Annotated in this window: 51 protein-coding genes (1 of these 51 running past the window's edge); 20 read left to right on the forward strand and 31 right to left on the reverse strand. The window is 66.9% G+C overall.

All coding sequences use genetic code 11. The features are described from left to right. Positions 1-210 precede the first annotated feature (210 nt). Together HF680_RS10785 and lepA are read right to left on the reverse strand one after the other, a co-directional pair. Positions 211-2,013, reverse strand: a complete 1,803-nt coding sequence (locus tag HF680_RS10785) for an HsdM family class I SAM-dependent methyltransferase (protein ID WP_197070945.1) — start codon at positions 2,011-2,013, stop codon at positions 211-213. A gap of 103 nt (positions 2,014-2,116) precedes the next feature. Next, positions 2,117-3,925, reverse strand: a complete 1,809-nt coding sequence (gene lepA, locus HF680_RS10790) for a translation elongation factor 4 (RefSeq protein ID WP_039244718.1) — start codon at positions 3,923-3,925, stop codon at positions 2,117-2,119. A 193-nt stretch (positions 3,926-4,118) separates the two neighbouring features. On the opposite strand from lepA, the gene HF680_RS10795 reads away from it, so the two are divergent. Together HF680_RS10795 and HF680_RS10800 are read left to right on the forward strand one after the other, a co-directional pair. Then, complete coding sequence (locus HF680_RS10795) at positions 4,119-5,252, forward strand: efflux RND transporter periplasmic adaptor subunit (protein WP_185225059.1); 1,134 nt, start codon at positions 4,119-4,121, stop codon at positions 5,250-5,252. An 11-nt stretch (positions 5,253-5,263) separates the two neighbouring features. After that, on the forward strand, positions 5,264-8,356 hold the full coding sequence (locus HF680_RS10800; protein ID WP_185225060.1) for an efflux RND transporter permease subunit: 3,093 nt from the start codon (positions 5,264-5,266) through the stop codon (positions 8,354-8,356). Between the two features lie 233 nt (positions 8,357-8,589). Here HF680_RS10800 and HF680_RS10805 read toward each other — a convergent pair whose 3' ends face one another. The 7 genes from HF680_RS10805 to HF680_RS10835 all read right to left on the reverse strand — a co-directional run bounded on the left by HF680_RS10805 (position 8,590) and on the right by HF680_RS10835 (position 18,105). Beyond that, positions 8,590-9,573 (reverse strand): sensor histidine kinase, encoded by a 984-nt coding sequence (locus tag HF680_RS10805; protein ID WP_185225061.1) that lies wholly within the window; start codon positions 9,571-9,573, stop codon positions 8,590-8,592. A 227-nt stretch (positions 9,574-9,800) separates the two neighbouring features. After that, on the reverse strand, positions 9,801-12,440 hold the full coding sequence (locus HF680_RS10810) for a TonB-dependent receptor (RefSeq protein WP_185225062.1): 2,640 nt from the start codon (positions 12,438-12,440) through the stop codon (positions 9,801-9,803). Between the two features lie 203 nt (positions 12,441-12,643). Then, positions 12,644-13,888 (reverse strand): Na+/H+ antiporter NhaA, encoded by a 1,245-nt coding sequence (nhaA, locus tag HF680_RS10815; protein ID WP_185225063.1) that lies wholly within the window; start codon positions 13,886-13,888, stop codon positions 12,644-12,646. Between the two features lie 164 nt (positions 13,889-14,052). Further along, complete coding sequence (locus HF680_RS10820) at positions 14,053-14,376, reverse strand: YnfA family protein (protein ID WP_045809459.1); 324 nt, start codon at positions 14,374-14,376, stop codon at positions 14,053-14,055. Continuing rightward, positions 14,373-15,164 carry an RNA methyltransferase gene (locus HF680_RS10825; protein ID WP_045809460.1) on the reverse strand — a complete coding sequence of 264 codons (792 nt, stop codon included), beginning with the start codon at positions 15,162-15,164 and terminating at the stop codon, positions 14,373-14,375. Before HF680_RS10825 ends, HF680_RS10820 begins: the two co-directional genes overlap by 4 nt. Before the next feature lie 5 nt (positions 15,165-15,169). Beyond that, entirely contained in the window at positions 15,170-16,189 is a 1,020-nt protein-coding gene (locus HF680_RS10830) for a phospholipase C/P1 nuclease family protein (RefSeq protein WP_045809461.1), read from the reverse strand. A gap of 62 nt (positions 16,190-16,251) precedes the next feature. Continuing rightward, a complete protein-coding gene (locus HF680_RS10835) occupies positions 16,252-18,105 on the reverse strand; it encodes a monovalent cation:proton antiporter-2 (CPA2) family protein (RefSeq protein WP_185225064.1) in 1,854 nt (617 codons plus the stop codon). Positions 18,106-18,728: 623 nt separating this feature from the next. Here HF680_RS10835 and HF680_RS10840 point away from each other — a divergent pair. From HF680_RS10840 to HF680_RS10855, 4 genes are all read left to right on the forward strand, one after another. Next, positions 18,729-20,183 carry a vWA domain-containing protein gene (locus tag HF680_RS10840; protein ID WP_235968946.1) on the forward strand — a complete coding sequence of 485 codons (1,455 nt, stop codon included), beginning with the start codon at positions 18,729-18,731 and terminating at the stop codon, positions 20,181-20,183. 61 nt (positions 20,184-20,244) lie between these two features. After that, complete coding sequence (locus HF680_RS10845) at positions 20,245-20,652, forward strand: CBS domain-containing protein (RefSeq protein ID WP_039244248.1); 408 nt, start codon at positions 20,245-20,247, stop codon at positions 20,650-20,652. A 77-nt stretch (positions 20,653-20,729) separates the two neighbouring features. Continuing rightward, positions 20,730-21,299 carry a hypothetical protein gene (locus HF680_RS10850; RefSeq protein WP_185225066.1) on the forward strand — a complete coding sequence of 190 codons (570 nt, stop codon included), beginning with the start codon at positions 20,730-20,732 and terminating at the stop codon, positions 21,297-21,299. A gap of 90 nt (positions 21,300-21,389) precedes the next feature. Continuing rightward, on the forward strand, positions 21,390-23,774 hold the full coding sequence (locus tag HF680_RS10855; protein ID WP_185225067.1) for a PAS domain-containing sensor histidine kinase: 2,385 nt from the start codon (positions 21,390-21,392) through the stop codon (positions 23,772-23,774). A 590-nt stretch (positions 23,775-24,364) separates the two neighbouring features. On the opposite strand, the gene HF680_RS10860 is transcribed toward HF680_RS10855, so the two are convergent. From HF680_RS10860 to HF680_RS10880, 5 genes are all read right to left on the reverse strand, one after another. After that, a complete protein-coding gene (locus HF680_RS10860) occupies positions 24,365-25,561 on the reverse strand; it encodes an acetyl-CoA C-acyltransferase (RefSeq protein ID WP_045811911.1) in 1,197 nt (398 codons plus the stop codon). Between the two features lie 47 nt (positions 25,562-25,608). Then, positions 25,609-26,580 carry a flavin reductase family protein gene (locus HF680_RS10865; RefSeq protein ID WP_185225068.1) on the reverse strand — a complete coding sequence of 324 codons (972 nt, stop codon included), beginning with the start codon at positions 26,578-26,580 and terminating at the stop codon, positions 25,609-25,611. A gap of 80 nt (positions 26,581-26,660) precedes the next feature. Beyond that, entirely contained in the window at positions 26,661-27,287 is a 627-nt protein-coding gene (locus HF680_RS10870) for a DUF1190 domain-containing protein (RefSeq protein ID WP_185225069.1), read from the reverse strand. A 4-nt stretch (positions 27,288-27,291) separates the two neighbouring features. Beyond that, complete coding sequence (locus tag HF680_RS10875) at positions 27,292-27,705, reverse strand: DUF350 domain-containing protein (protein ID WP_185225070.1); 414 nt, start codon at positions 27,703-27,705, stop codon at positions 27,292-27,294. A gap of 24 nt (positions 27,706-27,729) precedes the next feature. Continuing rightward, on the reverse strand, positions 27,730-28,377 hold the full coding sequence (locus tag HF680_RS10880) for a YjfK family protein (protein WP_185225071.1): 648 nt from the start codon (positions 28,375-28,377) through the stop codon (positions 27,730-27,732). A 138-nt stretch (positions 28,378-28,515) separates the two neighbouring features. On the opposite strand from HF680_RS10880, the gene HF680_RS10885 reads away from it, so the two are divergent. The 7 genes from HF680_RS10885 to HF680_RS10915 all read left to right on the forward strand — a co-directional run bounded on the left by HF680_RS10885 (position 28,516) and on the right by HF680_RS10915 (position 34,724). Then, a complete protein-coding gene (locus HF680_RS10885) occupies positions 28,516-29,196 on the forward strand; it encodes a YjfI family protein (RefSeq protein ID WP_185225072.1) in 681 nt (226 codons plus the stop codon). 16 nt (positions 29,197-29,212) lie between these two features. Beyond that, positions 29,213-29,953 (forward strand): PspA/IM30 family protein, encoded by a 741-nt coding sequence (locus tag HF680_RS10890; RefSeq protein ID WP_185225073.1) that lies wholly within the window; start codon positions 29,213-29,215, stop codon positions 29,951-29,953. A gap of 3 nt (positions 29,954-29,956) precedes the next feature. After that, positions 29,957-31,123 carry a glutathionylspermidine synthase family protein gene (locus HF680_RS10895; protein WP_185225074.1) on the forward strand — a complete coding sequence of 389 codons (1,167 nt, stop codon included), beginning with the start codon at positions 29,957-29,959 and terminating at the stop codon, positions 31,121-31,123. A 71-nt stretch (positions 31,124-31,194) separates the two neighbouring features. Next, the gene (locus HF680_RS10900; protein ID WP_185225075.1) at positions 31,195-32,073 is read left to right on the forward strand and encodes a hypothetical protein; all 879 of its coding nucleotides are present in this window, start codon (positions 31,195-31,197) and stop codon (positions 32,071-32,073) included. Positions 32,074-32,218: 145 nt separating this feature from the next. Further along, positions 32,219-33,250 carry a tRNA dihydrouridine(20/20a) synthase DusA gene (dusA, locus tag HF680_RS10905; protein WP_185225076.1) on the forward strand — a complete coding sequence of 344 codons (1,032 nt, stop codon included), beginning with the start codon at positions 32,219-32,221 and terminating at the stop codon, positions 33,248-33,250. A 61-nt stretch (positions 33,251-33,311) separates the two neighbouring features. Then, positions 33,312-33,980 carry a hypothetical protein gene (locus tag HF680_RS10910; RefSeq protein ID WP_185225077.1) on the forward strand — a complete coding sequence of 223 codons (669 nt, stop codon included), beginning with the start codon at positions 33,312-33,314 and terminating at the stop codon, positions 33,978-33,980. 186 nt (positions 33,981-34,166) lie between these two features. Further along, the gene (locus HF680_RS10915; protein WP_039244236.1) at positions 34,167-34,724 is read left to right on the forward strand and encodes a 3D domain-containing protein; all 558 of its coding nucleotides are present in this window, start codon (positions 34,167-34,169) and stop codon (positions 34,722-34,724) included. A gap of 74 nt (positions 34,725-34,798) precedes the next feature. Here HF680_RS10915 and HF680_RS10920 read toward each other — a convergent pair whose 3' ends face one another. The 3 genes from HF680_RS10920 to HF680_RS10930 form a co-directional block, all read right to left on the reverse strand. Next, a complete protein-coding gene (locus HF680_RS10920; protein WP_185225078.1) occupies positions 34,799-35,689 on the reverse strand; it encodes a hypothetical protein in 891 nt (296 codons plus the stop codon). Between the two features lie 83 nt (positions 35,690-35,772). Beyond that, the gene (locus tag HF680_RS10925; RefSeq protein WP_185225079.1) at positions 35,773-36,096 is read right to left on the reverse strand and encodes an Mpo1-like protein; all 324 of its coding nucleotides are present in this window, start codon (positions 36,094-36,096) and stop codon (positions 35,773-35,775) included. Positions 36,097-36,315: 219 nt separating this feature from the next. Beyond that, the gene (locus HF680_RS10930) at positions 36,316-38,214 is read right to left on the reverse strand and encodes a DEAD/DEAH box helicase (RefSeq protein ID WP_185225080.1); all 1,899 of its coding nucleotides are present in this window, start codon (positions 38,212-38,214) and stop codon (positions 36,316-36,318) included. Between the two features lie 206 nt (positions 38,215-38,420). Here HF680_RS10930 and HF680_RS10935 point away from each other — a divergent pair, with 206 nt between their 5' ends. Beyond that, complete coding sequence (locus tag HF680_RS10935) at positions 38,421-38,630, forward strand: flagellar basal body rod C-terminal domain-containing protein (protein WP_045811901.1); 210 nt, start codon at positions 38,421-38,423, stop codon at positions 38,628-38,630. Between the two features lie 4 nt (positions 38,631-38,634). Here the strand turns inward: HF680_RS10935 and HF680_RS10940 are convergent, their stop codons facing one another. Further along, the gene (locus HF680_RS10940) at positions 38,635-39,318 is read right to left on the reverse strand and encodes a winged helix-turn-helix transcriptional regulator (RefSeq protein WP_045811900.1); all 684 of its coding nucleotides are present in this window, start codon (positions 39,316-39,318) and stop codon (positions 38,635-38,637) included. A gap of 58 nt (positions 39,319-39,376) precedes the next feature. On the opposite strand from HF680_RS10940, the gene HF680_RS10945 reads away from it, so the two are divergent. The 5 genes from HF680_RS10945 to ku all read left to right on the forward strand — a co-directional run bounded on the left by HF680_RS10945 (position 39,377) and on the right by ku (position 42,087). Continuing rightward, positions 39,377-39,820, forward strand: coding sequence for a VOC family protein (locus tag HF680_RS10945; RefSeq protein WP_185225081.1), 444 nt, complete (start codon positions 39,377-39,379; stop codon positions 39,818-39,820). Further along, positions 39,820-40,281, forward strand: coding sequence for an SRPBCC family protein (locus HF680_RS10950; RefSeq protein ID WP_082064532.1), 462 nt, complete (start codon positions 39,820-39,822; stop codon positions 40,279-40,281). The genes HF680_RS10945 and HF680_RS10950 overlap by 1 nt, the downstream gene beginning before the upstream one ends. Beyond that, positions 40,278-40,760: a VOC family protein gene (locus HF680_RS10955; RefSeq protein WP_045811897.1), complete on the forward strand. Its 483-nt coding sequence runs from the start codon at positions 40,278-40,280 to the stop codon at positions 40,758-40,760. The genes HF680_RS10950 and HF680_RS10955 overlap by 4 nt, the downstream gene beginning before the upstream one ends. A gap of 22 nt (positions 40,761-40,782) precedes the next feature. Then, positions 40,783-41,136, forward strand: coding sequence for a DUF1428 domain-containing protein (locus HF680_RS10960; protein WP_045811896.1), 354 nt, complete (start codon positions 40,783-40,785; stop codon positions 41,134-41,136). A gap of 69 nt (positions 41,137-41,205) precedes the next feature. Next, positions 41,206-42,087, forward strand: coding sequence for a non-homologous end joining protein Ku (gene ku, locus HF680_RS10965; RefSeq protein ID WP_045811895.1), 882 nt, complete (start codon positions 41,206-41,208; stop codon positions 42,085-42,087). On the opposite strand, the gene ligD is transcribed toward ku, so the two are convergent. The 6 genes from ligD to HF680_RS10995 form a co-directional block, all read right to left on the reverse strand. After that, positions 42,084-44,645 (reverse strand): DNA ligase D, encoded by a 2,562-nt coding sequence (gene ligD, locus HF680_RS10970; RefSeq protein WP_185225082.1) that lies wholly within the window; start codon positions 44,643-44,645, stop codon positions 42,084-42,086. The two genes, ku and ligD, sit on opposite strands and share 4 nt — an antisense overlap. 34 nt (positions 44,646-44,679) lie before the next feature. Further along, positions 44,680-45,423, reverse strand: coding sequence for an extensin-like domain-containing protein (locus tag HF680_RS10975; RefSeq protein ID WP_045811893.1), 744 nt, complete (start codon positions 45,421-45,423; stop codon positions 44,680-44,682). 56 nt (positions 45,424-45,479) lie between these two features. Then, positions 45,480-45,659: a DUF2256 domain-containing protein gene (locus HF680_RS10980; protein WP_082064531.1), complete on the reverse strand. Its 180-nt coding sequence runs from the start codon at positions 45,657-45,659 to the stop codon at positions 45,480-45,482. A gap of 49 nt (positions 45,660-45,708) precedes the next feature. Continuing rightward, the gene (rpoD, locus tag HF680_RS10985) at positions 45,709-47,655 is read right to left on the reverse strand and encodes an RNA polymerase sigma factor RpoD (RefSeq protein WP_045811892.1); all 1,947 of its coding nucleotides are present in this window, start codon (positions 47,653-47,655) and stop codon (positions 45,709-45,711) included. A gap of 74 nt (positions 47,656-47,729) precedes the next feature. Next, on the reverse strand, positions 47,730-49,589 hold the full coding sequence (dnaG, locus tag HF680_RS10990; RefSeq protein WP_185225083.1) for a DNA primase: 1,860 nt from the start codon (positions 49,587-49,589) through the stop codon (positions 47,730-47,732). A gap of 265 nt (positions 49,590-49,854) precedes the next feature. Continuing rightward, positions 49,855-50,685 (reverse strand): LD-carboxypeptidase, encoded by an 831-nt coding sequence (locus HF680_RS10995; protein ID WP_185225084.1) that lies wholly within the window; start codon positions 50,683-50,685, stop codon positions 49,855-49,857. 90 nt (positions 50,686-50,775) lie between these two features. Here HF680_RS10995 and HF680_RS11000 point away from each other — a divergent pair, with 90 nt between their 5' ends. Next, on the forward strand, positions 50,776-52,173 hold the full coding sequence (locus HF680_RS11000) for a UDP-N-acetylmuramate--L-alanine ligase (protein ID WP_185225085.1): 1,398 nt from the start codon (positions 50,776-50,778) through the stop codon (positions 52,171-52,173). Positions 52,174-52,195: 22 nt separating this feature from the next. Here the strand turns inward: HF680_RS11000 and HF680_RS11005 are convergent, their stop codons facing one another. The 7 genes from HF680_RS11005 to HF680_RS11035 form a co-directional block, all read right to left on the reverse strand. After that, positions 52,196-53,560, reverse strand: coding sequence for a sulfite reductase subunit alpha (locus HF680_RS11005; protein WP_185225086.1), 1,365 nt, complete (start codon positions 53,558-53,560; stop codon positions 52,196-52,198). After that, entirely contained in the window at positions 53,557-54,663 is a 1,107-nt protein-coding gene (locus HF680_RS11010; protein WP_082064530.1) for an FAD:protein FMN transferase, read from the reverse strand. Before HF680_RS11010 ends, HF680_RS11005 begins: the two co-directional genes overlap by 4 nt. Positions 54,664-54,673: 10 nt before the next feature. Next, complete coding sequence (locus tag HF680_RS11015) at positions 54,674-55,474, reverse strand: DUF4198 domain-containing protein (RefSeq protein ID WP_394353532.1); 801 nt, start codon at positions 55,472-55,474, stop codon at positions 54,674-54,676. 11 nt (positions 55,475-55,485) lie between these two features. After that, positions 55,486-55,995 carry a DUF2271 domain-containing protein gene (locus tag HF680_RS11020; protein WP_185225088.1) on the reverse strand — a complete coding sequence of 170 codons (510 nt, stop codon included), beginning with the start codon at positions 55,993-55,995 and terminating at the stop codon, positions 55,486-55,488. An 11-nt stretch (positions 55,996-56,006) separates the two neighbouring features. Further along, positions 56,007-56,684: a PepSY-associated TM helix domain-containing protein gene (locus HF680_RS11025; protein WP_394353533.1), complete on the reverse strand. Its 678-nt coding sequence runs from the start codon at positions 56,682-56,684 to the stop codon at positions 56,007-56,009. A 67-nt stretch (positions 56,685-56,751) separates the two neighbouring features. After that, a complete protein-coding gene (locus HF680_RS11030; RefSeq protein WP_185225089.1) occupies positions 56,752-57,438 on the reverse strand; it encodes a Fe2+-dependent dioxygenase in 687 nt (228 codons plus the stop codon). A 76-nt stretch (positions 57,439-57,514) separates the two neighbouring features. Beyond that, positions 57,515-57,671, reverse strand: partial view of a TonB-dependent receptor gene (locus HF680_RS11035; RefSeq protein ID WP_185225090.1) — the 3' end only. It continues 2,219 nt past the right edge of the window; only the last 157 of its 2,376 coding nucleotides appear in the window; the start codon falls outside the window, past its right edge — the gene reads right to left on this strand; it ends in the stop codon at positions 57,515-57,517.

Raw genomic sequence — 57,671 nt, forward strand, 5'->3', positions numbered from 1 at the left:
CTGCGCGGCCCGGCCTGTTGCTCACCCCACGCTGCGAGGCGTAACTAACCCAAGGACTCTGGTCGCCGCTGGATGAAAACTCAGGGGCACGTCAGGCGGTGAACACCGTGCTGGCGGCCAACATCCGGGTGCAATAGGCACGGTGCGGCGTTCCTTCAGGGAAGATTGCCTGAAGACGCGCATGAACCTCATCGCGGCTGGGCAAAGACCTCATGCCGCCGCCTCAACATAGAGCGCACGCAAGGCTGCTTCGAAGGCCGTAAGGTCGGCGTCTTTCTTCAATAGGGGTTCAAGCGCTGTCATATCAGCAGCGGTCGGGAGGGGCACAGCTTCGAGTTCGAAGGCGGAGACCGCCACGCTGCCGCTGATGCATCGAAACACCTCGTCGACGACCTTGCTGTTCAGCACAGCCGCCAGCAAAGCCGGCGATACCTTGGGTCGGCCGACAGGACGGATCATGTTGAGATGATTTTCGACAACGACCGCCTTGTGCGTCCGTATGAAGGCTGCAGGCAGTTCAGCCGCGATCAATCGGCGCTCCTGCTCCTTGGACGTCGTACGTTGGACCAAGACGCAAGGCTCCCGCGTCAGCAGCCATTGGTCGCCGGTACGAATTTCGAACCAGGGGGCATGATTGCGCTTCTCAGCACGGAAGCCGAAGCGACCATCGGCGCTGACCGCCTCAGCCCATATCAACGGATGGCGACCGCGTCCGGCGCGTTCACAGAGTTGATCCTTGAACCGGTTCCAGACGAGAGGGCCTGTCGAAACCCTGTAGCCCCAACCCGACAGACGCGTCGTCATCCGCGAGGCCGCTGCCGCAAGGATCGACTGATCGGGCGACCGTGGAGCCAGCCAAGGCGCATCCAGAGATTTGGGAAGACTGATTGCTCCATTGCGGACGAGAACGGCTTCGCGTTCATTCTCGAGAGTCACATAATGCACTTGGGCCGCGCCTGACTTGGCGCCCTTGCGAAACACCGTGAGCATTGTTTCCTGCAAGGCGTCTTCGAACACCCCTTTTCGGCTATGCACGAAATCGATCGCCTCAGGAGGCGCATCTTCGGCCAGCAAGCGGCGCAGCGCCGAAAAATACTGCCCACCCAAAACGCTGGTCGGGGTCAGATAAGCGATGACGCCTTTTGGTCGTGTCCAACGAAGAGCGATATCCGTGAAAACGCCGTAGAGATTGGCGTGACCGTAGAGACTGCGCGCAAATCGTTGCCTTTGCTCGGGCGTGAGACGGACCCGGCCATAAGGCGGATTGCCGATAACGAGATCATAGTCGGCCTTCGGAGCGCGCTCCAAGGTATCAACGACTTCAATGACTCGGGGCGCGTTCCGGCGAGCAGCGCGTGATAAGGGAGCTAACGCGAGATCAAGAGCTGTCTGAGCAAAACCCGCTGCATATGGGTCTAACTCCAATCCTTTAAATCGACGCTCGATCTGGCTGAGAATGACACGTGGTTCTGCCCCATCCAAGGCCGCGACCATTCGAGTAACGACTGGAAGAAGAAGGGCGCCGCCGCCCACGGCAGGGTCAAGAACACGCGCCTTCGCCCAGTCCACGCCAGCTTCTTCGGCCAGCGCAATCAAACGACTGACGAGCGCGGGCGGTGTGTAGAACGCCCCTAGCGTGCCGCGATCATGAGAACTCAGCATCACCGTATAGAGCGACGACAAGCTATAGGCCGCCTCCTCCAGTGGAAGCGCGGCTGCTGCGTCACCTAGAGCATCTGCCATTCCGCGCGCCGTCGCATCCAGCAAACCGAATGGCGTTGCCGGTGGTGTGTTCAACTTCAGATCAGGTTCGACAAGAAGCGCTAAACGGTCAAAAGCACGACGCACAAACACGGCCGACATCTCGCGACGCTGCGGCTCTGGCGTAGCGGCGATCCAAACGCGCGCTAACGTCCGAATTCGCGCAAGTTCATATCGAGCGACCTCAGGTTCGACCTCCATGGCCAAAGGTCGAACGATCAGCTTCAGATTAGCGCTCATCAGCTTTGCCACCAGATTCGTTCTTGAATCGTTCCAGTGTTAGAACGGAACTTGAGTTTCAACAAATTGCTGGTCAACCTGAAGCTTGGATGGACCTCCTACCGCAGCTGGCCCCTCAATCCTCGTCCATCTTCAGGGCGGCGATGAAGGCTTCCTGCGGGATCTCGACCTTGCCGAACTGGCGCATGCGCTTCTTGCCGGCCTTCTGTTTCTCCAGCAGCTTCTTCTTGCGGGTGGCGTCGCCGCCGTAGCATTTCGAGGTCACGTCCTTGCGCAGGGCGCGGACGGTCTCGCGGGCGATGATCTTGCCGCCGATGGCCGCCTGGATCGGGATCTGGAACAGGTGGGGCGGGATCAGTTCCTTCATCTTCTCGACCATGCCCCGGCCGCGCGTCTCGGCGCGGGCGCGGTGGACCAGCATGGACAGGGCGTCCACCGGCTCGGCGTTGACCAGGATGGACATCTTCACCAGGTCGCCGACCTTGTATTCGGTGATCTCGTAGTCGAACGAGGCATAGCCCTTCGAGATCGACTTCAGTCGGTCGTAGAAGTCGAACACCACCTCGTTCAGCGGCAGCTCATAGACCACCATCGCCCGGTTGCCGACGTAGGACAGTTCGATCTGCTGGCCGCGACGGTCCTGACACAGCTTGATGACGCCGCCCAGGTACTCGTCCGGGGTCAGGATGGTGGCCTTGATCCAGGGTTCGGCGATGGTCTCGATCTGCATCACGTCGGGCAGGTCGGCGGGGTTATGCAGGTCGATTTCGGAGCCGTCGCGCAGGCCGATCTTGTAGACGACGGACGGCGCCGTGGCGATCAGGTCGAGGTTGAACTCACGGCTCAGGCGCTCCTGAATGATCTCCAGGTGCAGCAAACCCAGGAAGCCGCAGCGGAAGCCGAAGCCCAGGGCCGCCGAGCTCTCCATCTCATAGGTGAAGGAGGCGTCGTTCAGGCGCAGCTTGCCGATCGCGGCGCGCAGATCCTCGAAGTCGGCGGCGTCCACCGGGAACAGGCCGCAGAAGACCACCGACTGCACTTCCTTGAACCCCTTCAGCGGCTCGGCGGTCGGCTTCTTCTCGTCGGTGATGGTGTCGCCGACGGCGGCGTGGGCCACTTCCTTGATCTGGGCGGTGATGAAGCCGACCTCGCCGGGGCCGAGTTGGTCCACGGGCGTGTTCTTGGGCAGGAAGACCCCGACCCGGTCGATCAGGTGAGTCGAGCCGTTGCGCATCATCTTGACCCGCATGCCGGTCTTCAGCACGCCGTCGAAGACGCGCACCAGCACGACGACGCCCAGATAGGGGTCGTACCAGGCGTCGACCAGCATGGCCTTCAGCGGGGCGTTCACATCCCCCTTGGGCGCCGGCAGCTTGGTGACGATGGCCTCCAGCACCTCCTCGATGCCGATGCCGGACTTGGCGCTGGCAAGGACCGCTTCGGAGGCGTCGATGCCGATCACGTCCTCGATCTGGGCGCGCACGCGGTCCGGCTCGGCCGCCGGCAGATCGACCTTGTTCAGGACCGGGACGATCTCGTGGTTGTTGTCAATGGCCTGATAGACATTGGCCAGGGTCTGGGCCTCGACCCCTTGCGAGGCGTCCACGACCAGCAGCGAGCCTTCGCAGGCGGCCAAGGACCGGCTGACCTCATAGGCGAAGTCCACGTGGCCGGGCGTGTCCATCAGGTTCAGGACATACTCCTCGCCGTCCCTGGCCTTGTAGGTCAGGCGCACGGTCTGGGCCTTGATGGTGATGCCCCGTTCCTTCTCGATCTCCATATTGTCGAGCACCTGCTCGGACATCTCGCGCGCGGTCAGGCCGCCGGTGTGCTGGATCAGGCGGTCGGACAGGGTCGACTTGCCATGGTCGATGTGCGCGACCACGCTGAAGTTGCGAATGTTCGAGATCGGGGGAGTCGTCATCCGCGCGCCCCTATCACGCGTAAGGGTTCGCGACCAGACGCCCGGCCGAACTGGTCCCAAACCGCGTCACATTAAGCCTTCGCAATAAACCCCTTCGGCGTTTGAGAACGGCTCGCGGACGCGGTATGCAACAGGCCCTCTTCCCCACCGGCGCCAGCCGGCGATCCGCTTCGCCTGCAACCGAGGAAATCCCGTGTCCAAGACGACCCGAACCGTTTTCAACTTCGGCGCCGTCGCCCTGTCGGCCTTGCTGCTGGCCAGCTGCGGCGGACATGGCGAGGAAAAGAAGGACGAAAAGGCCGCAGGCGGCTCGCGCCAGACCGTCAGCGCCGCGACCGTGACCCAGACCAGCCTGGACCGCACAGTCACCGCCTCGGGCACAGTCTCGGCCTGGGAAGAGGTGCCGGTCGCGGCCGAGACCGGCGGCCTGACCGCCGTCGCCGTCTATGTGGACGAAGGCTCCTACGTGCGTCAGGGCCAGCCGCTGGTGCAGATGAACGACGTCCTTCTGCGCGCCCAGCTGCGCCAGCAGCAGGCCCAGGTGCAGCTGGCCGAGGCCAATGTGGCCCGCGACAACGCCGCGCTCGATCGCGCGCAGCAGCTGAAGGAGCGCGGCTTCCTCAGCCAGGCGTCGCTGGATACGGCCCTGGCGAACCAGCGCAGCTCGAACGCCAATCTGGCCGCCGCCCGCGCGGCCCTCAGCCAGACCCAGACCCAGTTGTCGCAGGCGACCATCCGCGCGCCTGTCAGCGGCCTGATCGTCAGCCGCAGCGTCACCAAGGGCCAGATCATCGCCGCCGGGACCGAACTGTTCCGCATGGTGCGCGACGGCCGTCTGGAGCTGGACGCCCAGGTGCCGGAGACCGAACTGGCCCTGGTCCGCACCGGTCAGTCGGCGACCATCACCTCCAGCGAGGCGGGCCAGACCACCGGCTCGGTCCGCATCGTCACGCCCGAGGTCAACGCCACCACCCGCCTGGGCCTGGCCCGCATCTCCCTGGCGCCCGGCGCCCAGCTGCGGCCCGGCATGTTCGCCCGCGCCGACATCGCCGTCGGCGATCAGCCGGCGACGACCGTGCCGACCGGCGCGGTCCTGTATCGCGACAACAAGCCCGGCGTCTTCGTTGTCCGCGGCGACAGCACCGTCCACTTCCAGCCCGTGACCATCCTGTCGCGCACCGAGGCCCAGACGGCGGTCAGCGGCGTCGATGTCGGCGTCCGCGTCGCGGTGGACGGCGCCGGCTTCCTGAACGAAGGCGACCGCGTCAACGTGGCCCAGGCGGTGGGCAATGCGCCCGCTCCGGCCGCTCAGCCTGCGACCAAGTAGGACCGACGACCATGAACCAGATGTCGTCCTGGGCGATCAAGAACCCGATCCCGATCATCCTGCTGTTCCTGCTGCTGACGCTCGGCGGCGTGGTCGGCTTCATGGGGATGCGGATCAATCAGAACCCCGACATCGACTTTCCGCTGGTCGCCGTCACGGCCGCCCGCCCCGGCTCGGCCCCGGCGGAAATGGAGGTCCAGGTCACGCGCCTGATCGAGGATTCGCTGGCCGGCCTCTCGGGCGTGCGCCACATCACCTCCAACATCACCGACGGCGTCTCGACCACGACGATCGAGTTCGAGCTGGGCACCGACACCGACCGCGCCACCAACGATGTGCGCAACGCCATGACCGGCCTGCGCGCGTCCCTGCCCCAGGACATGCAGGAGCCGGCGGTCCAGCGCATCGACATCACCGGCGACGCCCTGATCACCTATGTGGTCCGCTCGCCGACCATGACGCCGGAAGAGATCAGCTGGTTCATCGACAACGAGGTCAGCCGCAGCTTGCTGGCTCTGGGCGGCGTGGGAGAGGTCAACCGCTCGGGCGGGGTGGACCGCGAGATCCGCGTCGAGCTGGATCCGCAACGCCTGGCCGCATACGGCGTCACCGCCGCCGAGGTCAGCCAGGCGCTGAACAACGTCAACAACAATCTGCCGGGCGGCCGCGTCACCATCGCAGGCTCCGAGAGGGCCGTGCGCACCCTCGGCGCCGCGACCTCGGTGGCGCAACTTCGCGAGACCCTGGTCCCCTTGAGCGACGGCAAGACCATCCGCCTCGATAACCTGGGCAGCGTCGAGGACAAGTGGAGCGAGCCGCGCCGCCTGGCGCGCTACAACGGCCAGGAAGCCGTCACCTTCAACTTCCTGCGGTCGCGCACCGCGTCCGAGGTCAAGGTCGCCGAACGGGTCCGCGAGGAGGTCAAGAAACTCGACGACGCCCATCCCGAACTGACGATCCAGCAGGTCACCGCCAGCGTCGAACAGATCGAGGAATCCTATCTGGCCTCGCTGGAGGCTCTGCTGTTGGGCGCCGTGCTGGCGGTCATCATCGTCTTCATCTTCCTGCGCGACTGGCGGGCGACCTTCATCGCGGCCATTGCCATGCCGATGTCGCTGATCCCGACCTTCGCCATCCTGGGCCCGCTGGACCAGTCGCTGAACGTGGTGACCCTTCTGGCCCTGTCGCTGACGATCGGCATCCTGGTCGACGATGCGATCGTGGAGATCGAGAACATCGTGCGTCACATGCGCGACGGAAAACCGCCCTACAACGCCTCGCTGGAGGCGGCCGACGAGATCGGTCTGGCGGTCGTGGCCACCACCGCCACCATCATCGCCGTCTTCGCGCCCGTCGGCTTCATGCCCGGCATCATCGGGCAGTTCTTCAAGGCCTTCGCGCTGGCCGCCTGCGTTTCCGTGGCCTTCTCGCTGCTGGTGGCGCGCACCCTGACGCCGCTGATGGCGGCCTACATCCTCAAGCACGCCAACCATGAGGATCGCGATCCGTTCTGGATGGGCGGCTATCTGAAGGCGCTGCGCTGGTCGCTGGGCAACCGGTGGAAAGTCTTGATCCTCGGCGTGCTGTTTCTGTTCGGCTCCATCGCCACGGCCGTCATCGCCAAGATGTCGTTCGAATTCATGTCGCCCGGCGATACCGCCCGCGCCGCCTTTCAGGTCGAACTGCCGCCTGGCGCGACGCTGGCCCAGACCGACGCCGTGGTTCGGCAGGTCACAAAGCGGCTGGAAGCCCGCCCCGAGGTGATCTCGGTCTATGCCGCCATCGGCGGTCAGGACGTGACACAGGCCAATGTCTATGCCGACATGGTCCCCAAGGGCGACCGCGAACTGAGCCAGCAGGCCTTCGCCCGCGCCATGGTGGACGAGCTGAAACAGATCCCCGGCGCCCGCATCCGTGCGGGCATCGCCCAGCAGGGCGGCGGTCCCGGCGACGGCACCAGCTACACCTTCTCGATCCTCAGCGATAATCCCGACGCCCTGAACGCAGCGGCGAGAAAGGTCGAGGAAGAGATGCGCGGCGTCCCCGGCCTGGCCAACGTCGTCAACTCGGCCGCCATCGCCCGACCCGAAATTCTGGTCACGCCACGTCCCGACGAGGCGGCCCTGGCCGGCGTTTCGGCGGGCGCCATCTCCCAGGCCGTGCGGGTCGCCACCATCGGCGACGTGGATCAGAACCTGCCCAAGTACAATCTCGGCGACCGCCAGATCCCGATCCGTCTGCAACTGACCGCAGATGCGCGCGAGGATCTGACCGTGCTGGAGAACCTGCGCGTGCCGGCGACGGGCGGAACCTCTGTTCCGCTCAGCGCCGTCGCCGATATCCAGTTCGGCGCCGGTCCCGCCACCGTCACCCGCCAGGATCGGTCGCGTATCGCCTCGATCAGCGCCGAGTTGGACGGCATCACCACCGGTGCGGCGGGCGCGGCGGTCAACCGCCTGCCCTCGGTCAAGAACCTGCCCGCCGGCGTGCGCCAGGTGCCGGCGGGCGACGCCGAGTTCATTCAGGAGATGCTGACCGGCTTCGCCATCGCCTTCGCCTCGGGCATTCTGCTGATGTATGCGGTTCTGACGCTGCTGTTCAAAAGCTTCGCCTATCCGATCACCATCATGGCGGCCCTGCCGCTGGCCATCGGCGGCGCCTTCATCGCCCTGGCTATCGGCGGCGCCAACTTCTCCATGTCGGCCCTGATCGGGGTGCTGATGCTGATGGGGATCGCGGCCAAGAACTCCATCCTGCTGGTGGATTATGTCATCATGGCCGAGCGAGAGGGCATGCCGCGCCACGAGGCCATCATGGACGCGGCGCACAAGCGCGCCCGGCCGATCCTGATGACCACCTTCGCCATGGGCGCCGGCATGGTGCCCATCGCCCTTGGGGTCGGCGCTGACGTCCAGTTCCGCTCGCCCATGGCCATCGCCGTACTGGGTGGACTGATCTCGTCGACCTTCCTGTCCCTGCTCTACATCCCCGCCATCTTCACCATCGTCGACGACATCGCCGGCTGGGGCCGCCGCATCCTGAGCCGAAAGACGGCCGGGCAGCGGGAGCTGGCGAAACCAAGACAGGGGCCGTTGGTGGAGTAGCGCGCGGCGCTGTTCACACCGCACCTTCGTCACCGTCTCCGTCACCCTCGGCAAAGCGCCCGGGGGTGACGGTTCTAAAAGGCGGCAGGTTTCCCGCGTCGATCCGAACCGGAACAGGCTAAGCGCAACGCGCAGCCGATCTGCCAATTCCTGGAAACTGAAGGCGTGGAAAGCCTATGCCTTCGCGGAGCCTTCTCGACCGAGACCTTTTTCGCGGGGCGGTATCTGCCGCTCTAGTGCGCGACGGGCGCGCTGGGCCAGGACAGGCGCGCGATCGCGCCGGGTGATGAGGGCTGCAGAGACCATTCTCCGCCCAGCCGGCGGGCCAGGGCGGTGATGATCCGCAGGCCCAGGCTGGTCGGTTCGGCGCCCGTTTCCTCGGCGACGCCCACGCCGTCGTCGGCGACGGTCAGGGTGCGCACCGCGCCGTCGTCACACAGGTCGATCGTGATCCGGCCGGGCCGATCGGGAAAGCCATGCTCCAGCGCGTTGTTGACGCATTCCAGCATGACGAGGACCACGGGCGTGGCCTCCTCGGCCGACAGGACCACATCGCCGCCGGAGATGGAGACGATCACGTCGTCTCGCGCGGCCGCCGTCAGCGCATCGTCGACGATCGATCGCGCCACATCGTGAAAGGCCGTCTTCTTCTGATCGGCGTCGGCCAGACTGCGCTGGATGCGGGCGACCAGACCGGTGCGGGCCGAGGCGTCGGTCAGGGCCTTTTTCGCGCCCGGATCGACGGTGGTGCGCGCCTCCAGCTTAAGCAAGGCGCTGACCATCTGGATGTTGTTAGACACCCGGTGCTGCACTTCCCGGAGCAGGATGTCGCGGCTTTCCGCCAGGGCGGTGCTGCGCTCGACCTCGCGCGCCAGCTTGGCCGACGCCTTGTCCATGCCGACGATGAAGAAGATGTCGACGGCGACGACGAAGGCGTAAAAGCCGATGGCGACGAAGGTCGCGACGCCCACGTCGAAGCCGGGCGGGCCGATCCAGAACCACCAGGCCGACAGGCCCGACAAGGTCGCTGTCAGGATGGCAGGCCGCAGACCGGCATAGAAGGCGACCAGGACAACGGCCGGAAAGAAGGTCAGATAGGGAAAGCCCGGCGGAAACCAGTGCGCCAGGCCATAGCGCAGGCCAAACGCGACCAGAAAGGCGACGACGGCCAAGGCGTATCCGCGCCAGGCTGGATTTCGAAACTTCTGGTGACGCATTCGCTTCCTCAGTGGACGCAGAGCGTCGGTAAAATCGTGTATCGGGCAGTCTAACGTCCGCGTCTAGAACAGTTCGGGGCCCGGAACCCGTTGATCGACCAAAACTTAGGCCCACTCCCCGTCTCGACAGCGCCGGGTCGCGCCCGCTGTCAGGCCTGATTGCAAAAGAAAAAGGGCCGGCCGGTCGCCCGGTCGGCCCTTCGTCGGTCAGCCTTGAGGCTAAGCGATCAGTATTTGACCTTCAGCGTCACGCCGTAGGTGCGCGGGGCGCCGAGGTAGGCGTTGTAGGTCGCCGTGTCGGTCGCCTGATTATAGTAGGTGCCGTTGGCTTGCGGCGTCGTGGTATTGGTGAAGGCCGTACCCTGCAGCGGCGCGACGAAGCCGACCTGGGTGTATTCTTCTTCCAGCAAGTTCTGGCCCCAGACCTCCAGCGTCCAGCGCTCATCCGCCGAACCGATCGAGACGCGGCCGTTGACGACGGTGAAGGCGTCCTGGTTCTTGTAAGGCAGCAGGTCCGAGCCGGTGTTGTATTCGGTCGAATACTTGGCCGACAGGTTGAAGCCGCCGCGCAGGCCGCCGCCCAGTTCGCGATCGAAGGCCAGGGCGCCGGTCAGCGACCATTCCGGAGCAAACGACGCCCGCGCGCCCGGCAGCAGCGACAGCTGCGGGAAGCGGCCGGGGCTGGACAGGTCGCCGGCGCCGAACTGGCCGTACTTGGCGTCGGTGTAGGTCACGCCGCCCTGGAAGCTCAGGCCCTCGACCGGGGTGAACCAGACCATGTCGGCGTCAACGCCGCGCGAGGTCAGTTCCGGGATCGATTCCACCACGAAGGCGGTGCCCAGGAAGGTGTTCAGCTGGAAGTTCTCGAACTTCTGGTCGAAGTAGGTGACGTTCAGCAGCATGGTGCGGTCGAACAGGGTCGTTTTGACGCCCGCTTCATAGCTGTCGACGGTCTCGGCCTTGAAGAACAGCGAGGCGTCCGGCGTCACGCCCGTCTGCACCCGGTCCATATTGTAGCCCGCGCCCTTGTAGCCGCGCGCATACGAGCCATAGACCATGATCGACGGGTTGAAGCGGTAGGAGGCCTTGATCGTACCCGACAGGTCGGTGTCGCTGAACTTCTCCTGGATCCGACGACCGTCATACAGCGGGTTGGACCAGGGCAGGCACAGCAGGCCGAGCGCAGCGGCCGGCGTCGCGACGTTGGCGGTGCCGGGGATCGGCGAGACCGTGCGATTGGCCGGGTTCTGGTTGGCCAGGGCGCCGCCGCAGGCCGCGCCGTTGGTGCCCAGATTGTCCTGGATCCCGAACAGACGCTTGCTGTCGTAGGTGTAGCGCAGACCCAGGTTGATATCGAAGGCCTCGGTCACCCGGTAGGTGTTGTTGGTGAAGACGGCGACCGATTCCGACTTCTGGGAATAGTGGTCTTCATAGGCCTTGCCGACGCCGAAGGTCGGGGCGGCGGCGCTGGGCGGCACGGCGCCGATGACGCACAGCGGCTGACCCGCAGCGGCGCCGGCGGTGCCGACCAGGAAGCCGTTCGGATTGGTGAAGCAGCCCAGGCGCGACGGGCTGGGGCCGCCTACAGCCGCCGGCAGGGAGGCCGTCAGCAGCAGGGAGGCGAAGGCGTTGTAGTCCGAGCCATAGACATAGCTGTCGTCGCGATAGACGCCTTCCTTGGTGGCGAACAGACCGACCAGCCAGTCCAGCTTGTCCGAGGCACCGGCCAGGCGGAACTCCTGCGTCAGGTTGTCGACGCCGTAGCCGTTGGAGCCGTCGTTGGCGCGGTACAGGATGTCGGCGCCGGTGTAGTCCAGGTCCATCCCCTGCTGGAACGACCAGTCGCGCCACGAGGTCTGGGACGTCAGGGTGGCGTTGATGCTGGGGAAGTCGATGGTCGCTTCCGCCGACAGGCCCATGTCCTCGATCTCTTGCGGCGTCTCGCGGTTGGAATAGGCCAGACGCGAGAAGGGCACCGTGCCGAAGCCGGCGACCGGCGGACGCTGGCCCGGGCCGTTCGGCGCGGTCAGGGCGGCGATGAAGGCCTGGGTCGGGCCGACGCGCGTCTGCACGGCGACGCAGCAGTATTCCTCGCGCTTGGTGTAGTCGGCGATCAGGCGCACCGAGACGTCGTCGCTGGGCAGAATCAGCAACTGGCCGCGCGTGGTCCAGTAGTCCTGGGTCTGGTCGTCCTTGCGGGTGTTGGGACCGTCGCCGTTGTTGACGTCATAGAAGCCGTCACGCTCGCGGTGGGCGACGAACAGGCGACCGGCCACCTGGTCGGTCAGACCGCCGGTGACGGAGACCGAACCGCCGATGGCGCCGAAGTTGCCGCCAGTCAGTTCGCCCGAGATCGACGGGTCGAACGAGGGGCGTTCGGTGATGATGTTGATGACGCCGGCCGAGGTGTTCTTGCCGAACAGGGTGCCTTGCGGGCCCTTCAGCACCTCGATGCGGCTCAGTTCACCTAGGTCGCCGAAGCCGACCGAGTTGCGCGAGCGATAGACGCCGTCGATCACGACGCCGACCGAGCTTTCCAGGCCGGGGTTGTCGCCGACGGTGCCGGCGCCGCGGATGCGCACGGTGGTGGAGGCTTCCGACTGGGTCGAGGTGACGGTCATGCCCGGCGTCAGGATCTGCAGATCCTTGATGTCCTGCACGCCCGCGCCGTCCAGGACTTCCTGCGACAGGGTCGTGACCACGATCGGCACGTCCTGCAGGCTCTGCTCACGCTTCTGGGCGGTGACGATGATGTCGTCGACGGTCGCCGGGGCTTCCTGCGCGGCGGCGACGCCGGCGAATCCCATGACGGCGGCGCCCATGACGGCGGCGGACACAGTGGTCCTGAGGTGAAGATTGCGGCGCATAGGCGTCCTCCCGGCTGAAGCCGCGACGCCAGGGGCGATCGCAGCGTTTCCTGTTCCCTCGACGTCCCCTACGTGGGGGATCATTCGTTATGGACAGGCTAAGCGCGCTTCGGGCCGACCGACAAGCGAGCGTTGTTACCCGCGACGATTTTTCGCCGCGGATTCGCCTTTGTGTGTCGAGGAAGCGACAGAAAACCCTGACGCTAGGTCAGTTTTTGCCCGTCTTTCGGCCCCAGAGGCTCGACCTCAGGATGCAGGGCGGCGGGATCCACCTGGCGGCCCCGACCGGCGAAACCCAGCACCAGGGCCGCCGCGATCGCCGACAGGATCGAGCCGCCGATCACGCCCAGTTTGACTTCGACCTGCTCGGGCGAATCGACCGCGCCGGGGAAGGCCAGGACGCCGATGAACAGGCTCATGGTGAAGCCGACCCCGCATAGCAGCGAGACCCCGTAAACCTGCAGCCAGCTGGCGCCCGTCGGCCGCGCGCCGATCCTCAGCGCCGAGGCCAGCCAGGCGGCGCCCAGGACGCCGATCTGCTTGCCGAAGAACAGGCCCAGCGCAATGGCGATGACCAGGGGGGCGAACGCCTGCTCCATCGACAGGCCGGCGAAGGAGACGCCCGCCTTGGCGAAGGCGAACAGCGGCAGGACCAAAAAAGCGTTCCACGGATGCAGATCGTGCATCGCCTCCTTCAGCGGGCTTTGACCGTCTTCGGCCCGGCTCTTGATCGGCACGATCATGGCGAAGGCCACGGCGGTCAGGGAGGTGCTGAGCCCCGACAGCACGGTCAGATACCAGACCAAAGCAAAGCCCAGCACCCAGAAGGGCGCAGGAATGCGGATGCGATGCGCCGCGACCGCGCCGAGCGCCAAGGCGCCCAGCGCCCAGAACAGCGGCGTCCAGTTCGCGCCTTCACTGAACAGCACGGCGATCAGGGCGATGGCCCCCAGGTCATCGACGATGGCCAGCGTCAGCAGGAAGACCCGCAACGACGACGGCAAGCCCTTGCCCACGAAGCCGAAGATGGCCAGGGCGAAGGCTATGTCGGTCGCCAGCGGGATGGGCCAGCCGGCGTGCGGCGCCCCGATGGCGCCGGACAGCAGCAGATAGACCGCCGCCGGCCCCGCCATGCCGCCCAGCGCCGCCAGCACCGGCGTCGCCAGCTTCCTGGGATCGCTGAGTTCGCCGCGCACGATCTCGTATTTGATCTCCAGCCCCACCACGAGGAAGAAGATCGCCATCAACCCTTCCTTGATCCAGTCGGAGATCGTCTCCTCCAGCCGGATCGGGCCGATCTGCAGGACGTGGTAGCTCTTCAGCCAGGCGAAATAGTCAGCCGACCAGGGCGAGTTGGCGATCGCCACGGCGGCGATGGCGGCCAGCGCCAGCGCCGAGCCGGATGCGGCCTCGGTCTTGAGGAAATCGAGTGTCAGTTTGCGTGCCACGGCGGCCTACTAGCGAACGGAAGTTTCGTCGTGACGCCAGGTTATCGACGGGCGTCGGACCGGATTCGCAAACCAAACTCGGCGCGCCGGCCTGGCCGCACGGGGCGACCTGATGGCTGGGGCCAGAATAGAGGATCAGGCAGGCCAAGCCAAGCCGAAGCAGGCTAGCCGCGCGGGCCGAATAGGATGAGCCCGGCGCCGACCAGACAAACGAGGCCGCCCAGGATGTCCCAGCGATCCGGCGGGGTCTTTTCGACCAGCGCCATCCAGATCAGGGAGGCGCAGATATAGACGCCGCCGTAGGCCGCAAAGGCGCGGCCCGCCGCGTCGCTGGGAACCAGGGTCAGGAGCCAGGCGAAGGCGATCAGGCAGGCGACGCCGGGCGCCAGCCACAGGGGTGAACGATCCAACTTCAGCCAGGCCCAGAAGGCGAAACAGCCGCCGATCTCCGCCAGGGCCGCCAGCGGATAGATCAGCAGGGTTTTCACTCCGGCTTAGCAGCGTCGGCCTTGGCCGCGCGTTCGGCCGCCATCTTGGCCAGGACTCGGCCGCGGCCGCGCGACAGGGCGTGGATGGCGCCGCGCATGGTGGCGACCTCTTGCTCCGAGAAGGCGGCGCGGCCCAGCATGACGCGCAGGTTCTGGCTCATCGAGCGCTTCTTCTCAGGCGGATAGAAGAAGCCGCCGTTTTCCAGCTCTTCCTCAAGGTGCTCGTACATGCCGATCAGAAGCTCCTTCGACGCCGGCGGTTCGCTGTCGCGGAACCGCGGCGGCGGGGCGTCCAGGATCAGGGTGCGCCACTCATAGGCGTTGATCGCCACGGCCTGGGCCAGGTTCAGCGAGTGGTGCTTCGGGTCGATCGGGATGGTGACGATGCCGGCGCACAGGGCGATGTCGGTCGTCTCCAGCCCGGCGCGCTCGCCGCCGAACAAGAGGCCCGTCTTCAGGCCCGAGGCGGTGTCGTCATACAGGACGCGGCTGGCCTCGCGCGGGGTGCGCACGGGCTGGCGCGTCTCGCGCGGGCGGGCGGTGGTGGCGAAGACGGTGTTCAGGTCGGCGATGGCCTCGGCGACGCTGTCGAACACCCGCACCCCGTCCAGCACCCAGTCCGCGCCCGAGGCCGTGGCCCAGGCGCGCTCCTGGGGCCAGCCGTCGCGGGGGCTGACCAGACGCAGGTCCGACAGGCCGAAGTTGGCCATCACCCGCGCCACGGCGCCGATGTTCTCGGCCATCTGCGACTTGTCGAGGATGACGGCGGGAGGTGTCAGCTCGGACAACGCAATCAGTCCTCGCCCACCATGGCGATCCAGGGATCGGCGGTTCCGGCCTCGACCTCGGCGACCTTGACGGCGGGCCAGCCGATGGAGGCGCTACCCGAGGCGGTCCAGGCGGAGACGATGAAGTCGCGCAGTTCGCCGGCGCCCGCCGCCAGACGTTCGTTGACGAAGGCCGCGCCGCGCGGGTCTGCGTCACGGAAGCCGCCGGCCTTTTCAAGGCGATAGAAGGGGATCACGGTGCCGAGCGTCGTGGTCAGATAGGAGACGGTGCGCGCCTTGACGTCGAACCCGTCCAGTTTGGCGGCCGGCATGGCGGCCTCGACGGCGTCCAGACGGGCGACGCGGTTGGTGAACTCACCCTCGAACACGGCGTGGGTTTGGCGCGAGTTGGTGAAGCCTTCCGGGTTCGGGAAGTCGCCCCATCCGTTGTAGTGGATGCTGGTGTGATGCGGTTGCGAGCCGTCGCCGACGTAGTGGCCCATGACGCCGATGTCGCGCAGGATCAGGGCCTCGCGGCGGAGGCGGTCGGCGCGGTACCAAGCCTGACGCTCCATATTGGTCTCACGCTTTTCGGCGGCGTTCAGCACGCGCCAATAGGCGAAGTCGCGGCCCAGCTGCTGCCAGGCGTCCATCATGGCGTAGGGCAGATAGCCGGCGTCATCGACGTCCAGACCGGCCTTGGTCAGGGCGGCGTCATATTCGGACTTCAGGCGCGGCAGGTCGTTGAGGCTCATGCCGCGCTGGTCGTAGACGCGACCCTGGTCGTCAAGGTCGACGAAGTGGGCGGTGTCGCGCTCGCGATCGTGCGGCTGGCCGGCGCCCTTCCAGCGGTCGGGCTCGCGCGCCAGTTCGCCCACATCGGCGATGGCGGCCGGGGTGCGCAGGAAGGCCGGCAGTTCGTCCGGCAGGGCCCGCATCGCGGCCACGCCGATCAGGCGGTGGCCGGTGTTGCCCCAGGCGGTGACGGTGACAGCCGGCGCGGCGACCGCGACGAGGGCCAAGGCGGCGATGGCGAGACGTTTCATGAGGCGACCTCGGAAAGACGGGAAGGCCTCGCTCTAGCGCATCGTCGCCGCCGCCTCCACCGCTAGGTGTCGGCGGTTTCGCGCGGCGACGGCGGGCCCGCCTCGTCCTCGTTCAGGAGGCGGCCTTCGCGACGGGGCTTGATGTAGGGAGCGGGCTGGGGCGTCGGCATATTGTCGCGCATCAGCTGGCGGCCGGCCTTGAGCCCGCCGGTCAGCTGCAGGTCCAGGCGGGCCTCGTCGCGACGGCGCACGTCGCCGATGGTCTCGGCCGCCTCATGCTCGTCCAGGCCCAGTTCGACCAGGGCGCGCTCGCCGAACTTGAGCGCCGACTCGAAGGTCTCGCGGATCTGGTAGTCCACGCCGGCCTGGATCAGGCGCATCGAATGCCCTCGGTCGAAGGCGCGGGCCATGATCCGGGTGGTCGGGAACTCCGACTTGACCAGTTCGACAATGCGATCGGCGGCCTCGGGCTTGTCCACGCAGACCAGAACCATCTCGGCCTCCTCCGCGCCCGACGCGCGCAGGGTGTGCAGCTGGGTGCCGTCGCCGTAGTAGACCTTGAACCCGAACTGGGAGGCGGCCTGGATCATCTCCACGTCGTTCTCGATGATCGACACGTCCACGTCGCGGGCCAGCAGGGGTTGGGACACGACCTGGGCGAAACGGCCGAAGCCGATGATCAGCACCTGGCCGCGCAGGTCCTTGGCGAAATCGACGCCCTCGGCGCTTTCGGCGTCCTGGACCGGCTTGGGCGACAGCCGCGCGATCAGCAGCGAGGTCAGGGGCGTCAGGGCCATCGACAGGATGACCACCGCCGACATCATCGCGCCGATGCGGGCGTCGAACAGGCCGGCGGCGACGGCGGCGCCGTACAGGACGAAGGCGAACTCGCCGCCTTGTGCGAAGAGGCCCGCACGCTCCACCGCCTCATGGTGCGACGCCTTGAACAGGCGCGCGACGGCGTAGATGCCGACACCCTTGACCAGCATGAAGGCCACGACCCCGCCCAGCACCAGACGCCAGTCGGCGACCACGACCGACACGTCCAGCGACATGCCGACGCTCAGGAAGAACAGGCCCAGCAGGATGGCGCGGAACGGCTCGACGTCGGCCTCCAGCTGATGACGGAAGGTGGATTCCGACAATAGGACCCCGGCCAGGAAGGCGCCCATGGCCATGGACAGGCCGCCCAGGGACATGGCCCAGGCGGCGCCGACCACGACCAGCAGGGCCGCCGCCGTCATCACCTCGCGGCCGCCGTACTGGGCCAGCAGGCGGAAGACCGGATTGACCAGATATTTGCCGGCCAGCAGCACACCGCCGACCGCCGCGACCGCGAAGCCGACGGTCTGCCACAGGGGCGGCGCCTGTTCGTTCGCCACGCCCAGCACCGAGGCCAGGACGGCGACGATGGCCAGGAGCGGCACGATGGCCAGGTCTTCGAGCAACAGGATGGAGACCGCCCGCTGGCCGGGCCCGCCCGCGATCTCGCCGCGCTCCTCCAGCATCTGCATGATGACGGCGGTGGACGACAGGACAAAGCCGATGGCGCCGACGAAGGCGACAGGCGCGGAGAAGCCGGCCAGCATCGCCGTCAGGGTCAAGATCAGGCCGCAGAACAGCACCTGGGCCGCGCCGAGGCCGAAGATTTCCTTCCTCAGTCCCCACAGACGTTTGGGCCGCATCTCCAGCCCGATGATGAACAGGAAGATGACCACGCCGAACTCGGCGACGTGCAAGATGGTCTCGGGCTCGCGAAACAGCTTCAGGCCGAAGGGACCGATGGCCAGGCCCGCCGCCAGATAGCCCAGCACCGACCCCAGGCCGATGCGCTTGAACACCGGCACGGCGAGCACGCCCGCGGCCAGCAGAGCGGCCGCCGCGCCCAGATCCAGTCCCGTCGTCGCCTCAGCCATCGCATCCCCCAAGCTTGGCTTCTATTGTGGAGGTCTTGGTCTGCGATTGCGAGAGGACACGAAAGACACGCTGAAAGATCATCGTGCGTCGAGGGGGTTCTATCGCCACAGTTTCGCCCCAGGACGACCCGTGACTGGCGACAAGACAACAACCGGAGGAAGCCATGTCACGTGTCATCAGGATCGCGGCCATTTCGCTGCTGAGCGTTTCTTTTGCAGCGCCTCCAGTGGCGCTGCCGTCCGTCGCACTTGCCAAGCCGCTGGATGGCGAACCGACGCCTGCGGCCTGTGGTCCGCTGGGTTTCGACCTGGGCCAGCCCGCTCCGGTCGCTGCGCCTCCGGTGCGGCGTGTGGCGCCGCCTCCCGTGAACATCACGCCAAGCCGTAAGGAAGATCGCGTCGAATATACCGGCCCGCCCGTCAATATACCGGGCCCGCCACCCCCGCCCGCGCCACCCGCGCCCGCGCCGCCTCCGCCGCCTCCGCCTCCTCCGCCTCCTCCGCCTCCTCCGCCTCCTCCGCCTCCTCCGCCTCCGCCTGTGCCGTCATCGATGGCGCCGCAAGATATTGTCGTCACAGGCTCCCGGATCACGCGATCACCGGGCGCCCCGACGTCGCCCGGCATGATGACGCCGCCTCCCGCCGAGACCGAACGCTATCCGGATGCAACGCCCAATCCGGTGAAGCGGACCAGCGATCAGCCGGTCTCGACCTTCTCGATCGACGTCGACACGGCGTCCTATTCGAACGTGAAGCGCTTCATCGACGAGGGTCGTGCGCCGCCCAAGGATGCGGTGCGGGTCGAGGAACTGATCAACGCCTTCGACTATGACTACGCCCGGCCGACCAGCCAGAGCCGGCCCTTCGCCATCACGACGGCGGTCGCGGCCTCGCCCTGGGCTGACGGGCGTCAGATCGTGCACATCGGCCTGCAAGGTTACGAACTGCCGGCGGGCGAGCAGCGGCCGCTGAACCTGACCTTCCTGGTCGATGTCTCCGGCTCGATGCGATCGCCGGACAAGCTGGACCTGGCCAAGAAGGCGATGAACCTGGCCATTGACCGGCTGCGACCGCAGGACACTCTGGCCGTCACCTATTACGCGGAAGGCGCCGGCACGACCCTGCAGCCGACCAAGGGCGACGAAAAGCTGAAGATGCGATGCGCGGTCGCCAGCCTGAAGGCCTCGGGCGGCACGGCCGGGGCGACCGGCATGACCAACGCCTATGACCAGGCCCTGGCGAACTTCGCCCGCGACAAGGTCAACCGCATCCTGATGTTCACCGACGGCGACTTCAACGTCGGGGTGACCGACAACAAGCGGCTGGAGGACTATGTCGCCGAAAAGCGCGGGACCGGGATATACCTGTCGGTCTACGGCTTCGGGCGCGGCAACTATCAGGACGAACGGATGCAGACCATCGCCCAGGCGGGCAATGGGGTCGCGGCCTATGTCGGGGACCTGAGGGATGCGCGCCGCCTGTTCGGTCCGGCGTTCGACAAGGGCGCCTTCCCCATCGCCGACGACGTCAAGATCCAGGTCGAGTTCAATCCCGCCCGCGTCGCCGAATGGCGGCTGATCGGCTATGAGACCCGGCTGCTGAACGAGGAAGACTTCAACAACGATCAGGTCGATGCGGGCGAGGTCGGATCCGGCGCCAGCGTCACGGCCCTGTATGAAATCACCCCCGTCGGCGGCCCGACGCAGATCCCCGATCGGCGCTATCCCGACAACCGTATCGGGGTCGGCGGCGGCGATCCGAACGGCGAGATCGGCTTCATCCAGGTGCGCTACAAACAGCCGGGCCAGAGCCGATCGGACCTGATCCAGCAGCCGCTGACCAACCGCGCGGGCGGGCCGGTCAGCGCCCAGCCGCCCGAAGCCACGCGCTGGGCCATCGCCGTCGCCGGTTTCGGTCAGAAGCTGCGGGGCGATCCGTGGATGACGGCCGACTATGGCTGGGACCGGATCATCGATCAGGCGCAAGGGGCCAGGGGCGACGACCCCTATGGCGACCGGGCCGAGTTCGTTCAGCTGGTGCGGGCGGCCCAGGGCCTTCCCCCGATGCGGACACCCTGACCGGAACCGCCACGCTCGCGGCGGGTTTTCCAGCGCAACGTTTCAACCAAGGAAACCCGCCATGAAGATCCGCGACGTGATGACCAGGGACGTGCACCTGGCCCGCCCCGCCGACACCATCCAGGACGTGGCCAGCCGTATGGCCAAGGGCGGCTTCGGCTTCGTGCCCGTGGCGGACGGCGATCAGCTGATCGGCACGATCACGGACCGCGACATCGTGGTGCGCGCCCTGGCGACGGGCGCCGCCTCGAGCGCCTCTGTGGTGGAGTTCATCACCCGCGATCCGCAGACGGTGCTGGACACCGACGACCTGAAGGTCGTGCTGGACCTGATGGGCGCCAAGCAGATCCGCCGCGCCCCGGTCGTGGACAAGCATGGCCGCGTGGTCGGCGTCGTGTCGCTGGGCGACCTGTCGACGCGCGTGAAAGAGAAATACGCCGGCGAGACGCTGGAAAGCATCTCGCGTTAAGACCTGCGTAACCGCGCCCCGACACCGGGCGTCAAGGATCGTCGTTCATGCTGTTCCTTCGAATATCGGAGGATGGCATGGCGCGCGCACAGTTCCAGAAGGGTCAGAAGGTCTGGGTCGAGTGCGTCGGCGCCTGGGCCTTTATCGAACAGGTCCAGCCCGTCTGGGCCAAGGGGTTCGAAGAGCCCGTACGCGTCACCTATGACGTCGGTCTGGGGCGCGAGTTCACCGCCAACGAACTGTTGCTGGCGACCGACGATCCGGCCTCGGATCAGGGCTTGGGCGAGTGGCGGCTGCTGCGCGCGCGCAACAAGTGGCAACTGCCCGAGGATTGCCTGCATCACCCCCACCCCGGCACCTATCCGGTCGTCGTGACCGATCGGGCGGACTGGGGCGGTTGGCGTGTGCCGGGCGCCGAATACGACCGTGACCCCCAGCACATCGAGTTTCAGGCTCGGCTGATCGCCGCCGCGCCCCAACTGATGCGCCTGGCCCAGGATCTGGTGGATCTGGTCGCCGAGACGCCCGACGATGCGCCGCCGGCCGTCCTGACGCTGGCCCGACAGGCGCGCGATACGCTGCACGGGGTGACGCGTGTGCTGGAGCCGGCACCCGACCGCCTGTTGTCGCCGGTCGCCGCCGCTTAAAAAGCCGTTAAAAGCGCGCGCCGAGCCTCGACACGAATCCGCGACGCAGCCTAGATTCCGGCAACGAAGTGTTTGTCGGAGGGTCGGGGCTTGCGGGACGAGGAGCGGCGGGAACATCGGTCGGGGCGTCGCGCCTCCGACCGCGCCGCCGGCGCGCCCGCCTGGTTGCGGATCGCCGTCCTTGTTCTGGCGCTGATCGCGGCCGCCTATGCCCTGATGGCGTCGCGGGAGTTCAGCCGGCCGACCCGCGAAATCAGCCGCCTGGAAGCCGAAAACCTGAAGCTGAACGCCGAGCTGGTCGCCAGCCAGACCGCCGTGCTGATTCAGTCGGCCGAAGCGGGCCTGACCGCGGGTCGCACCGCCATCGCCGCCAAACGCGCCCCCATAGAGGTCATCGAAGCCGCGCAGGCGGCTGCGCCCCAGGTCGCCTTCACCCTGGTCGGTCCCGGCGAGACGGTGCAGGCCGCCAAGGGCGAAGGATCGGTCGTCGCCGGCCAGACCAATGCCGACGGTCTGAGGCTGGAGGCGCGGATCGCCCCTGTCCTGCCGGAAGGCGCCGAGACGCGGATCGTGTCGGCGGGCGGCGTGGTGCTGGCCTCCGCGCGCGCCGCCGAGATCGGCCAACCCATCCGCACCCTGATCGGCGTCGATCCTTCCGCCCTGGTCGACCAGGCCGAACCGCGCGCCGTGACGCTGGGGGGCCAGCCTGGCCTCGCGGCGGCCGCTCAGGCCCGCACGGGCGGCCCCTATGTGGTCGCGATCTCGCAAGGGACGACCGCCTCTTTCTTCGACGACGCCTGGGTGGTGCTCGCGCCGCTGCTGCTGGGGGTCGGGGTCGTGGTCCTGTTCGTCCTCTATGGCCTGCGCCAGACGCGCCAGCACCGCGAACGGGTGGCGACCGAAAAGCGGTTCCGCATCGCCGTCGAAGCCGCGCGGTGCGGGGTGTGGGAATGGGATCTGGCCAAGGGCGAGGTGTCGCTGTCGGACTATATGGCTGCCCTGCTGGGCTTTTCGCGCGGCGGGGTCACCGACGCCGAGGATGTGATCGGCCGCGTCCATCCGCGCTTTCAGGAAGATTTCCGCCACGCCCTGCGCCAGGCGGCGGCCTACGGCGCCTTTGAGATCACCTTCCCGGTGGCGGGACTGGACGGGCGGGCGCGGTGGATCGACGCGCGGGGCCAGGCGCGCGGGGAGCGCGGGGACACGGGCTTTTCCGCCATCCTGGGCGTGGCGTTGGACATCACCGAGGCGCGCCGCGCCCGCGCCGCCGCCCAAGCCGCCGAAAGCCGGCTGCGCGACGGGGTGGAGAGCATCTCCGAGGCCTTCGTCCTGTTTGATCGTCAGGGCCGGCTGATCCTGTGGAACCAGGCGTTCGAGGACGCCTTCAACTTCGATCACGGCGTGGTGCGGCGCGGCGCCATGAAGGACGAGCTGAACCGGATCGCCGGTCTGGCCATCAAGGCCGAGCATCGCCCGGCCAGCGGTCGTGCGGGTCTGCGCGAGGTCGAGCTGAACGACGGGCGCTGGCTGCAACTTTCAGAGCGGTTCACCTCCGAAGGCGGCTCGGTCGTCACCGCCGCCGACATCACCGCCATCAAACGCCAGGAGGCCGAGCGCCGCCGCGCCGCCGACGATCTGCGGGCCACCGTCGATCAGCTGGAATCCAGCCAGGAGAAGCTGTCGCTTCTGGCGCGCAAATACGAGGTGGCCATGACCCGGGCCGAGGCCGCCAACCAGGCCAAGTCCGAGTTCCTGGCCAATATGAGCCACGAGCTGCGCACGCCGTTGAACGCCATCAACGGCTTCTCGGAGATCATGGCCAGCGAGTTGTTCGGGCCGCTGAACGAGAAATACAAGGGCTACGCCGGCGACATCCTGAAGTCGGGCCAGCATCTGCTGAGCCTGATCAACGACGTCTTGGACATGGCCAAGATCGAGGCCGGCAAGATGACCCTGCACTATGAGCCCGTGTCCTTGCGCGAGGTGTGCGAGGACGCCGTGCGGCTGATGCGCGGCAAGGTGCAGGAGGCGGGCCTGAAGATCGCGGTCGAGGCCGGCGACCTGCCCGACATCGAGGCCGATCAACGCGGCGTCAAACAGGTGATGCTGAACCTGATCTCCAACGCCGTGAAGTTCACGCCCGAGGGCGGCTCCATCATCGTGTCGCTGAAACCCTTCGTGGGCGCGCAGGGCGAGGACCGCGTCCGCGTCGCCTGCGCCGACACCGGCATCGGCATTGCGCCCGAAGACCTGGTGCGCCTAGCCCGCCCGTTCGAACAGGTCGAGGGCCAGCATTCCAAAACGACGCAAGGCACGGGCCTGGGCCTGGCCCTGACCAAATCCCTGATCGAAATGCACGGCGGCCAACTGAGCATGGAAAGCCAGCCGGGCGTCGGAACGGTCGTCAGCTTCGACCTGCCGGTCAAACGCCCCGACCAGACGGTGCAGCCTATCCGGGCGGCGTTCGCGGCTTAGAGTCTTGCGATAACTTCGGCTGCCGATGACGATGTCGCATTTCGACGTAGGGCGCTATTCCAACGCGGTGTTTTGCAGCCCCTCCACAATGATCTAGCGTTGTGCAAGAATGACCTGGGGCAGTCCTTCGACCGCCCTATGAATGCACGAGGACAAAGATGATCGTTGCTGCCTTTTTGATGGCGAGCCTTCTCGGGCAGAATGCTGCTCCCCCGATCATCACTCCCTCGGACCCTGACGCCGCTGAAGCCGTCGCAGCATTTATGGGGTTAGGAAGATACTCTGGGACGTGTGTCGCCCATCTTCCCGCTGGCGCCAAGGCGCGCGTGGACACTCTCACTTCAGATCAGGCGCCGTCGGGCGTCCAGGCGTGGCTAATCTCCAGCTTCAAGCAAGGGTATGCGGAAGGTCTTGCGGACCCTAACCGCTCCAACCGGACGGCTTCTGAATGTCGAGACATGGAACGGGCGGCAAACTCCAGGATGCAAGCCGTCGCAGAACGGCTAAACGGCCGCCGTTAAGGATGCGTTACAGTCTCGGTGCACACCTTAGGAAGACGCTACCGTCATAGGCCGAAACTGCGGCCCGCCCTAAATCAACTCCACGCCCATCGCAGTGGCTTCGCCGCCGCCGATGCACAGGGCGGCCATGCCGCGGGTTTTGCCGTGGGCTTTCAGGGCGGACAGGAGGGTGGTCAGGACGCGGGCGCCGGAAGCCCCAAGCGGGTGGCCCAGGGCGCAGGCGCCGCCGTTGACGTTGATCTTGTCGTGGGGGATGCCGAGTTCCTGCATGGCGATCATCGGCACGATGGCGAAGGCCTCGTTGACCTCCCACAGATCGACGTCGTCGGCGCTCCAGCCGGCCTTCTTCAGCGCCTTTTGCAGGGCGAAGACCGGGGCGGTGGTGAACAGGTGCGGTTCGTGGGCGTGGGCGGCCTGGCTGACCACGCGGGCGACCGGCGTCAGGCCCAAGGCCTGGGCCGTCGATTGGCGCATCATGACCAGAGCGGCGGCGCCGTCCGAAATCGAGGCGGCGGAGGCCGCGGTGATCGTGCCGTCCTTGCCGAAGGCGGGCTTCAGATTGGGGATCTTGGACGGGTCGGACCGGGTCGGCTGTTCGTCGCGGTCGACGGTGACGGGGCCTTTGCGGGTCTTGACCTCGACCGAGGCGATCTCGGCGTCGAAGGCGCCTGTCTCCTGGGCGCGCTTGGCCCGGCCCGCGCTCTCGATGGCGTAGGCGTCCTGCTGCTCGCGGGTGAACTGATAGGCCTTGGCCGTGTCCTCGGCGAACTGCCCCATCAGCTTGCCGGGGGTGTAGGCGTCCTCCAGCCCGTCCAGATACATGCTGTCGGAAATGACGTCGTGACCGATGCGTGCGCCGCCCCGGTGCTTTTGCATCAGATACGGGGCGTTGGTCATGGACTCCATGCCGCCCGCCACGATCACATCGACCGAACCGGCGGCCAGGGCATCGTGCGCCATCATGGCCGCCTGCATGCCCGAACCGCACATCTTGTTGATGGTGGTCGCCTCGGTGGAGGTGGGCAGGCCCGCGCCCATGCCCGCCTGACGCGCCGGCGCCTGGCCCAGGCCCGCAGGCAGGACGCAGCCCATGATGATCTGCTCGACCTTTTGCGGATCGAGACCCGCGCGGTCCAGGGCCGCCTTCACCGCGACGGCGCCCAGGTCGGTGGACTTGGCGTCGGACAGCGCGCCCTGGAAACCGCCCATCGGGGTGCGGGCGTAGGAGACGATGACGACGGGATCGGCGGATGGGGTCGCGGACATGGGGACGGCTTCCTCTATTTCGGGCGAGAGATAGCGATCCCGGCCGGTCAGGAAAAGTGCAGCCGCCGATACTTGCCCCGGAAATAGAGCAGCGGATCGCGGCGCGGCTCGAACCGGGCGCGCCTGACACGACCGATGATGACCAGATGATCGCCGGCCTCGACGATCTGTTCGGTTCCGCATTCGAAACTGGCCAGGGCGCCCGACAGGATGGGCGCGCCGGTGTCCCACGTCTCCCACGCCACGTCCTGGAACCGGTCGGCGTGAGACCGGGCGAAGACGCCGGAGGTCGGCTGCTGGCCGATATGCAGGACGTTGATGGCGAAATGTTCGGCCTGGCGAAAACGGTCGACGTTGGTGGACGAACGGGCCAGGCAGAACAGGATCAGCGGCGGATCCAGCGACACCGAGGAGAAGGAGTTGGCGGTCAGGCCGACGGGCTGCCCGGCCTCGTCAAGGGTCGTGACCACCGTGACCCCGGTGGCGAAACAGCCCAGGGCGTCGCGCAGGGTGCGGGGGTCAGAGCCGGCCTGATAATACAGGGCGGCGCGCGGGGCGTGGCGTTCAAGGAAGCCCAGAAGAGCGGCGTTCTCGGCCTCGACCGCGTCCGGCGCTTCGGCGCGCGCGATCGTCTGGATCGGGACGCCGGCCAGCTGCGCCTCAGGCTCGGGCGAGACGGCCCCCTGCCCTTCGGCGACGACCACCAGACAGCTAGCCAGGGCCGGGCCGGTGACGGAAAGCGCAGGGATGACGGCCGGCAGCGTCGTTTCGGAACAGACGATGGCCGGGCGAGAGGCAAGCTCGGTCAGCAGTTTGCGCAAGGCGGCCGAGCCGTCGTCCGCCGCGTCGAAGTCGGCGCTCAGAATGACGTGGCGGCCGGCCTCGACAAGCGCGCGCACCGACCGGCGCCAGTCTCCGGACAGACGCTCGGGCGCGCCGATCAGCAGGACGACGGGATCCTCGGGGTCGCCCCAGTTTTCGACGTCCAGGCCTCCATTCGGGGGCGGCGATGCGGTCATGAGGCGGGGCGGTCCGGTCTGTCGTGAAGCGTGAGGCGATCCCTATTAGGGGAAGACCGGCGCCCGGCGCCAGAACTGTATCAGCCGCCGTAGCCCCGGCCGCCGCCGCCGAAGCCGCCGCGCGAGACGACGGTGGTTCGGCTCTGCACCCGCGTCGGGGCCTGACGGGCGACGTCGCCGTGCTCGCGCGCATTGGTCAGGGTCTTGCCGGTGCGATAGTCGCGGTAGGCGTAGCCGCCGCCGTAGCCGTTCGACAGCCGTCCCTCGCGGTCGCGATACAGCGGTCCGCCGCCACGATAGCCGCCGCCGTTCAGCAGCTGGCCGACGATGAAGCCGGTCAGCAGCGGGCTGAAGAAGGAGCCGCCGTTGTTGTTCGGCTGGCACTGCGACGGTCCCCACTGGCCCTCGCACTCCTCGCGGGTGGCGTAGCGCGGCGCGGTCTTGGCGGCCTCTTGCTGAGCCTTGGCCAGGGCCGCGTCGCACTCGTTGTCGGGAATGTCGTTGGCGGCCTTGCACTCGTCCAGCGACTGATAGGCCAGGGTCGGTTCGGGCTCGGGCGCCGGGACGCGCTGGGGCGAGCCGCAGGCGGCCAGCGAGAAGCTGGCGGTCGCCATCAGGCTGCTGACGTGCAGGACGCGCGAGCGCTTCAGCCGGCGCATGGTGTCTGTCTTGGCCAGGTTCTGGGGCAGGTCTTTGGGGTCGGTCATGGGTTCACGACGTCATGCAGGCGGCGTTGAGCAGGCCGACGCAGATGGAGATGGAGGCCAGATAGACGGCCGCGGCGATCTCGCCCGCCTCGATGCGGACGACCAGGTTACGGAAGGCCGTGCGGCTGATGGTGACGAAGACGACGATCTGGATCACGCCGGCCAGCAGCGCCCAGGCCGCGAACTCCATCAGACTGACGGTGTGCGACAGGGCCGAAGCCAGAGGCAGGACATAGCCGATCAGGGCGCCCCCGAGCGCGATGGCGGCGGCCGTGTTGCCTTCCCGGATCAGCGTATGTTCGTGATACGGGGTGACCCATTGATAGATCAGCTTGAAGGCCAGGGTGAAGGCGCCCGCCATGGCGAAGGCGATCAGGAAGGCGATCGCCCCCTGCTGAAAAATGAACCAGTCGAACATCGGTCTTGCCCCCTCGGATTGCGCTCAGGCGCGGAACTCGGCCATTTCCAGTGGAATGCCGATCATGATTTCGTGCGTCGTGTCGCCGCCCTCGGGCTGCTGCTCAAGCGCCAGCATCAGCTCGCGCCCGCCACCCAACTCGCGCGCATACAACATGCAGGTCTGGAAGATTTTCGCATAGGGCGTGGTCGCGGCGCGGTCGTCCCAGATCGTCTCCCACAGGGTGACGGGCGGCTGGATGGCGTCGCTCTCGGCGAACCAGAAGCGGGGATAGTCGGGCAGTTCTTCGGCCGCGCCGTGAAAGACCGGCGCCGACAGGCGGTCGCGCCAGATGCGGCGTTCGCGCTCGCCCGGCGGATAGGCCGAGGTCCAGGGCACAAACAGGCTGAAGTCGTAGGATTCCAGGCCCGCCTCATCATCGCTCATGGCCTGAAGCATCACGTGGTCGTCGGTGTAGAAGCGATGGACGAACTGGCCGCTGTCCAGGCTGACCAACCCCTGCGCCGATATGTCCAGCACGTCGCGATCCAGGGTGAACTGCGTCTCGTCGCCCAGCCGGCGCCAGGCCAGCGGGTCCAGCGACACGGTGCGGCCCACGGTGATGTTGCGCACCGTCGCCAACCGATTGGCAGGCGCGGCCTTCTCCGACGATCCGAAAAGCTTCTTGAACATGGGCGACTATCTAGGCCCGATGCGCGCCGACGGCGAGCGAACAGAAGCGATGCGACCGAATGAGGCGGTTCATGGCGCGACATTCCGTCCGATCTTGCGTCAAGTCAAGCGTTCATGTTACGCGTTTCATGTAACGATATGCCGAACGACGCATCGCCCTCTTCCACCGCTAACGACCGCATCCGTGCGTGGCGACAGGCGCGTCGTGAGGCCGGTCTGGTCAAGCTGGAGCTTTGGGTGCCGGCCGCAGCCCGCGACGACGTCAAGGCGGCCGTTCGCGCCATCGTCACCGATTCAACACGCGGGCCGCAGCTTGCCCCACGCCCGCGCCGCCCCACTTCCGATTCCATCACCCCTGGAGACGACCATCAAATGGACGCCGTGATCGAGACCCCCTGGACCGTGCCCGCCATCAAGGCGGCGCTGGACGAATCCACTTTGCTGCGTGACGGCGAAATGACCCTGCGCGTGGTCGAGGGCGCCGAGCCGGTGCTGCTGGCGACCATGCACGAATACGGCGACCTGCCGGTCTATCTGAGCGTCGGCGGGGCGCAGATCGTCTGTTCGGTCCTGCTGTGGCCCGTCGCCGAGCAAAAGGATCGCCACGCCTTCAACGAGTTCCTGCTGAAGGCCCAGCGCGTGGTGCCCCTGTCCAACTTCGCCATCACCAATGTCGGTGGCGAAGACGTGTATGAGTTGATGGGCGAACTCTCTTGCAAGACGACGCTGCAGACCATCCTGATCGAACTGCGCACCCTGGCCGAGAATGCGATCGACGCCACCGAACTGCGTGAAACCTTCGGCGCCGACGCCGCCTGATCCCGGAAGACCGACCATGTCCATGCTCAGAAAACTGTCCGCCCTGTTCCGCGGCACGGCCCACGATGCGGCCCAGGGCGTCGTCGACGCCAATGCGCTGAAGATCCTCGACCAGGAAATCCGCGACGCCGACAACGCCCAAGGCAAGGCCCGCGATGACCTGGCCGGCCTGGTGGCGCGCCGCCGCATGGCCGAAAACGAACTTGCATCGTTCAGGGACCAGATCGCCAAATACGAAAGCTCGGCCCGCACCGCCCTGGGTCAGGGCAAGACCGATCTGGCGCGCGAGGTCGCCGGCCGCATCGCCGAGCTGGAGGTCGAGATCACCAGCCGCGGCCCGCTGATCGAGGACATGAAGACGGCCGAGACGCGCCTGCGCGCGGCCATCGCCTCGACCGATCAGAAGATCGAGACGCTTCGTCGCGAGATCGACATCGTCAAGGTCAACGATTCCGTCCAGAAGGCCCAGACGTCGGTCGCCCTGAACTCGGCCGGCGCCCAGTCGCGCATCGGCTCGGCGGCGGACAGCCTGCAACGCATCAAGCAGCGCCAGGCGATCCAGGAAGAGAAGCTGAACGCCAGCCAGGCGCTGGAGGACCGCCGCACCGGCGCGGACCTGGACGCCAAGCTGCGCGAGGCCGGCATCCTGCCCGGTCACTCCTCGGCCGACGACGTCCTGGCCCGCCTGAGCCAGCCGGAGGTGACGGTGGTCACGCCGCGCATCGGGCAGTCCACGCCTGACAAGGACCCGGCCTGATCCATGGAGCGTCTGCGCCTCGATCCCCGCACCGACTGGGACGCCAAGGCCGAGGAACTTGGCTTCACCTGGCGCCACACCGACGGCAAACCCTATTGGGACGAGACGGCGGCCTATGCCTTTTCGCTGGCCGAGATCGAGGACGGGATCGAGGCGCCGACCGAGGAACTGCACGGCCTGTGCCTGGAGCTTGTGAACGAGGCCGTTCAGTCCGAGCGGCTGATGGAACAGCTCGATATTCCCGAGACCATGCGGGACTATGTGGCCGACAGCTGGAAGCGGGGCGATCCGTCGCTGTATGGCCGGTTCGACTTCGCCTATGACGGGACGGGGCCGGCGAAACTGTACGAATACAACGCCGACACCCCGACCAGCATTTATGAGACGGCGGTGTTCCAGTGGCTGTGGCTGGAGGACCAGATCAAGGCCGGCGCCCTGCCCGCCGATGCGGATCAGTTCAACAGCCTGCATGAGAAGCTGGTCGATCGGTTCCGCGCCATCTTTCCGAACGGCGGCTTCGTGCATTTCACCTCGGACGCCGATTTCGTCGAGGACCGCCAGACGGTGCGCTTCCTGGAAGACCTGGCCCAGCAGGCCGGACTGGAGCCTCAGTTCGTCGCTATCGACCAGATCGGGCTGAACGCCGACGGCCGGTTCGTCGATCACGAGAACTGGATCATCCAGGCGATGTTCAAGCTCTACCCGTGGGAGCAGATGCTGCGCGACGACTACGCCGCGCCGCTGCCGACGGCGGACGTGACCGTGCTGGAACCGGCGTGGAAGAGCATCCTGTCCAACAAGGCCATCCTGCCGCTGTTGTGGGAGCGGCATGCGGGCCACCCCAATCTGCTGGAAAGCTATTTCGAGGGCGATCCGGCCGAGGCGGCGCTGGGCTCATCCTATGTGCGCAAGCCGTTGTTCTCGCGCGAAGGCGACAATGTCGAACTGATCGACCAGGGCGTAAGCGCCGCAGAGGTGGTGGACGGCGGCTATGGCGCAGGGCGTCACGTCCGGCAGGCGCTGTGCGATCCGCCCCTGTTCGACGGCAACCATGTGATCGTCGGGTCTTGGGTGGTGGGAACGGAACCAGCGGGCATCAGCCTGCGGGAGGATACGGGCCGCATCACCCGGAACACCTCGCGCTTCGTGCCGCACTTCATCCGCGACTGAGGCCCAGGCAGGCAACCAAGCCGGACGACCGCCGTTTTGTCGGCTGACATCAACCGACAAGAAGCCTTCCCATGCGCAACGCCCGCCTCGCCCTGATCGCCACCACCGCCCTGACCCTCGCGGGCGGCGCGGCCGTCGCCCAGACGCAATATCCTTCGACGACCCAGGATCGGCTGGGTGCGGTCGTGGGCGCCCTGTTCGGCGACCGGCTAGGGCTGTCGGCCATGGATCAGGCCTGGCTGCGCGGCGGCCGTCCGCTGCGTGACGGCCAGAGCCAGTTCTCGACCCGCGTGGACGCCAGCGTGCGCGCCGGAAGCGTCTCCGCCTCGGCCGCGACGCGCCTGCGCGCCGACTATTCGGCCCTGGTCGATCTGGAGAACCAATACGCCGTCGGCGGCATCTCGGCCCAGGAACGCGCCGATCTGAACGCTCGCTACACCGCCCTGACCCAGACGCTGGAAGCCGGCGCCTCGGGCTATGCCGACATGGACACCGTGGCCCAGGGCCGTGCGGACTTCGAGACCCGCGTCAACGCCGCCGTGACGGCGCGCCGCATCACCCGCACCGAGGCGACACGCCTGAAAACGGACTATCAGGCCCTGATCCAGCTGGAGAGCCGATACAGCGCCGACGGATCCATCAGCGCCAGCGAGCGCGCGGATCTGGACGCGCGTCTGGACGCCCTGGACCTGCGGGTCGGCGACGGCCCGGCCGGACAGACGCCGTCGGCCAACCTGCCCGCCCGCACGCGTCTGGCGAACCTGGAAACCGCCCTGATCGCCGCCGAGCGCTCGGGCGCCGTCAGCCGCACCGAGGCCGCCGACATTCGCGTCGAGGCCGGCGATCTCGCCCGCCTGGATGCCGCCTACAGCCGCACCAGCCCCTCGTCCGACGACACGGCCTATCTGAGCCGCCGCATCAGCGAACTGGAACTGCGCGTCCGTCGCTAGACCTGATCAGAGCGTCCCGTGCGATCCGGCGCGGGACGCCTATTCGGCTATACCCTTGCATTGGGAGCTCTGATTTCACGCCGGAGCGGAAATCGCGTATGGGCAGCCGCAGTCGCCTTTATATCGCCGGTCAAGCCGCAACCCCATGTCCCTGAACGCCTCCCGCACGTTGTCCATCGCCCCGATGATGGACTGGACCGATCGGCATTGTCGGGCGTTTCACAGGGCGCTGACGAATAAGGCGCTGCTTTATACCGAGATGGTGACGGCGCCGGCGGTGTTGCATGGGGATCGCGAGCGGCTGCTGGGGTTCGATGCGCTGGAGCATCCGGTGGCCTTGCAACTGGGCGGGTCGGATCCGGGGCAGTTGGCCGAGGCCGCCAAGGTCGGCGAGGCGTTCGGCTATGACGAGATCAATCTGAACGTCGGCTGCCCGTCGGACCGGGTGCAGTCGGGTCGGTTCGGCGCCTGTCTGATGCGCGAGCCCGAGTTGGTGGCCGACTGTATGGCGGCGATCAAGGGGGCCGTGAGCGTGCCGGCGACCGTCAAATGCCGCATCGGCGTGGACGATCAGGATCCGGTCGTCAGCCTGTTCGCCACGGTGGACGCCTGCGCCGCCGTCGGGATCGAGGTCTTCGTCGTCCATGCGCGCAAGGCCTGGCTGAAAGGTCTGTCGCCCAAGGAGAACCGCGACGTGCCGCCGCTGGACTATGATCTGGTGCGCCGGCTGAAGCGCGAGCGGCCGCATCTGAACATCTCGATCAATGGCGGCATCGCCTCGATGGACGCGGCCGAGGCGCATCTGGCCGAGGTCGACGGCGTGAAGCTGGACGGGGTCATGCTGGGCCGCGCCGCCTATCATGAGCCGGCCATTCTGGGTCAGGCGGATCGTCGCCTGTATGGCGAGCCGGTCGAGGATACCGACGCCTTCGCCGCGCTGGCGCGCTATCGGCCCTATATGGCCGCGCGGCTGGAGGAAGGCGTCGCCCTGCCTGCCATGGCGCGGCATATGCTGGGCTTGATGCACGGCCGGCCGGGCGCGAGGGCGTTCCGTCGCATTCTGACGGTCGAGGCCATCAAGCCCGGCGCAGGCCTGGAAGTGCTGGACCGCGCGGTGGAGGCTGTGCGCGAGGCTGAAGCCCGGCGCGACACGGCGCATGGAGACTGGGCGGCGTAACCCAATCTTCAGAGCCGGCCGGCAAGGTTAAGAGAACCCTGCCGTTTCGGACCTGCACGCCATGAAGACCCTGCTGATCGCCGCCGTCCTCGCGACCGCCCTGCCCGCCGCATCGGCCTTGGCGCAGGCCGACGGCCGATTCGCCCTCGGCGCCCAGGTCGGCACGCCGGGCGCCGGTCTTCAGGCCCAGTTCGCACTCAGCCCGGTCGTGGTGCTGCGCGGCGGCTATGACGTGCTGAAATGGGATCGGGACCAGACCTACAAGGGCATCGATTACGACGCCAAGATCGACTTCAAGTCGCCGGGCGCCTTTGTCGATCTGCACCCGTTCCGCAACGGCTTTCTGATCTCGGGCGGGGCCTATTTCGGTGATCGCAAGGTCGATCTGGACGCCACGCCCACCGACAACGTCAATGTCGGCGGCGCGACCTTCACCCCGGCCCAGGTCGGGACGTTGACCGGCCGCATCGACCTGGAAAGCACCGCGCCCTTCGTCGGCCTGGGCTATGACAACACCTTCACGCGGGGCGGACGGCTGGGCTTCCGCCTTCTGGCCGGCGCGGCCTTTGGCGATGCGCCGCAAGTGAATCTGGACGCCCGCGGCGGGACGTTGTCGAACGATCCCACCTTCCGTTCGCGTCTGGATCAGGAAGAGCGTGAAATTCAGGCCGAGGCCGATGATTACAAGGTCCTGCCGGTGCTTCAGGCGGGCCTGAACTTCAAATTCTGACGCCCAAAGGCGTCGTCCCTGAGTGCGAAGACTGGGGATAAATAGATTATGAAAAACAAGGCATTAACCTAGAAACAAATCGTAACAGACGGCGTCCGGGCGGGTTTTGCCACTTTTCCGCCACAGGTTAACGCGACAAGGCCAGCGCCGGCGGCGTTGGGAGCCGGTGTCTCCTGAGCGACATTCATGATCGGCGCCTCCGCTGCTATCGCCATGCTTTGGGCTGCCGTGTCGTCTGTGACGAGCGGGCCTGTCCCCTACAATGACGTCGTAGCGGCGGATCAAGTCAGGACTGAAACCCCTGCCGCCATCGTCGGTTCCGATGAAGTCGAGACCGCCCTGAACGCCGAACAGGCCGAGCTGATGGCCTCCGATCCCGACTGGCGCGCGTCGGCGCGCCTCTATCACGCAGGCGGCGGCGGCGCGACGGGCAACGATTCGCTGGGTTGCCGTCCGATCGCCATGCGCACCGTCGCGGTCGATCCCCGCGTGATCCCGCGCCGCACCAAGCTGTTCATCCGCGAAACTGTCGGCATGCGCCTGGCCGACGGTTCGATTCACGACGGTTACTGGTACGCCTCCGACACCGGCGGCGCGATCAAGGGCCAAAAGATCGACCTCTATACCGGCACCGGTCGCGGCTCGATGAACCAGGCGCAACGCCTGAACATGCGCACCCTGACCATCGTGGACGCCGGCGATTTCGACGGCTGCCCCCCGGCCTGGACCACTGCTTCCAACTGATCCGGCCGATCATGAAAAACGCCGGCTGACCGCGAAGGTCAGCCGGCGTTTTCGTGTCTGAAGCCTTACGCCGATCAGTCCAGTTCGGACACTTCCAGCGTCGACTGCACCATCGAGCCGTTATAGGTGCCGACCCAGATGTCGTAGCGGCCGCTCTGGGGGTTCGTGATCGTGACCTTAGGATCCAGACCACCGGCGCTGTCATCGTCGCAGTAGAAGCGGCCGTTTGGCGTATTGATCAGCAGGGTCGTGTCTTCCGATGCGCGCACGCGGAAGGTCAGATCGGCGTCGCCCGGCTCGAAGAAGATCTGGATGTCGGGGGCCGAACTGACCGAGCCTTCGCAGCCCGCCTTGGCGGCCGAGGCGGGCGAGGAGCCGCCGGCCAGGATCGACTTGGTCCAGGGGTCGGGCGTGAAGCCGCCGCGCAGATTGGCCGTGCCGTAGTTGGGCTCAAGGTCCATGTTGGGCGCAGCGCCCGCCGTCGTGTCGGTGCCGCCCAGTTCGCTGATCTGCAGCGTCGACTGGACCATGTTGTCGTTATAGGTGCCCAGCCAGATGTCGTAGCGACCGCTCTCGGGATTGGAGATGGTCACCATCGGGTCCAGGTCGCCGCCGCTGTCATCGTCGCAGTACCAGCGGCCGCCGGGGCTGTTGACCAGCAGCGTCGTGTCCTCGCTGGCGACCGCCTTGATGGTCAGGTCCAGATCGCCGGCTTCGAAATTCAGTTGCAGGTCGGGCGCGGCGCTGACCTTGCCCTCGCAGCCCGACTGCGCGGCCGAGGCGGCGATCGAACCGCCCGCGAGGATGGACTTGGTCCAGGGATCGGGCGTGAAGCCGGTCTCAAGCCGCACCGAGCCGTAGTTGGGGTTCAGGGTGAAGTCGGGCTTGGCCGCGCTCTTCTGCGCCAGGCTGACGCCAGGGGCGAGCAGCACGGACGCTGCGGCGATGGCGGCGATGGATTTCATGATGCTCCCTCCAGCAGCAGCGGCGCCATGCCGCAGGCGGAGGTTAATCCGTTTCGCCGAACCGTGCAGCTTGAAATACGGCCTCAGAACCGGCGCTTGCCCGTCACCGTCTCGAAGAACAGGCGAAAGTCGCCCATCAGGCTCCACAGCGGATATTTGAACGTCGCGGGCCGGTTCTTTTCGAAGAAGAAATGCCCGACCCAGGCGAAGCCGTAGCCCACGAGCGGCATGGCCAGCAGCCACCAGGCGTTCCGCGTCGCCACGAAGGCGACGAAGGCCAAGATCACCAGAAAGGTGCCGACGACGTGGATGCGCCGGCACGTCCGGTTGGAATGCTCGTGGATGTAATAGGGATAAAAGGCCTCGAACGAGGCGTAACGGCCCTCGGGTGCGGACGGCGTGCTCATGGGCGGAGGGTGCGCCGGGATCTTGTAGGTGGCAAGAGCGCCGATCCTCCCCCGCCTGCGGGGGAGGGGGACCGCGAAGCGGTGGAGGGGGCGACCGCCGAGCTGTCATTTGAAGATCGGACGACAGATGAGCTTTGCGGCGGAGTTGGAGACGTATTCGCCCCCTCCACCCCGCTACGCGCGGTCCCCCTCCCCCGTGAAGAACGGGGGAGGATTTGATCAGCCCTTGGGCTTGCCCTTGAAGCCGTCCTTCTTGAAGCCCGGCTTGGCCTTGAAGGGCTTCTTGGCATAGGGCTTGTCGCCCGAGGCGTTGGAGCGCGGGTTGGCGCCGCCGTCAGCCTTCGGCGCCCAAGGCTTCTTCTTGAACGGCGGGCGGGCGTCGCCTTCGCCGCCGTCGGCGCGCTTGTAGGGCGTTTTCTTGAACGGGCGGTCGCCGTCCTCGCGCGGCTTGCCGGCGAAGCGGCTGGCCTTCATCGAGCCGGGCGTCGGGGCTTCCGACGGGGTGATTTTCACCTCGTCCTTGGAGGCGGCGACGGCTCCGCGGAAGGCCTTCTCGTGGGTCTTGGCGACCTCGAAACGGGTCTCCTCGGGGAAGGTGCGGATGGCGCCGATCTGGGGCTTGGAAATGCCGCCGATGCGGCAGATCAGCGGGATCAGCCATTTCGGGTCGGCGTTCTTGTTGCGGCCCACGTCCAGACGGAACCAGACCACTTCGTCGGCGCCCAGACGCTCGCCCGGCCAGGGTTGGGCCGCCGTGCCGTCATCGTTGCGGACCATGCGATCGCGCTTGGCCGGACCGCGATCCGAACCCGGATCGGACAGTTCTTCCGGCGCAGGCTGTTCCTTGCGCAGCAGACGCACCAGGGCGGCGGCGATCTCGTCGGGGGTGCGTTCGGCGATCATCCGCTTGGCGACGACCATGTCCTCGTCGGAGACGTCGGCCTCGAAGTGCGACGGCGACAGCAGACGGTCCTCGTCGGCCTTGCGGATTTCGTCGAAGGTCGGGGCGCCGGTCCAGACGGCGTCGATGCCGGCCTCGTCCATCAGCCGCTCGGCCTTGCGACGACGCGAATGCGGAACCAGCATGACCGAGATGCCCTTCTTGCCCGCCCGGCCCGTTCGGCCCGAGCGGTGCAGCAGGCCGGCGCGGTTCATCGGCAGTTCGGCGTGGATGACCAGACCCAGGTCCGGCAGGTCCAGACCGCGCGCGGCCACGTCGGTGGCGACGCAGACGCGGGCGCGGGCGTCTCGCAGCGACTGGAGCGCATCGGTACGCTCGCGCTGACCCATTTCGCCCGACAGGCTGACGGAAGAGAAGCCGCGCTCCAGCAGCGACGACTGCAGGTGACGCACGCTGTCGCGGGTCGAGCAGAAGACCATGGCGCGCGGCGCCTCGAACCAGCGCAGGGTGTTGACCACCGCGTGCTCGATCTCGTTGGGCGCGATGCGATAGGCGCGGTATTCGATGTCGGCGTGCTGGCGCGTCTTGTCGGTCGCGTCGATGCGGACCGCGTCCTTCTGATAGCGTTTGGCCAGGGTGGCGATGTCGCGCGCGATGGTCGCCGAGAACAGCAGGGTGCGGCGTTCGGCCGGCGCCTGATCCAGGATGTGCTCCAGGTCCTCGCGGAAGCCCATGTCCAGCATCTCGTCGGCCTCATCGAGGACGGCGACCTTCAGCTCGGACAGGTCCAGGTTGCCCCGGTCGATGTGGTCCTTTAGGCGGCCGGGCGTGCCGACGACGATGTGGACGCCGAAGCCCAGCGCGCGGGCTTCACGGCGCGCATCCATGCCGCCGACGCAGGTGGCGATTTTGGCCCCGGCATCGGCGTACAGCCATTGCAGCTCGGCCGCGACCTGCATGGCCAGTTCCCGCGTCGGCGCGATGGCCAGGCACAGCGGCGCGCCGCCGGCGCCGAAGATCGGCTTGTCGCCCAGCAGGGTCGGCGCAGCGGCCAGACCGAAGGCCACGGTCTTGCCCGAGCCCGTCTGGGCCGAGACCAGCAGGTCGCGATCCGCATGCTCCGCCTCCAGCACGGCGGCCTGAACCGGAGTGGGTTCGGCATAGCCCTTGTTGATCAGGGCGCGGTCGAGCGCGGGATGGACGGCGGGAAAGGGCATAGGAAACCTGGGACAACGGACAAGGGCGGTCGCCGAAACGACCGCGCCCGGCCGAGGTCAGACCTCAGGCCGGGCGAATGATGGCGCTCTATACATCAATAAGGGCGCAAGCGGGGCGGAAAACGCCGTTCACCCTGTTCCTTCAGGCGACGTTGACGGGAAAGACGCAGTCTGGCGATCGAACCCACCGCGTCCGGAGCTTCGCCATGCAAGCGCTATCTATCGCCGCCGCCGGAATGACGACCGCGCAGAACCGGTTCGACAACAGCGCGCGCCGCACCGCCAACGCGCCGCTGGACAATCTCGCCGAGGAAACCGTGGAGCGGATCCAGGCTAAGACCGCCTTCAGCGCCAACGCCGCCGTTCTGCGCACCGCCGACGACATGACCGGAACCCTGCTGGACATGCTGGCCTGAAACCTCAGACCGGCGCCTTCTCCGGCAGGTTGAAGAAGCCGACGAAGCGGTCGAACACGGCACGGTCGCCGGTCAGGGTCATCAGGCCGTCGGCCTCGAAGGCGGCGGGCGGGACCTTGCCGTAGACGCAGGCGGCGACCAGCGGCGGTTGGGTCGTCAGGACGACGTCGGCGGCGTCCGTGGGGCCGCGGCGGGTCGTGATCGTCCCCTTTTCGATCTGAACGACGAAAGGTTCTTCGCCGAAGACGAAACCGACGGTCATCGCGGCGTCTCCGGCCAGGGCCGGATCGAACATCGTCTCGAACGACTGCATGATCGACACCGCGCTGATCGGCAGGGTCGGGTCGTGGCTAGGCGAGCGCGCGGCCCAGCCGCCCAGCACCATGAAGACCGGCTTGATCTCGTATCCCCAGGGCGTCAGCTCATAAACCTGGACAGAGGCGGGCGGCGGCAGTTTGCGGCGGGTGACGATGCCCGAAGCCTCCAGCCCCTCCAGTCGCTGGGTCAGCACGTTCGCGGAAATGCCGTGCAGATCCTTTTTCAGATCACCGAACCGGCGCGGGCCCATCATCAGTTCGCGGATCACCAGCAGGGCCCAGCGCTCGCCAATCAGGTCCAGCCCGTGCGCGGCGCCGCAGGCGTCGTGATATCGACGACCAGCCCTATCGGTTATCTTTTCTAACTTCATAGTTGACTATCGTAATCATCGGAGTCAGGTTTCGCAAATAACAAGGAGAGGAAACGCCGTGGCTCAGCTGATTTTCATCAACCTGCCGGTCGCCGACCTGCCCCGATCGATCGCCTTCTATGAGGCCGTCGGCGCGACCAGGAACCCCATGTTCAGCGACGACACGGCCGCCTGCATGGTGGTGTCGGACGTGATCCACGTCATGCTGCTGACCCACGACAAATGGCGCACCTTTACCAATCGGGCGATCCCCGACGCCCACGCCTCGGCCCAGGTTCTGCTGTGCCTGTCACGCGACAGCCGCGAGGCGGTCGACGCCGTCGTGGCCCAGGCGGGCGCCGCCGGCGGCGAGATCGATCCCAATGCGACCCAGGACTACGGCTTCATGTACGGGCGCAGCTATGCCGATCCGGATGGCCATATCTGGGAAGTCATGTGGATGGACCCGGCCGCCGTCGCCGCCGGTCCCGAAGCCTTCGCCGCCAACGCCATGGTGTCGTGATGGCCGACATCCGCGAACTGAGCATCAGCCGGCTGATCAAGGCCTCGCCGGAAACGGTGTGGAAGATCTACACTGAGCGCACCGGCGAGTGGTTCTGCCCCCGCCCGTGGACCACGCCGGTCGTGGATTGGGACCTGCGCATCGGCGGGCGGGCCAATGTCGAAATGGCTTCGCCCGAGGGCGAGCGGCATCCCTATTCCGGCGTGTTTCTGGAGGTGGATCCGGGCCGCAAACTGGTCTCGACCGGCGCCTTCACCGAGGGCTGGGTTCCGCAGGCCGGCGACATGAACTTCGTGCGCATTGACACCTTCGAGCCCGAGGCCGGTGGAACCCGCTACACCGCCACCGCCCGGCATTGGGACGAAAAAGCCGCCGAGGCCCACAAGGCCATGGGCTTCGAACAGGGCTGGGGCGCGGTCGCCGATCAACTGGCGGCGTTGGCGGAAGGCGATGCGACATGACCGACAAGATCATTCCCTGCCTGTGGTTCGACGGCGACGCCGAGGCCGCGACCGCCTTCTACGTCAGCCTGCTGCCCGACAGCCGCATCACGGCCGTCAACCGTTCGCCGGTCGATACGCCCTCCGGCCCTGAAGGATCGGTGCTGACGGTGCAGTTCGTGCTGGCGGGTCATCAGTATCTGGCGCTGAACGGCGGCCCGAACTTTCGCTTCACCGAGGCCGTCTCCTTCATGGTGATGACCGAGGATCAGGCCGAGACGGACCGGCTGTGGGACGCCCTGCTCGCCGATGGCGGCAGCGAAAACGCCTGCGGCTGGCTGAAGGATCGCTGGGGCCTGTCGTGGCAGATCACGCCCCGTCGCCTGATGGAACTGACCACCGATCCGAACCCCGCGCGCGCCAAGGCCGCCATGCAGGCCATGATGGGCATGATCAAGATCGACATCGCGGCGCTGAACCGCGCCGTCGCCGACCTTTGAATCCAGAAAGATGAGACGACCGATGACCTATGTGACCGGCTTTTTGACCCCCGTAAAAACCGAGGACAAGGCGCGCTACGTGAAGTCCGCCGAGGCGTCCTGGCCCCTGTTTCAGAAATACGGCGCCCTGTCGCAGGTCGAGACCTGGGGCGAGGACGTGCCGGACGGCGAACTGACCAGCTTTCCCATGGCGGTGAAGCTGCAGGAAGGCGAGGTCGTCGTCTTCTCCTGGGTCACCTGGCCCGACCGCGCCACCGCCGACGCCTGTTTTGGCAAGATGCAGGACGACCCCGACTTTGCGAACATGGACATGCCCTTCGACGGCAAACGCATGATGTGGGGCGGGTTCAGCGTCGCCTTCGAAGGCAAGGCCTGATCCCCCGGCGGCGGCCCGGTTCGAACGCAAATCGCCCTGACGCATTGTCAGGGATCGAGGAGAACCGACATGGCCGCCCGCCCCACCTGGCAAGGACATCTGAAGCTGTCGCTGGTCACCTGTCCGGTGGCCATCTACACGGCGACGACCAGCACGAACGACGTGCGGTTTCACCTGATCAATCCCGACACCAACAATCGCATCCGCATGGTGCCGACCGATCCGGACGCCGGGCCGGTCGAGCGCAGCGATCTGGTGCGCGGCTATGAGGTGTCCAAGGACGAATACGTCCTGTTCGACGACGCTGACTTCGACAAAGTGAAGCTGGAAAGCACCAAGACCATCTCGATCGACAAGTTCGTCGACGAGGCCGACATCGACCGGCTGTATTGGGACGATCCCTTCTTCGTGGTCCCAGAAAAAGGCGCGGGCGTCGAAGCCTTCGCCGTCATTCGCGACGCCATGAAGAAACAGGGAAAGGTGGCCTTGGGCCAGTTGGTCCTACGCGGCAAGGAGCGTCAGCTGGCGCTGGAGGTGCGGGGCAAGGGGCTGATCGCCTACACCCTGCGCGCCCATGACGAGGTGCGCGATTCCGACGACTACTTCGACGACATTCCGACAGTGAAGGCCGATCCCGACATGGTCGAGATCGCCGCGCGCATCATCGGTCAGAAGGAGGCGGACTTCGATCCGACCGATTTCAAGGACGGCTACGACGACGCCCTGCGCGCGATGATCAAGGCCAAGTCCAAGGGTGGCAAGGGCGTGGTCGATGTCGCCGAACCCGACGACACCAATGTCATCGACCTGATGGCCGCATTGCGGAACAGCCTGAAAGGATCGGCGGCGGGGACGAAGACGCCGGCCGCCAAGAAGGCCCCTGCAAAGAGGGCCCCGGCAAAGAAGGCGGCGCCCAGGAAGTCCGCGGCAAAGAAGAAGACAGCGGCCTAGACGCCCATCTTTTTCAGAGCCGATTTCAAGCTGACCGCCGAGGCGCGGAAATCAGCCCACGGATCGGGCTTCTTGAGCAAGGTCGGATAGGTCCAGAGGTTGAATGCGGCGGGGTCCAGCCCGGCCTTCACCTGCCCCCACGACAGCGGGAAGGCGATCCCCGCCCCCGGCCGTGCGCGCGGCGACCAGGGCGCGACCGCCGTCGCCATCCGCCCGTTGCGCAGATAGTCGATGAAGATCTTTCCTCCCCGCGCCTTCTTGGCCAGGGTCGTGGTGAACCGGTCTGGCGCCTCGGCGCGGATGGCCTCGGCCATCGCCTTGGCGAAGGCCTTGTTCTGATCCCAGGTCACGCGCGAGCGGGCGTCAGTCTTGATCGGCACGACGACGTGCAAACCCTTCCCCCCGGTCGTCTTGACGAAGGCGGCCAGACCCAGCGCCTCGATCTTCGCCTTCACGACCTTGGACGCGGCAATGACGTCGGCGAAGTCCAGCCCCTCGTCCGGATCCAGGTCGAAGGTGATCTGCTCGGGGATTTCCGGCTGGCCGGGCGCACAGCCCCAGGGGTGCAATTCCAGCCCGCCCGACTGGGCGATGGCGACCAGGCCGCCGACATCGACGGCGGCGACATAAGGGGTGCGGGCCTTGACGTCGATCAGCTTCAGTCGCGGGTTTGACCCTGCCATGGCATGACGCTGGAAGAAGGTCTCGCCCCCGATGCCCTCGGGCGCCCGGATGATCGAGGTCGGCCGGTCCGTCACATGGGGCAGTATCCGCTCGGCCGCCGCCTCGTAGTAGCGCGCCAGATCGGCCTTGGTGATCGCCGGCCGATCGCCCACGGCGGGCCACAGCACCTTGTCGGGGCTGGAGATGGTCACGCCCGCCACGACCACCTTGCCGGGCTTTCCGGCCGGTCGCACCGTCATCGTGGTCTTCTTGGCTTCGCCCATGTCCGTGGGCGTTTGCGGCGCCTGGGTGACCTCGGCGGCTGTCTTGTCTTCGCGCAACCCCTTGAACGCCGCCTGCCGCAACGATCCGGATTCGGTATAGCCGCCGTGCTCAACCTCGGCGACCAGCACCGGTTTGACCCAATGGATGTCCTTGGCCGCCTTGGGCGCGCCCGCCCCGGCAAAGGGGGATTTATCCGCCGCCACGCCCTTAAGCGCCGGAACAAGGGTCTTCGTTACCGCCTCGCCATAGCCCGTGCCGACCCGGCCCAGATAGCGAAGGCTGCCCTTTTCCCTGACCCCGACCAGGAGAGAGCGGAACCGCGTCCCGCCCTCGGACGACCAGCCGCCGATCACCACTTCGTCGCGCCCCCGGCATTTGGACTTCAGCCAGGTCGACGACCGCCCGGCATGATAGGGGGCGTCCAGTTTCTTGGAGATCACCCCTTCCAGATCCATGCGGCAGGCGCTCTCCAGCACCGCCTGGCCGGTCGAGGCGAAATGCTCGACGTAGCGCAGTCGCCCGGCGGCCGCCTTTCCGATCCGGTTCACATAGGCCTGCAGCCGCGCCTTGCGATGCGACAGCGGCAGTTTGCGCAGATCCTCCGCCCCCTCGAACAACAGGTCGAAGGCGAAATAGACCAGGCCTTCCGTCTTCTCGTCCGAAATGGCGGCCTGCAACGCCCCGAAGTCCGGCATGTGATCGTCATCCAGCGCGCACAGCTCGCCGTCGATCACCGCGTCGGGCCAGGTCGCCGCATCCGCTGCGAGGTCGGGAAACTTGTCGCTCCAGTCCAGACCCTTGCGCGTCCGCAAGACCGCCCGACCGCCGCCGACCCCGATCTGGATGCGATAGCCGTCGAACTTGATCTCGTGCGCCCAGCCCGTTCCACCTGGCGGATGGTCGGTCACCTTGCACAGCTGGATCGGCACGAAGGCCGGCGGCTTCTTGGTCTTCGCCGCCGCTTTGGAGGGTTTGGGCTTGGCCGGACCTTTACGCCCGGTCGGCTTGGACGCCGTCCATTCCTTTGTCCCATCCGCGATCTCGGCCAGCGACCGGCCGGTCGTCACCGAGGCGTCGATTTCGGCGAGCGCATCGCCCTCTCCAGCCACGGCGAAGTCGTCCTTCTCCTTCAGCAGCAGCCAGTTGTTGCGTTTGGAGGGCTTGCCCCGATCGCGCTTCAACCGGATCAGAGCCCATTTGCCCTTCAGCCGCTCGCCGTGAAGGATCATCTTGATCTGACCCTTGGCCCAGGCCGCCTCCAGGTCCGGCTCCTGCGGCTCCCAGGTGCCGACGTCCCACATCTGCACCGTGCCGGCGCCGTAGTTGCCATCGGGAATCGTCCCCTCGAACGACCCGTAATCCAGCGGATGATCCTCGACCTCGACCGCCAGCCGCTTGACCGCCGTGTCGCGCGACGGCGCTTTGGTCACGGCCCAGGATTTCAGCACCCCGTCCGCCTCGATGCGGAAATCGTAGTGCAGACGCGTCGCCGCGTGGCGCTGGATCAGATAGCGAAAGCCGCCCTTGGCGCGCCTGGCCTTGGCGCCCTTCGGCTCGGGCGTCTCGCCGAACCGGCGCTTGGCCTGATAGGTCTTCAGTTCACCGCGCATAGGGGCGTAATCCGCCCCGCGCCAAAGCGTTGCCTCAGCGACAGAAGCGCGTGTCGGTCGCCTCGAGGTGCAGGTGGTCGTAGTGGACGGCGTTGTAGTCGGGGCTGAGCGTCGTGCCGAAGATGCGGCAGGCGTCGTCGCGGATACGCTTCAGAAAGCGCGCTTCGGGCGTGTCGCCGCTCCAGTCCTTGGTCACGGTGATGCGCCGCCCGTCCCTCAGCCGCACCCCGGCGAAGTCCAGCGCCGCCGCCTGGGAATGGGCGCTGATGCGGTTCGAGCCCACACCGTTGTTCACGTTGCGACAGGCGTAGGCCCCCATGTGATCGATCTGCACGACGTCCGAGCCCAGGATTTCTCGCGCCGCCGGCTCGAGCGACTGACGACGCCAGATGCTCAGCGCCAGCGCGGTCTGGCAGGTCATCTCCACATCGCCCGGCGCCATGCGCGCCACCGTCCCCAGGTCGGCGCCCAGCACCCCGCCCTTGCTCAGCCCGCAGGTCGCGGTGTTCTGGCGATCCGGGACGGGGCTGAACCGCACGCGCGCGGCGTTCAACTCGGCCAGGCACCGGCCCAGATCGCCGCCTTCGCGCACGACCAGCGCCTGGGTCCCGCCGTCGATCATCCGATCCACCAGCCCCCCGACCAGCGGCGCCTCGGTGCGTGACGGATAGGGCGATGTCGGCCGCAGCGGCTCAGGGGGACGCCGCACGCAGCCGCTGAGGATCAGCAGGACGCCAAGGCCGATGAGAATGTGAGAGACGCGCGACACGGAGTGCATGGTCGCGACGCTTAGCTGATTCCCGCCGCCGCCGTGGTCACGAGGCGGAGAGCCGTCTATCGGCGCTCTTCGGACGCGCCATTTGCCCGGCAACGATCCGAGCAGAACCGCACCTGATCCCAGTCCCGCGCCCACTTTTTTCGCCAAGCGAAAGACAGGCCGCAGGCGGCGCAGCGCTTTTGCGGCAGGTCGGACTTGGCCGGCGCCGTACCGAGATTGACGTGTTTTCGGGCCATGTCGCCTGCCAAGAAAAAGGGCGGCCCGTCAGGGCCGCCCTTGATCGTATCAGCTGTCCAGGAAGGATCGCAGTTTGCGCGACCGCGACGGGTGCTTCAGCTTGCGCAGCGCCTTGGCCTCGATCTGACGGATGCGTTCGCGGGTCACCGAGAACTGCTGGCCGACTTCTTCCAGCGTGTGGTCCGTGTTCATGCCGATGCCGAACCGCATCCGCAGGACCCGCTCCTCGCGCGGCGTCAGCGACGCCAGCACGCGGGTCGTGGTCTCGCGCAGGTTCGACTGGATGGCCGCGTCGATCGGCAGGACGGCGTTCTTGTCCTCGATGAAGTCACCCAGGTGGCTGTCTTCCTCGTCCCCGATCGGGGTTTCCAGCGAGATCGGCTCCTTGGCGATCTTCAGGACCTTGCGCACCTTCTCCAGCGGCATGGCCAGCTTTTCCGCCAGCTCTTCCGGGGTCGGCTCGCGGCCGATCTCGTGCAGCATCTGGCGGCTGGTGCGAACGATCTTGTTGATCGTCTCGATCATGTGCACCGGAATGCGGATGGTGCGCGCCTGGTCGGCGATCGAGCGGGTGATCGCCTGACGGATCCACCATGTGGCGTAGGTCGAGAACTTGTAGCCGCGACGATACTCGAACTTATCGACCGCCTTCATCAGGCCGATGTTGCCCTCCTGGATCAGATCTAGGAACTGCAGGCCGCGGTTGGTGTATTTCTTGGCGATGGAGATCACGAGGCGCAGGTTGGCCTCGACCATTTCCTTCTTGGCCTGACGCGCTTCGCGTTCGCCCTTCTGCACCGTCTGGACGATGCGGCGATAGTCGTCGATCGGCAGACCGGCTTCCAGCGCCACGGCGGCGACGTCGGAACGGATGGTCGCGATCTGGCTGGCTTCGTTCTCGCTGAACTTGGTCCAGCGCACGCCCTGATCCTTGATCCGGTCGGTCCAGGTGGGGTCGAGCTCGGAGCCGAAGTAGGCCTTGAGGAACTCGGGCCGCGAAATGCCGTAGCTGTCGGCCAGGCGCAGAAGACGGCCTTCCAGACCGATCAGGCGCTTGTTGATCGCATAGAGCTGCTCGACCAGCGCCTCGATACGGTTGTTGTTCAGCTTCATGGTCTTCAGACGATCCGAGATGGACGTCGTCAGCGCCTGATAGGCCTTTTCATCCTTGGCGCTCAGCACCTCGCCCTTCAGACGGGTCTGTACCAGCTTGTCCTGCAGCTGGCGGAAGGCGCCGAAATCGGCGGCGATGGCGTTCAGAACCTCCATCACCCCGTCGCGCAGCTCGGCTTCCAGCGCCGAGATCGACATGCCGCCGCCGTCGTCGAAGTCGTCGTCGTCTTCGTCGTCAGATTCAGGCTTGTCTTCGGCGGCCGGCTTGTCCTCGGCCTCGTCTTCCTCTTCGCCTTCAGGCTGGGCGGCGCCCGGCAGGGACGAAGGGTTCAGCACGCCATAGGTGGCGTCCAGGTCGATGACCTCGCGCAGCAGGATGCGGTTGTTTTCCAGCTCGTCGCGCCACACCATGATGGCCTCGAAGGTCAGGGCGCTTTCGCACAGACCCGAGATCATGGCGTCGCGGCCGGCCTCGATCCGCTTGGCGATGGCGATTTCGCCCTCGCGGCTCAGCAGTTCGACCGAACCCATCTCGCGCAGATACATGCGCACGGGGTCGTCGGTGCGGTCATAGGCCGACTTGGCGGGCGTTTCGGCCACGGCGGTGCCGGCGGCGGCGGCGACGTCGGTGGACTGCTGCTCCTGCGCGTCCTCCTCGGCCTCCACGACGTTGACGCCCATTTCGGACAGCATCGCCAGGGTGTCTTCAATGGCGTCGGGCGTGACTTCTTCGGATGGCAGGACCTTGTTCAGCTCCTCCATCGTCACATAGCCGCGCGCCTTAGCTTGCTTGATGAACTTCTTGACGCCGGCGTCCGTCAGATCGAGCAGGGGCCCATCGGTCGAAACCTCGGTGTCCTGCGTCTCGGTCTGTGCGTTCATAGTCAGTCTGTCTCCAGCCGAGAGGGTGATCAGTCCGCCTCGGCGAAAAATACAATGCTTGGCGTGCCGTAAGGTTACGTGCCCGCGCTGTCTTCCCAAATCGTCCCGGCTTTGATCGCACGGCGAAGCGCATCCCGCTCGGCCTTCAGCCGGCGGAACGCCTCATCCTGCCCAGGCACATCACGTGCATGGGCCAAGGCGTCCTCCAACGCCGCTACGCGGGTTGAAGCGTCGAACGCCTGCGACCATCGGACCCTTGCCTCGGCGAGGGGCGCATTTGCGGCCAGGAATGGCGCGCCGGACTTTGCCGCCGCCTTCTCGACCTCGCGCACTAAGGCATCATGACCCGATTGCGCCAGATGGCGTCGCAGGGCGGCGGAGTCAAGGCTATGTCCCGACAGACGCAGGCGAACCAGCTCCTGCGCCAGTCCATCCAGCCCCTTGTCGCCGAATCCGTGGGCGGCGATCTCCTCCAGATGGTCGTCCATCCGTTCGGGGTCGTCGATGGCGCCGTGGGCCAGGGCGGCCGGCACGGGCTCGATGGCGCGAAACAGCGACTGCATCGCCTGGGCGCCCTCCGCCGTCTGACCCAGTTTGTGCGGCGGGCCGAAACCGCGCCTGCCCTGCCCCGGCGTCCAGGGCGCGCGTTGGGGGCTGCGCGGGAACAGGGCGTCGAAACGGTCGAACAGGTCGCGGCGGTATTGCTCGGCCAGATCCTTGTCCTGGATGGCCGAGGCGGTGTTTCTCAGCCGCGCTTTGAAGCCGGCCTTGCGCTCCGGCGTGTCCAGCGGCTCCAGATCCTGTTCGCGGCGGAACAGCACCTCGGCGAACCCATGGGTTTCGGCCAGGGCCTGACGCAGCGCGGGCGCGCCCCTGTCGCGCAGAATGTCGTCGGGATCCTGACCGGCGCCCAGCAGGGCGAACCGGAACGAGCGCCCTGGCTTCAGCAGCGGCAGCGACCGTTCGATGGCGCGATAGGCGGCGCGCAGTCCGGCCGCATCGCCGTCGAAGCACAGGATCGGCTCGTGCGACACACGCCACAGCCGTTCCATCTGCTCCTCGGTCAGGGCCGTGCCCATCGGCGCCACGGCCGGCAGGCCCGCGCGCTGGCAGGCGATGACGTCCATATAGCCTTCGACCACGATGATGGCCTGGTCGTTCTTGGATTCCGCGCCCAGGATCCGCCGCGCCTCGGGCAGGCCGTAGAGGGTCGCGCCCTTGTGGAAGAGCGGGCTTTCCGGGCCGTTCAGATATTTCGCCCGGTCGTCGGGGTTCATGGCCCGGCCGCCGAAGCTGACGATCCGGCCGCGCGCATCCAGGATCGGGAACATCAGCCGGTCGCGGAATCGATCATAGGGCTGGCCGCCGCTTTCGGGCGAGATCAGCAACCCGGCCTCGACCAGTTCGGCTGGCTTGGCGCCGCGCTGGACCAAGGCCTGCTTCAGCCCCTCGCGATCGTTGGGCGCGTAGCCCAGGCCGAACCGCTCCCACTGATCCTCGGGCAGGCCGCGCTTGTCCAGATACTCCCGCGCCGCCTTGCCCGGCGTGCGGCGCAGGTTTGCGGCGAACCATTTCTGGGCCAGGTCCATCCAGTCGGACAGACCCGCCCGCTTCTGCTCGCGCTCGGCCTCCTTGGGGTCTTCGGCCGGGAGCTGCATCCCCGCCTCGCCGGCCAGGCGCTGCACCGCCTCGACGAAACTCAGCCGCTCGGTCTCCTGCAGGAAGGAAATGATGTCGCCATGCTTGCCGGACGAAAAGTCGTGGAAGAAGCCCTTGTCGTCGTTGACAAAAAAGGACGGCGACTTCTCCTTCGAGAACGGCGACAGACCGACGTATTCGCGGCCCTGACGTTTCAGCTTCACCGTCCGCCCGATCACGTCGGACGGCCGAAGGCGGGCCTTCAGTTCATCGATGAATCTCTCGTCGAAACGCACCCGCGATCCTTAAGCCCTGCGGCTCTTCACGTCGATGATCAGGAAGACGATCAGGCGGCTCGTCCGGGCATCCCCCGATATCCGAACGAACCGCCGCATCGCAGAAGGCGCCAACCACAGCGTCCCCCAACGCCTTGGCTAACGAAGTCCTAACGCCTCGCGGACCGGCATCTGAAGTCAGGACCGGCGTTCTGTCGAGAGGTAGGCGAGCTGGCTATAGCGAATAGAGGCGAGACTGTGTCCTTTTCGTCGCGCGTCGTTTGCCTTAAGGGCGACCGAAGGGGACGACCTTATTGGCGGCGTCATGCCCGATATCGGCGCTTCCCAGAAAGGGTATGCCCGAACGCAGGCACCAGTATCGAACGATTTCCTCCGGAGTCTGACCGAAATCGGGATCGTTTGGCGTGACGTCCGAGACCCGTCCCAGGCGAATCCCGGCCACGCGACGGATGCTGGCCTGGCTGGTCAAGTGAAACATCATTCTGTCGATCCGGTAGGCGGCCTCGGACACCTCCTCCAGCATCAGGACGTGGTCGGACAGATCGGGCTCCAGCGGCGTGCCGGTCAGTTCGTTCAGGATGGTCAGGTTGAAGGCGACGGCCGGGCGCGGATCGGTCGCCAGCGACGGCTCGATCCAGTCGGTGCGTCCCGTGGTCAGCCAGGACAGGGCGCCGCGCGCGGTCGCGTCGTCGCGCACCGAATCCGAGGCCATCGGTCCATGCGCCAGATGCTGGAACCTGGCCTTGTACATCCCGGCCAACAGGCTGCCGGCGTCGGAATAGCCCATGTAGCGCTTCTTGCGGGCGACGGCGTCCAGGCGCGGGATCACCGCATCAGCGATGCGGCACGAGCCGTAGCCGCCGCGCGCGAACCAGATGGCGTCGATGCGGGGGTCGTTGGCGAACTCAACGAAGGCGTCGGCGCGCGCCCGGTCATCGCCGGCGAAATGACCGTGTTTCAAAAAACAGGCGGGGTGAAAAACGACGGCGACATTGCGGTCGGGATGGTTCTGCGCCATCCAGGCCTCGACCGCCTCGGCGCGCTCTTTGGAGAAGCGCGAACTGGCGCAGACGACGCCGATCTTGAAGCTGCCCATTTTATCGCTCTTTGGGGTCACGTCCGTCTTCTTCGTCGTTTTTGCGATCCCCTACTGGCGGACCGGCCCGATCCCCTGTTCTAAGGGGGCATGAACCAAGACGCCTCCTATTTCTTCTGCGGCATCGGCGGGTCGGGCATGCTGCCCCTGGCCATGATCGTCCAGGCGCGCGGCGCTGTGATCGAAGGATCGGACCGGGCGCTGGACCAGGGCCGCACGCCCGAGAAGTTCGACTGGCTGCGCGCCCACGGCGTGACCCTGCACCCCCAGGACGGATCGGGCGTGACCCGCGCCGATCAGACCGTCATCGCCACCGGCGCCATCGAGGAGACGGTGCCCGACATCGGCGCGGCCAGGCGCGCGGGCGCGACGATCAAGACCCGGCCCGAACTGCTCAGTGAACTGTTCAACACCGCCCCGACCTCGGTCGGGGTCGCGGGCACCAGCGGCAAGTCCACCATCACAGGCATGATCGCCTGGATCCTGAACCAGACGGGCCGCGAGCCGACCGTGATGAACGGGGCGGTGATGAAGAACTTCGCCGACGCCGACCATCCGTTCGCCAGCGCCCTGATCGGCGGGCCGGACCTGTTCGTGTCCGAGGTGGACGAAAGCGACGGCTCCATCGCCCGCTACGACCCGACGGTGGCGGTGGTGTCCAACATCTCGCTGGACCACAAGTCGATGGAAGAGTTGCGCGACCTGTTCGGGGGCTTCACCGCGCGGGCGACGACGGCCGTGCTGAACCTGGACAATCCCGAGACGGCGGCCCTGGCCCAGACCCTGCCATTCGGCAAGGCGATCACCTTCGGCCTGGGCGAAGAGAAGGCCGACCTGTCCGCCCATGATCTTCAGCCTCTGCCGACAGGCATGCGGTTCCGGCTGATCGAGGGCTGGAGCGAGCACGACGTGGTCCTGAACGTGCCCGGCGCCCACAATGTCGCCAACGCCCTGGCCGCGCTGGGTGCGACCCGGGCGCTGGGCGTGCCCACGGCCGAGGCGGTGAAGGCGCTGGAGACCTTCGCCGGCATCCGTCGCCGGATGGAGGTGGTAGGGACGGCCGGCGACATCACCGTCATCGACGACTTCGCCCATAATCCGGACAAGATCGCCGCCACGCTAAAGACCCTGCACGCCTTCGACGGGCGGCTGCTGATCCTGTTCCAGCCGCATGGGTTCGGCCCGCTGAAGCTGATGAAGTCGGAGTTCATCGACGGTTTCGCCGGCCTGATGCGCGAGGACGACGTGCTACTGATGCCCGAGCCGGTCTATTATGGCGGCACCACCGACCGCAGCGTGGGATCGGAAGACATCGCCTCCGGCGTCCGCGCCGCCGGCCGTCAGGCTGATGCGCTGGCGACGCGCGCCGCCTGCGGCGACCGGATCGTCGAGATCGCCAAGCCGGGCGACCGGATCGTCGTCATGGGCGCGCGCGACGACACCCTGTCGACCTTCGCGGCGGAACTGTTGGGGCGTCTAGGCCGGTAACCGACATCGGCAAGCACGGTGTTCAGTAAACGTCCCGCCGATAGCGCCCGTCTTCCAGAAGGGTCAGCACCACGTCCGCGCCCAGCGCGCTTTCCAGCGCGGCATGCACGCCTTGCGACATGCCTTCCAGACTGCCGCAGACGTAGATCGCCGCGCCGCGCGCGACCCAGTCGCGCAAGTCATCAACCGCCGCCGCGACAAGATCCTGCACATATCGGCCGTCGCCCGTATCGCGCGAGAAGCTCCGATCCAGCCGCCGCAGCACGCCCGACGCCAGCCAGGCCTGCAACTCCGCATCGAAGAAGGCGTCATGCGCCTGCGTGCGTTCTCCGAACAGCAGCCAGGCCCCGCCCGCGTCGGTGCGCGCCTTCAAATGCGCGCGCAGGCCGGCGATGCCCGTGCCGTTGCCGATCAGGATCATCGGCGTCTCGTCCGCCGGGCCGTGGAAGCTGCGGTTGGTGCGCAGGCGCATTCCGACCTGATCGCCCCGCGCCAGATCCTGCGTCAGCCAGCCCGACGCCAGGCCCGGGGCGCCGTCGGGATGGCGCATCAGGCGGATCAGAAACTCGACCCGGCCATCCGACGGCAGGGAGGCGATGGAATATTCACGTGAACCCGGCGTGACGCCGTCACGCTCAGGCAGGCCGACCTCGGCGATGTCGCCGGCCGACCAGTCGGGCGCCGCGCCCACGGCCTCGAACGCCAGATGCCAGGCCTCGCCGCCGGGACTGCCCGGATTGACCAGGGTGCGTTCGACCAGCCGCCACGGGTCGTAGGCGGGCGGGGTCCAGTCGGGGGCCGTCACGCTGCCCGTGATCTGGTTCAACTGGTGCTGCCAGTGGCGAAGGGCGCCGGCCTCGCCGTTGTCGACCTCGACCATATCGAACAGGGGCTTGGCGCCGGCGCGTCGCAGCCAGCCGTCCACAGCGTGACCGAAGCCGCAGAACTGATCATAGCTGCGGTCGCCCAGCGCCAGAAGACCGAAACGGAGTTCCGACAGGTCGGTCGTCTCGCCCATGACCTTGCGCACGAACCGGGCCGCGCTGTCGGGCGGATCGCCCTCGCCCGTCGTCGAGACGATCAGCAATGCACGGTCCGTCGACTTGAGCGTCTGCACATCCAGATCGGCGAAGGACAGCACTCGCGCGCCCACGCCGCCATCGCCCAGAGACCGCGCCGTCATCCACGCCAGTTCCTCGGCGAAGCCCGTCTGGCTGGCGAAGGCGATTAGCAGCGGCCGGCCCTCGCCTGCGCCCGCCAGAGCATCAGACCGCGCACGGGCCGCCGCCTTGGCCCTGCGTTCACGCCAGAAGATGACGGCGATCAGGGTCAGCCAAAGCGCCAAGGCCCCGACCGCCCACAGCCAGCGCTGCGGATCGGCTGTCACCCCGGACGATCTCCGTCGTCGTCCATCAGGGCGGCGAAGGCCGGCGACATCCGCTCGACCGGCCCGCGCTCGGTACGCTCGACGAAATGGGCCATCAGGCCGACGGCCTCGGCATAGTCCGGTCCGTCGAACGGCCCCATGACGGTCAGGGCCGTGGCGTAGGCGTCGGCCATCATGGCGGAGGGGTGCAGGACGGTGACCGAACTCAGATTGTTGCTGACCGGACGACCGGTCGATCCGTCGATGGTGTGGGGATAAAGGCGCCCCTCATGGTGGAATGCGCGGCGATAGTCGCCGCTGGTCGCTACGGCCAGATCGAACAACGCCGCCACGGTGTGGGGCGCAGGCGAACCCTCGACCCGCTCGATCTCGACCCACCAGGGCTGGGCGTCCGGCTTGACGCCGCGTCCTTTCAACTCGCCGCCGATCTCGATCAGGTGCGAGGTCGCGCCCATGGCCATCAGGCGGTCGGACACGCGATCCACCGCATGACCCTTGGCGATGCCGGAGAAGTCCAGCTTCATCCCGCCCATCTGCATGACCGCCCGCGCATCGCCGTTCAGCCGCAGCTTCTGCCAACCCGACACGGCCGCAGCCGCCGCAATCTCGTCTTCGGACGGGACGGGCAGCAAGGCCGAACGCGGTCCTGGCGGGCCGAAGCCCCACATATCGACCAGGGCGCCCAGGGTCGGATCGACCGCGCCGTTGGTTTCGTCGCCCAGGGTCATCGCCGAATCCAGCAGATCCCAGAACGGCTGGGACACCGCCCAGACGCCGGCGGGCGCGGTGTTGAAGCGGCTGATCTCGCTGGACGGCTCCCACGGGCTGAACAGACCGACGACGGTCGCCAGTTCCTCTTCGATCGCGGACCGGATCTCGACCTCGCCCACGCCGGGCGGGGCGATGACGCGCGCGCTCCAGGTCGTGCCCATGGTCTGGCCGCCCAGCGCGCGGATCAGGTCGCTGGGCGGACGGGGCGGCGCGCCTTCGATCGTCGGCACGAGGACGCGGTTGTCGGCGCGGTCGCCCAGAGGGGCGGCGTCGCCGATGTTGACCGTGGGCGGGGCGGCGCGTGAACCGCGCGAGGGGGGAATGTCGGACATGGCCCTTCGCTTAGGGCAGGACTTCCATCGCCGCCACATAGCTGGCGTTGGAACCCAGCGTTTCGCCTTGGCCTTCGGTGCGGACCGAGGCGTTCAGCCAGTACATGCCCGCTTCCGGCCAGGTGATGGTGAAGGCGCCCTCGGCGTTCGTTTTGAGCGTCGATTCTTCGGGGTTGTCGCGGTAACGCAGACCGCCGCGCGCCACGGTGACGGCGATGTCAGCGGCCGGCTGGCCGTTGTTCAGCAGTTTGAAGGTGGCGGGTTCGCCCACGACCAGGTCGTTCGGGTGGGTGACGGGAACCAGCTCTAGCCCCTCGCCGGTCGTCTTGAAGACGGTGTCGGTGGGGTTGTTCAGGGTGACGAAGGTCTCAATGCGGCTGGCGGTGCGGGTCGCCTGAACATTGGTCGCGCCCTCGGGCAGGCCCGCCGGATAGTCCGAGGCCGCGCCGCGCCAGCGCTTCTGTTCGCCGTTCAGGGTGTAGCTGGCCATGACCCCGTTCATGACGTTGGCGATCTTGTAGGTGCCGTTCTGGGTCAGATGGGCGTCGAAGGTCGAGCGATAGCGGCCCTGCATGGCGTTCTCGGGCTGGACCGCCGAGCCGTCCGGCGCGGTGATGGTCAGGCCGGTCAGGCGCATAGCGGCGTGGTCGGGGTTGAACACCTGGTTCGACATGCCGGCGTCGAATCCGACCCAGGCGTCCGTGCCCGACAGGGTCGTGGCGGTGGGCGCCAACCAGGCGCGGTGGGCCTGGGCGGCCATGGGGGCGGCCAGTGCTGCAGCCAGCGTGAGCAGGCCGATCGTTCTCTTCACGGTCATGATCCTCAGCGAGAGACGGCGACGCGCACGGCGCCCAGTTCGGTGGAGCCGGTTCCGGCGCTTGTATTGGCCGCGCCCCAGCGGAAGGGCACGCGCACGACCTCGCGCCCGCCCAGTTCGCGGGCCGCCTCGACGACGATGTTGTACTGGCCGGGCTGAAGGTTGCGCAGGCGGGCGGCGGGTACGGTGACGGTCTGGCGGCCCGGCGCGCGCGTGGCGCCGGATACGCCGTCGGCCGGCAGGCTCATGGCCCGACCGCCCTTGCGCCACCAGGTGCGCAGATCCTTCAGCCAGTCCTTGCCGTCGCCCTCGTTGTTGCGGGTCTGCTGATACCAGACGGCCAGGGTGCGTTCGGCCGACTGATCCGGCTTTTCGATCCACACCGCGACATAGGGGCGGTGATAGGAGGCGGTGTTCAGGCGCGGAATCTCGACCGACACCGTCAGGTCGGCGGCCATGGCGGGCGCAGCGGCGGCGAGGCCGGCGGTGGTGATGACGACGGGAAGAAGGCGCATCGGAAAACTCGTCAGTGAATGAAGATCAGGGCGATGACGACGGGGATCAGAAGGCCCAAGGCCGCCAGCGGCCAGGTCGAGGGCCGACCCTTGGCGTGCAGGAGCATCAGACCCAGACCCGTGACGGCGAAGATGACGCAGGCCGCCGCGAAGACGTCGATGAACCAGAACCAGACCACGCCGGCGTTGCGACCCTTGTGCAGGTCGTTGAGGTAGGCGATCCAGCCGCGCGTCGTCTTCTCGTGCAGGGTCTCGCCGGTCGAACGGTCGATGGTGACCCAGCCGTCGCCGCCAGGCATGGCCAGGGCGACATAGACCTCTTCCGCCGTCGTCTCGGTCGGCTTGTCGGCGATCTCGACCTTTAGAGCCTCGGACGCCCAGCGTGCGACCGCGTCGGGGACAGGATCGGTCGTCTCCTGCGGGAAGCCCGCCAGCCGCTGCAACAGGGGCGCCGGCAAGGTTGCAGTCTGTTCAACCGTCACCGGATCGCCGGGGATCGAGGCCGCATGGTTGAGGGTGATGCCGGTGACCGCGAACAGGATCATGCCGACCAGGCTGACCGCCGCCGAAATCCAGTGCCAGCTATGCAGCTGTTTCAGCCAGAACGACCGCGCGCCATTCAGCGCCGCCTTGGTTTTGGGGCCCTTGGCTGCGATTTCGGCTTGACGCTGTGTGGCGAGTTCGGTCACGGGCCCGCTGTGCCATTGTTGCGAACGGGTTGCAATAGCATTTAGCGGCGTTGCGGCGCCTTGGGCGTCAGACCTCGGTCCAGCGCCGCAGCAGATTGTGATAGACGCCGGTCAGTTCGATCACCGACTGATCCTTGGGCCCCTTTTCGGACGCCACGCGCTGAGTGGCGATGTCCAGGCGGAACAGGGTTTCGCGATCGGCGTCGTCGCGCACCAGGCTCTGCATCCACATGAAGGACGACACCCGCGCCCCGCGTGTCACCGGCGTGACCCGGTGCAGGCTCTTGGATGGATAGAGGACCAGATCGCCCGCTGGCAGCTTGATCGCCTGCGACCCGTACATCTCCTCGATGATCAGTTCGCCGCCGTCGTAGTCCTCGGGCTCGGACAGAAACAGGGTCGCCGAGAGGTCGCTGCGAATGCGGATCGCCCCGCCGTTGCGGGACTGGCGGATGGCGTTGTCGACGTGCATGCCGAACTGGTCTCCGCCTTCGTAGCGGTTGAACAGGGGCGGGAAGATCGTGTGCGGCAGGGCCGCCGCCACAAACATCGGATTGGCGTTCAGCGCCTGGACGACCAGGGCCGAGACCTCCTTCGCCACGTCCGACTCTTCGGGCAGTTGCAGGTTCTTCTTCGCCGTCGCCGATTGATGGCCCGAGGTGGCGTTGCCGTCCGCCCACGGGCCGGCGTCCAGCCGCGCGCGCAAAGCCTTGACCTCGGCCTTGGAGAAGACTTCCGGAATCTGCAGCAGCACGGGCGTTCTCGCTGAAAGACGAAACGGCCCCGCGGGGGGATCGCGGGGCCGTCAGACTAGGCCGGGGAAGCGGCCTTTAGAAGCGCAGGTTCAGGGCCAGAATGGCCTGGCGACCTGCGGCCACGTCGGCGTGGTGAATGCCGTTGGTGCGCATGATGAACTCCTCGTCCGTCGCATTCTTGACGTTCAGCTGAAGCGTCGCGCGATCCGTCAGATCATAGGCGGCGAAAGCG

The organism is Brevundimonas huaxiensis (genome assembly GCF_014218725.1).
In the GTDB taxonomy this organism is placed as follows: Bacteria; Pseudomonadota; Alphaproteobacteria; order Caulobacterales; family Caulobacteraceae; genus Brevundimonas; species Brevundimonas huaxiensis.

Bases quoted from the DNA above. Each gene is read 5' to 3' on its own strand.
- HF680_RS10940 (WP_045811900.1), bottom strand. From the start codon at position 39,318: ATGAAGTTAGAAAAGATAACCGATAGGGCTGGTCGTCGATATCACGAC.
- HF680_RS10920 (WP_185225078.1), bottom strand. From the start codon at position 35,689: ATGAAATCCATCGCCGCCATCGCCGCAGCGTCCGTGCTGCTCGCCCCT.
- HF680_RS10850 (WP_185225066.1), top strand. From the start codon at position 20,730: ATGGCGCGCGCACAGTTCCAGAAGGGTCAGAAGGTCTGGGTCGAGTGC.
- HF680_RS10835 (WP_185225064.1), bottom strand. From the start codon at position 18,105: ATGGCTGAGGCGACGACGGGACTGGATCTGGGCGCGGCGGCCGCTCTG.
- HF680_RS10865 (WP_185225068.1), bottom strand. From the start codon at position 26,580: ATGACCGCATCGCCGCCCCCGAATGGAGGCCTGGACGTCGAAAACTGG.
- HF680_RS10950 (WP_082064532.1), top strand. From the start codon at position 39,820: ATGGCCGACATCCGCGAACTGAGCATCAGCCGGCTGATCAAGGCCTCG.
- HF680_RS10995 (WP_185225084.1), bottom strand. From the start codon at position 50,685: ATGGGCAGCTTCAAGATCGGCGTCGTCTGCGCCAGTTCGCGCTTCTCC.
- HF680_RS10930 (WP_185225080.1), bottom strand. From the start codon at position 38,214: ATGCCCTTTCCCGCCGTCCATCCCGCGCTCGACCGCGCCCTGATCAAC.
- HF680_RS10885 (WP_185225072.1), top strand. From the start codon at position 28,516: ATGCCGAACGACGCATCGCCCTCTTCCACCGCTAACGACCGCATCCGT.
- rpoD (WP_045811892.1), bottom strand. From the start codon at position 47,655: ATGAACGCACAGACCGAGACGCAGGACACCGAGGTTTCGACCGATGGG.
- HF680_RS10935 (WP_045811901.1), top strand. From the start codon at position 38,421: ATGCAAGCGCTATCTATCGCCGCCGCCGGAATGACGACCGCGCAGAAC.
- HF680_RS10870 (WP_185225069.1), bottom strand. From the start codon at position 27,287: ATGACCGACCCCAAAGACCTGCCCCAGAACCTGGCCAAGACAGACACC.
- HF680_RS10910 (WP_185225077.1), top strand. From the start codon at position 33,312: ATGAAGACCCTGCTGATCGCCGCCGTCCTCGCGACCGCCCTGCCCGCC.
- HF680_RS10880 (WP_185225071.1), bottom strand. From the start codon at position 28,377: ATGTTCAAGAAGCTTTTCGGATCGTCGGAGAAGGCCGCGCCTGCCAAT.
- HF680_RS10875 (WP_185225070.1), bottom strand. From the start codon at position 27,705: ATGTTCGACTGGTTCATTTTTCAGCAGGGGGCGATCGCCTTCCTGATC.
- HF680_RS10800 (WP_185225060.1), top strand. From the start codon at position 5,264: ATGAACCAGATGTCGTCCTGGGCGATCAAGAACCCGATCCCGATCATC.
- dusA (WP_185225076.1), top strand. From the start codon at position 32,219: ATGTCCCTGAACGCCTCCCGCACGTTGTCCATCGCCCCGATGATGGAC.
- HF680_RS10975 (WP_045811893.1), bottom strand. From the start codon at position 45,423: ATGCACTCCGTGTCGCGCGTCTCTCACATTCTCATCGGCCTTGGCGTC.
- HF680_RS10980 (WP_082064531.1), bottom strand. From the start codon at position 45,659: ATGGCCCGAAAACACGTCAATCTCGGTACGGCGCCGGCCAAGTCCGAC.
- HF680_RS10840 (WP_235968946.1), top strand. From the start codon at position 18,729: ATGATGACGCCGCCTCCCGCCGAGACCGAACGCTATCCGGATGCAACG.
- HF680_RS10845 (WP_039244248.1), top strand. From the start codon at position 20,245: ATGAAGATCCGCGACGTGATGACCAGGGACGTGCACCTGGCCCGCCCC.
- HF680_RS10895 (WP_185225074.1), top strand. From the start codon at position 29,957: ATGGAGCGTCTGCGCCTCGATCCCCGCACCGACTGGGACGCCAAGGCC.
- HF680_RS10805 (WP_185225061.1), bottom strand. From the start codon at position 9,573: ATGCGTCACCAGAAGTTTCGAAATCCAGCCTGGCGCGGATACGCCTTG.
- HF680_RS10955 (WP_045811897.1), top strand. From the start codon at position 40,278: ATGACCGACAAGATCATTCCCTGCCTGTGGTTCGACGGCGACGCCGAG.
- HF680_RS11020 (WP_185225088.1), bottom strand. From the start codon at position 55,995: ATGCGCCTTCTTCCCGTCGTCATCACCACCGCCGGCCTCGCCGCCGCT.
- HF680_RS10925 (WP_185225079.1), bottom strand. From the start codon at position 36,096: ATGAGCACGCCGTCCGCACCCGAGGGCCGTTACGCCTCGTTCGAGGCC.
- ligD (WP_185225082.1), bottom strand. From the start codon at position 44,645: ATGCGCGGTGAACTGAAGACCTATCAGGCCAAGCGCCGGTTCGGCGAG.
- HF680_RS11000 (WP_185225085.1), top strand. From the start codon at position 50,776: ATGAACCAAGACGCCTCCTATTTCTTCTGCGGCATCGGCGGGTCGGGC.
- lepA (WP_039244718.1), bottom strand. From the start codon at position 3,925: ATGACGACTCCCCCGATCTCGAACATTCGCAACTTCAGCGTGGTCGCG.
- HF680_RS10890 (WP_185225073.1), top strand. From the start codon at position 29,213: ATGTCCATGCTCAGAAAACTGTCCGCCCTGTTCCGCGGCACGGCCCAC.
- HF680_RS11010 (WP_082064530.1), bottom strand. From the start codon at position 54,663: ATGTCCGACATTCCCCCCTCGCGCGGTTCACGCGCCGCCCCGCCCACG.
- HF680_RS10915 (WP_039244236.1), top strand. From the start codon at position 34,167: ATGATCGGCGCCTCCGCTGCTATCGCCATGCTTTGGGCTGCCGTGTCG.
- HF680_RS10960 (WP_045811896.1), top strand. From the start codon at position 40,783: ATGACCTATGTGACCGGCTTTTTGACCCCCGTAAAAACCGAGGACAAG.
- HF680_RS10810 (WP_185225062.1), bottom strand. From the start codon at position 12,440: ATGCGCCGCAATCTTCACCTCAGGACCACTGTGTCCGCCGCCGTCATG.
- ku (WP_045811895.1), top strand. From the start codon at position 41,206: ATGGCCGCCCGCCCCACCTGGCAAGGACATCTGAAGCTGTCGCTGGTC.
- HF680_RS10830 (WP_045809461.1), bottom strand. From the start codon at position 16,189: ATGAAACGTCTCGCCATCGCCGCCTTGGCCCTCGTCGCGGTCGCCGCG.
- HF680_RS10860 (WP_045811911.1), bottom strand. From the start codon at position 25,561: ATGTCCGCGACCCCATCCGCCGATCCCGTCGTCATCGTCTCCTACGCC.
- HF680_RS10900 (WP_185225075.1), top strand. From the start codon at position 31,195: ATGCGCAACGCCCGCCTCGCCCTGATCGCCACCACCGCCCTGACCCTC.